Raw genomic sequence first — 48,143 nt, 5'->3', positions numbered from 1 at the left:
TGGCACCGGCGCCTCAACCGGCGCAGGTACGGCCGCCGGCTGGGGGGCTGCCTCCGCTGCCGGCACGGGTGTTTGGGCGGACGCGGACGGAATGATCAATTGCTGTCCGACTGTGATCAGGTCTCCGGCTGGCGACCCGTCCGCAGTGGTGATCTCAGAAAAACGCAAAGGATCGCCGAGCTCTCGATCGGCGATGTCCCAGAGTGTGTCTCCAGCTTGGACGGTGTAGGCCCCTTGTACGACGTCCTGCACTGCCGCAGGGAGTTGCAGCGTCATTCCCTCTGCGAGGAATCCCGCTTCGGGCACAACGTCTTTGTTCAGTTCGAGCAGTTCGGTGAACAGCCTCCCGTCGCCGAGGTGAGTGTGGGCGAGTCCCCACAGGGTGTCTCCGCGGACGGTGGTCACGGTCGGGCCGGCGGGTTTAACCGCGGGCCGTGCAGCGCGCGGGTCCACCTGAGTGTGGGCGGGGCCGCTCGGGTCTTGCTGTGCGGCGATCGGTGCGTAGGGCGCAGGTGATGCACTGTCTACTGGTTGCGAGAGTGCAGGTGTCGCGGTTGCGGTGCCGGCTGTCAGCAGAAGCAGTGCACCACTGACGAGGAAAGTCGCCGTTTTCTGTTGCGACCCGAGAAGCCGGATCTTCGGTGCCTTGACGCCCCGGAGTGTGGCTGCGAGCTCGACAAGGATCGGGAGGGTAAATGTCGCCCACGCGACCCAGCCGACGAGCGGCAGAAGTGCGACGAGGAGGCTGCCGTCGTCGGGGCTAGAGAGCAGACTCTCGAAATCCGAAAAGGGGATGTCGAGAGGATTACCGCGCAATGCCCACAGTGCTGCGGGGATCCCTGCCACGAGCAGAAGCAGGATCAGGAGGTACCCGAGTCCTGCGAGGCGGGATCGGACTGTGCGAGCACTCATGGCCGGTACACCTCCCCCGCGTTGGTGCGGTTGAGGTTCACCGTTGCACTACCCGTGATCACTTTCGAACCAAGGGGCAAAAGCTTGTTGTCGTACACGATGCGGGTGGTGATCAGCAGTGTGCGAGGCCCTGTGGGGATGACCTCACCCTCGACACCGGCGTCGGCGAGGTAGCGTTTCGCGGCCGCCACGGCGCGTACGGGGTCGACAACCGTATCGATCCCTCGCGCACTGAGCGATCCGACGATCTGCTGTCCGGACGCCCGGGCGGCGTCTTCTGCGACGTTGTCCGCGCGTTGAGCTGCGGTGTGCATTCCACCGCCGTCGACGATGAGTCCCCACACGAAGAATATGAGGATGGGAGCGAGTATCACGGTCATCAGCGTCACGGCGCCCTTGTCGCGTTCCTCGGGGAGCCTGGAGGTGAGTCGCTTACGCAGTGCGGTGATCATCTGGTGCGCTCCCGGAAGGTGTCGATGGGTGAGATTGCAGTGACCTCGATCGTTCGTCCTCCGCTGACGCCGGGCCATCCGAGGGCGTCGTAGGGGACTTCACAACTGACGGTGACTTCGACGGTTGCGGATACTCCTGGGCGAGTGCGGAATCCGGAGGTGTCAGCGCTGACGTTCATGGTCGTGCATTTGAGTCCTTGACCGTCCATGGAGTCCATGGCCGCTTGGTATGCGAGGGGGTTGGCTTGAGTGGCGGTACGTGAGAGCGATGCTGCTCGGGCGGCTTCTCCCGCGGCGTGCTCGACCTTTTGATGTGCCTGACGGTTGATGCCGTATGCGTACATCCATCCGAGTAGGACGAGGAGGACGACGATCGCGAGGCACAACTCGATGGTCACATCTCCTCGATCGTTTGAGCGGGCGCGAGCGATCCACTGGCTCAGCTTCATCCGACACCTCCGGGATTGGTCACGCGCTCTGTGGGTTTGGTGTGGTCGACGGTTATGGCGAATTCCAGCCCCGGGACGAGGGACGGAGACTTTCCGGTGATCGTGACGGTGCTTTCGCGGAGTGTCTTGTTCACCGTCACGACCGGCGCTTGAAGGTCACCCGATCCCGACTTCGCGATGCACGCGTTCGCTGCAGCGAGCCCGAGCGCCTGGTTCCCTTGCTGAGAACGTGTGGCTTGCAATGCTTTTTCGCCGCAGGTGTTGGCGACGTCCCGTGCGTGGAAGAACAGGGCGGTTTGCAGCAGTACGGAGAACATCATCAGGAAAGCGACCATCGCGATGACGGTGACGAGCGTGGTGGGCCCTCGGTCGTCGTGGCGCCACCGGTCGATCAGCTGTTCCAGTGTCATGACTGTCCGTTTCTCTGCGGTCCGGATGGTGGGGTCGGGTTAGGTGGCGAGATCTCTTTGGGCTGCGATTCTGCGTTTGGTTTCCACACGGTTGCGGACGAACACGGCAGAACATGTCACTGCGGCTACAAAGGCTATGGAGAGGGGGAATGCTGCGGCAAAAGTGCCGAAACGTGCTGCACGGGACGTGTTTTCGTCGGTCATCAGGTCGGTTGCCAGGAACGGCAGGACGATTATCATGATTACCGCTGCCATGGGGGCGTAAATGAACGCCATGGAGTGGTCATCGATGATGGTTTCTATCGCCAGCAAGAGAGCCATCGTGACGAGCAGTACGCCGAGTGTGGTCATCATCCGTTTTCTACCTTTCAGCGGGACTGGTGGTCGGTGAATTCTGTTTCGTATGAAGCCGATCCAAAATCATTCGTTCGGCAAGGAAGAATCACAACGGAAGGCGGAGTACTTCGGTTGCTCCTCGCCGTCGTTGCATCGTTGTGTCGATGACGTAGCGGAGACCGAAAAGACCGCCCACTCCGAGTACCACACCCCCGATAACGACCAGAGATGTTCTCCACGGGAAAAAGAAGAAACAAAACGTCACCAGAAGTGATGCCCACATCGCCCACAGAATTACGTGCTCCATCGTCCAATAGCTGAAGACGAGGCAGACAACGCCGCAGAGGGCAAGTGCGCCAGCGAAAATGCTCATCGCGATCAACACCTAAACACCCCTTCTCTCGTTTCTCTCGTTCTCGGAATGGCAGGGCTGGATCCTGTCGTGCATCGATAGCGCCGAGCACTGGAGAGCGACGTTGCACTCCATGTCCTCAGCGCTATCGATAGGCCCATGGTTTTGTTCTCCAGCATCCGAACTGCGCTCGGCAGTTTCAGTCGGGGATGGAGTCCGCGCGGGACTGGATCTTCTGGACGACTACGGCGCCGGCAGCGATGGCCGCGACGGCGAAGATTCCGGCGAGGATGACGTACTCGAGGGTGGACGGACCACGGTCCGAATCCCTACCGCCTGCACGCTGCAGAAGGCTGCCGGCGAGTGCGGCGACGAACATCATCGTGAGTGCGAGGTACGAGGTGATGGCAGCGCGGGTTGCGCGTCGGGTGGTGGTGATGGCCTTGGTGGTCATGGCGTGCTCCTTATTGGTGTGCTGGATGTGTAGCAGTTGTCCTGGACTGGATGAGTCCGGTCGATGGGTCCTTCTTTGTTTTGCCTGTTCAGAGGGCATTCCTTTCTTGTTGTTGGTTAGCCGCTGATGACGGTCACGGCCGGGATCAGGAGTAGTGCCATGAACAGGCCGGCGAGGCCGGCGAGGGGCATGGCAAGCTTCTCTGTTGCCTCGACGGCGGCGGACTGTTCAGCGGAGGTTTGTGCGGAACGCAGGCTGGCGGCTTTGGCTCGCAGTGAGGTGTAGACGCTGGCGCCTTTGTCGCCTGTCATCGTCATGATGTCTGCGAGGTCGCCGAGTTCTGCGAGTCCGAGCTGCTGAGAGACGCGAGTGAGGGCACTCCAGGGCGCTTCGCCGGAGCGGCCGGCTTCGTACAGTTCCTCGTCCAGTCGTAGGAACACCCAGCTGTCTCCGACTTGGGCGGCGATCTCGAGGGATTGCGTGGATCCGATTCCGCCTCGTCGGCATAGCGCGACCAGGTCGATGTAGGAGCTGAGGGCTTGTGCGAATTCGGCGCGAGCCGCAGCTGCGCGGCGCCGAATGTCGATGTCGGGAATCACGAAGAGGAAGACGGCGGTCGCGAGTGAGAGGATCGCCGGCATCGACCATGCCAATCCCAATCCGAACGCGGTCAGAATCAGATTCAGTATCGGGAAGATCAACAGACCGAAGAATGCCGCGACAAGTTTTTCACCGAGGACGTGCGCCGGATCTTTGTGCAGCAGTGAGAGGTCCGATGTGGGGAGGGTGAGGAATCGGCTGTCTTGTAGGTAGGGATGTACGCGCAGGCCGAGCTTGTTGGCGAGCCCGTCGACGAGTGATGTCCCTGCTGTGCTTGCCTTCTCCGGCGCGGGTCCGGACATCCTGGACATCACGTCGGTGAGGGCAGGTTGGGCTCGCAGGAAGTACAGGGCAACGAGATAGATGCCGATTGTGCCGACGCTGGTATAGACGATGATCGTCATGGTGATACTCATCGCTGCGCTCCTACAAGGTCAGTGCGTTCGACGCGGTCATTGGTTCCGATGAACCGCGGGTAGGTCGGCGGCTTGGTGGCTTGTTTCATCCAGTACAGATCCGCAGCGAAGAGCGTCAGCAGGATCAGTAGGACGATCTGCATGCCGCCTGAACGGTATGGCTCCATGAAATTTGTGAAGGCGAAAGCTGCGGCAAGGACGGCGATCGTGATGATGGTGACCCATTTGGCTTGTGTTCGAGTCGATTTGCGGTCCGCTTCGATGCGCCGGCGGCGGGCGACGGTATCGCCCACGTCTTCGGCTAGGCCTTCGAGAACATTGGCCAGACCGACACCACGCAGTTGCATGGCAAGGAGGAGGGCGCCGCAGATCTTGTCTCCGACGCTGTCGTTGAGGTCGGATGCAAATCGTGTGACCGCTTCAGCCGGTGGGACATTGTTGCGGAGCCTGTTGATGAAGGCAGTGATCTCGTCTTTGAGCGTTTCCGGGATAGGAGTCGAGATGATGGTGTGTTCGATTCCGGAGCCGGCTCGCATGCTGCTCGACAAGTTGCGCGTCCATTCGTCCATCGCGGCCAGACGGCGGATCTGGTGTTCCGCTTCCGGTCGGCTCAGGAGGTAGGGCAGACCCACGAGAAGGGCCGGGACGAGGAAGAGCGTGAAGAGCCATCCACTCAGGTAGTAGACGCTGGCACCTGCCACGATCCCTACCGCCAGGAGCATTTGGGTGGTCCCGTATATCTTTACTCTTTCGCCCTTACGTGGACGCTGCCGAGTGGGGGCTGTGGGATCGCGGCGGTCCCTCCACCCCAGGACAAGGCAGCCGACTCCCGCGCACAGAAGCAGGACGAGGAAAACGCCGATTTGCTGGTACATCATGCAGCTCCTTCGTCGTCGAAGAGTTCACGTTCTTCGTCGAAACTCCGAAGAGTGTCGGAGGGGAGGTTCAGTCTCTTGAATCCGCCGGCGAGAAGCTTGCGTAGCAGCGGCTGTGGGATGGTGCCGAATACCCCTGTGCCGTCGGAGTATCCGCGGTAGATCGTGGAAAAGCTGGGTAGCTTGTCGTCGCCAGGTTCGACGTAGACGACTTCGGAGACATACCGGACTGCGGTTGTGGTGCCTTCGCGGTTGACCCTGACCTTCGTCGCCAACTGGACGATCACATCGACGTGTTCTGCCAGCTGCCGTTCGATGTATTCCGCGGTGGCGTTCATCGGGGGCTCTTGGGCGAGGTTGGCGAGTCGGTCGATGACGCCGCGCGCGGTGTAGGCGTGGGTAGTGAAAAGGCCACCATTGGCTGTTTGGAGGGCACTGTCACGTTAATTGAAGAAATAGCGGTGCAATTGGTTTGGAGCACGTAGCGATGTAACCCCTTTGGGGTGTTTACATTTCAGGACGTAACCCCGGTCGCGGCGACGTCCCGCCAGACCGCGAATCGGTCGGCCATCTCGGTACGCCACTCGGCCGCGGTCAGTCGGTGCCGGCAGGGCCGAAAATGCGGTGAAATGCCTGAGAAAGCTGAGAGGAAGCGTTGCGCGTGCGTGACCGATGTGAAGCGTTTCATCGCCCGCTCCCGCTGTCGGGTCGGCTGATGGGAATTCTCGGCCCGGTTGTTCAGATACTTCGATCGGCGATGCTCGACAGAGGCCAGCATCTCGTGGTGGGCGACCTGGTAGCTGGCGAGTTTGTCGGTGATGATCACCCGCGGCATATATTGCAAGCCCTTGAGCAGCTTGCGGAAGAACCGTTTGGCCACCAACGCGTTTCGGCGGGATTGGACCAGCACGTCGAGAACGTTGCCGTGCTGGTCGACCGCACGCCACAGGTAGTGCTGGGTACCGTTGATGCGGATGAACACCTCGTCGAGGTGCCATTTGTCACCGGGCCGTGGGCGCCGCCGGCGCAACTGCTTGGCGTAGGCCTGCCCGAACTTGGCGCACCACCGCCGGATCGTCTCGTAACTCACCACGACACCGCGTTCGAGCATGAGTTCCTCGACTTCACGGAAGCTGAGCGGGAACCGGAAGTACAACCACACGCAGTGGTTGATGATCTCGACTGGGTACCGGTGGCCTTTGTACGACGGCATTGCAGTGCTCACCCCACCGATTCTCCCAGTTTGCCGACTTCAACAACGTGACAGTGCCTCGTGGACGGCCACGGAGACCTACTCGCGGATGACATTTTCGTGCTTCCCGACGGACCCAAAATTCTGGACTGCCTGGACTTCGACGATCAACTCAGGTGTGTCGACATTCTCGACGACAGCTGTTTCCTCGCCATGGACTTGGAATTCCTCGGCCATGAGGATCTCGCGCGAAGGTTTCTCGCATCCATGGTGACGAAATCGAGTGATCAGCCGCCGATCTCGCTGATCGATCACTACATCGCCTACCGTGCGATCGTACGCGCCAAGGTCGACGTTTTGCGTCTGCAGCAAGGAAATTCGGACAGTTTGGCAGGGCTCGAACGCCACCTGATTCTTGGTGAGAACCACCTGCGCAGCGCACAGGTCAGACTGTGCCTGGTGGGCGGCTTCCCTGGGACCGGTAAGTCGACGCTTTCTGCTGCACTTGGTGAACACACCGGCGCTACCGTCATATCCAGCGACCGAGTACGGCGCGAACTCGTCAGCTCCGGTGCACTCGGCGGCTCCGCCGACACCTATCGGTCCGGGCTGTATTCACCCGATTCGGTTCACACTGTGTACAGCGAGATGCTCCGGCGGGCCCACCATCGTCTCTCGATGGGTGAATCGGTCGTACTCGACGCAACGTGGGCACGATCTCGACACCGCAGGGAGGCCGAATCATTATGCACAGCAACATCATCAACACTGATCAGTTTGTCGACCAGCGCTCCGCTGCCCGTCGCAGTACAACGAATAGCCATGCGAGCCGACACGCTGTCCGACGCCACCGCGGCAACGGCAGTCGCTATCGCGCAAGAACACGACCCATGGCCGGAAGCGATATCGATCGATACCGACACATCCATCGACGCCAGCGCCGCGTCGGCGCTGGATGCCTGGAAAAATTCAATCAACGTGGGTTAGTAGTATCATTTCGAAACGGTCAATACTTCGTCTAGTGGACGACGGCCGGTCTCCTCTGGGCGATGTTCGCCGACTCCGACTTCGGACGTCCCTGCATCGTGTGCAGTGGCGGACGGATTTCTCTGCACCCCCACACGAATCATGACCTGGGGATACTGAAGCGTCTCGCCCGATCTCGAGGCAACATCTCGAACAATTTCCCGGCTCGAATCCACTTCTGTCAGATGCGTCAGAGGACAGGTGGCAAGGTGCGATGCAGTGGCGTGCAGCAGCAGCGAGGACATCGCCTGACCCACGTTCAGCCAGTCCATCGGCAGATCTGCAACCGAACTGAGCAACATCAAAGCTGCATCGTCTCCGACTCCGTATCCGATTCTCAAATGCCCGGATGGAAACCCTCGCGCGGACGCAGATTCGTGAACCGACAGCGCATCCGGTAGCACACCTCGCGGCAATCCGTCTGCTGTCGGAGTCGGGCGGATCCAGCTCTCCAGTTCGTTCCAGTACGCCGGATCGCTATGGTGCTGCTCTGCTGAAAGAGTTGCCGCGCGATCAAGCATTCCCGCGAATCGCTTTGACAAGCTGATCGCCGAGACGCCGAACACCGAGGCGTGCTGGGCAAGGTTGACCAGGGAGCCGAGGGGAGGTGCATCGAATGGCCGGCGGTCGGACCTTCGGCGCTCCAGAGATGCGAAGAGTGCTGCCTCGGAACTCATCGCGCGTGGGCGCCCTCTGAACGTGATCACCGCGAGCAGATCGGGTTGCCCTCGGTCGGGAAAATTTGCCACGATCGGCTCGATGAGATTGTGTTCCAAGGTCACTCGCAAATGATGTAATGCAGCACCGCAACTGATGATCAACTGCCTCCCCGCGGGATCCTCCACCGGGATCGAGCGCAGCCGATCGACACGTAGTTCAAGTGTGCCGCGCTGCAATCTCCACGACCACGGCTGGACATTGTGAACGGACGGTGCGGTGCAGGCCCAACGGACAGCATTGGTGATTGTCTCGGCATCCGCGCTCGCGTAGTGCACCATGGTCGATCACTCTCGTCGAAGTGGTCCGCTGTCGGACGAGCGGCGAACGTCTCTGTTGATCGTGTCCCCCGGCACGCGGTGTTCGCTACGGTCCTTTGTCATCGTCGAACTGCCGTGAAGCATCCTCCGTTCTCGCGGAATACTCGAACGTACCGCTACGGAGTTGCTCCACGATGCCGTCCGCCCACTCGTCGATGTCGGACCAGTCGCGCGCATCCGAATATCTACCGCCCATGATCTTGAAGACAACGCGACCCAACAGTGGCCAGTCTCCCCGTGTCAGCATGCCGGCGAATCTACGATGGTCGCGCAAGTCGGCAGACTCGCGGAGTTTCGTCACGGTCTTGGGTTCAGACGCTGTCGTTCTGATTCGACGAGTCAGACGAGGAGCCAGAAGAGTTGACGTCGCTCCCCACGTCGCGACTGAAAAAGCCCACACCGGTTGAGTCTTCGCTGCCGAACTCCGACGAAAGACCGCTTCCCTTGCTGCGGGCAGCCAATCCATTCCGTGAATGGCGCTTCCCACGATCACAGCGTCGAACCATTCGTGCCCTGGGTCCTCTTCCACTGCCGACAGTGACACGTCGAATCCCGGGACGCTACATCGGTCGGCTATCTTCCGGGCGATTCCTCGAGTCGACCCGTTGGCACTCGCGTACTCGATCAGCACTTTGATCATCGTCACCCGTTCCAGTCTGGTAGTGGCACCGACCAGACCAGCTTCGTACCGCTTCCAGGGAGCGGCCGTACCTCGAACGTCCCGTCCCGTGCGAGCGCCCTGTCGCACAGGTTCTTCAATCCACGCCGGTGCGTGGTCGGTTCGAAACCTATTCCGTCATCCTCGATCACGATGGTCAATGCATCGTGCACGTCGATGGTGATCCCGACGGTGGACGCGTGGGCATGCTGGACCACGTTGCTGAGAGCTTCTCGTACTACCGCCTCAGCTTGCTCTCCCAACGAGGCATCTACAACTGACAGCGGCCCTCGGACTTGGACAGTTATCCGCAATTCGGTGTCAGCGCTCGCTTCTGCTACTACCTGGTTCAATCGTTTTCGGAGAGACAGCGCTCCGTCGTCACCTGAATGCAGGTCGAAAATGACACGGCGAATGTCCTGAATTATTTCTTGCAGGTCACCGATGGTCGCGTCGAGACGCCTCTGGACTTCCGGCGCGCGCGCACGCTGAAGGGTCCCCTGTACGGACAACCCTACGGCGAAGAGCCGCTGAATCACGTGATCGTGAAGGTCACGAGCAATCCGATCCCGATCCGAGAGAATATCCATTTCGCGCATCCGACGCTGATTGTCAGCCAGCCGCAGTGCAACCCCGCCCTGGTCTGCGAACGCCGACATCAACGAAACTTGATCGGCGGTGTATTGCTCAGATCCCTTTACTTTCAACACGACCAGAACGCCCTGAATGTACTGGCCGTCTCTCAGCGGCAGTACGATCGCGGGTCCGTACTCGTTCTCGTCACCGAATCCAGGATCGAAGGCCAACGACTCGGTTGAAATCGGCATCTTCGACCTGTAAGCGGCACCGGACGTCGAGCAGTCCAACGGAATGCTGTGCCCCACCAGGATGTCGGATTCGGGTCCACTGGCAACTGTGATTACCAGCTCGGCTGGCTCTCGTCCTGTTACTTCCGGGTCGGGGGGCACGGCGAGAAACGCACAGTCGGAGTGTGTGAGAGACGAGGATCTGTCTGTGATCAATTGAAGGACCTCCAGCGGATTCACCCCGGCCAACAACTCGGTGGTTACCTCGCTGGTCGCCTGCATCCACTCCTGCTTCATCCGAGCCAACGCGTAGAGCTGCGAATTGTCGATCGCGATTCCAGCGGCTGCAGCAAATCCGAGAACTGTCATTTCGTCGCGCGCAGAGAACTCCTCTCCGTTCGATTTCTCAGCGAGGTAGAGATTTCCGAAAACCTTGCCGCGTGTCTGAATCGGCACCCCGAGAAAGGTTCTCATCGGCGGATGGTGTTTCGGGAAGCCGACCGAGGCGTCGTGCTCCGCCAGATCGCCCAACCGCAACGGCCTCGGATCGGAGATCAGAACGCCGAGCACACCGCGCCCGCGCGGAAGGTCACCGATCAGCTTCGTCGTCTCCTCGTCGATTCCTTCGAAGACGAACTGGTTCAACTCATCGCCCTCGCCGACTACACCGAGCGCCCCGAACTTCGCGTCGACCAACGCGATGGCAGATTTGACGATCGTCCGTAGCGTCGAATCCAGATCCAGACCGGAGGACACTGCCAGCAAGGCTTCGAGAAACCCGTCGACGTGGATGAGTTGTTCCATCGGGACGCCCAAGTTGACCGACGTCGTCCCGCTCTCCAGGCGGGAGCTCGACTCGCTGTTCGTCATGGCGGCGGCAGATGTTCGTGCATCTTTGTTGCCAGTATCGCCGCCTGAGTTCGTCTCTCGACGCCCAGCTTGCTCAACAATCGCGACACGTAGTTCTTCACTGTCTTCTCCGCCAAGAACATCCGCGCCGCGATCTGTCGATTCGTCAATCCTTCTCCGAGCAATCCCAGCAAAACGCGCTCTTGTTGGCTCAGTTCCTCGAATGGACCGTTCTTATCCGCTGCATCGGTTCGCAGCTTGGCCATCAATGCGGCAGCAGCCCTGTTGTCGAGTAACGATTTCCCCGCACCGACATCTCGAACCGCTCGGGCGAGATCCAGGCCTTTGATGTCCTTGACTACGTAACCACTCGCACCGGCCAGGATCGCGTCGAGCATCGCCTGGTCGTCCTCGAAGGAGGTGAGGATCAAACACCGCAAACCAGGCAACTTCGACAGAAGTTCACGGCACAGTTCGATGCCGTTTCCGTCAGGAAGCCGAACGTCGAGCACAGCCACGTCGGGCTTCAGGGCCGGGATCCGCGCAATGGCATGGGCGTAGTCCGACGCCTCTCCAACGACTCGCAACCCTGGGTCGTCCTCCAGCAACTCGACGAGGCCGCGCCGAACAACCTCGTGATCATCCACCAGGAACACGTCCGTCATCGAACCATCCGTTCTGCCACCATCGGCGCATTCGCCCACATAGAACGACTACCCAGCGGCGGACGAACGAATCACCCCGCTCAACTCAGGGTGAGGACATCCGCGACGGATCGTCGTGGTGTCTCCGCCGGCCGGGTGGCCTCGGGCGCTCGCCCGATTCGGACCAACATCTGCGGCACGCCGATCTCAGGAACCAGTTTCCCGATGACCGAACGACTCACTGTCACTTCGGTCATGTGCGAGAGCGGGCAAGTCGCCGCGCCTCGCACCGTCGACTCGAGTAAGACGCGAGAGAGCGCTTGCCCGGCTCGCAACCAGTCGATACGTGCGTCAGCCGGGGTACCGAGGGCCACGACAGAGGATTCGTCGATCGGGCCACCGACTTCTACAGGCGAATCGGGACGGAAGGGAAATTTCCGTCCCAGCGGAACGCCACCGGCGCCGGAAACAAGTGCGGTTGCGGGAATACCGCCCGATTTCAAAGAATGCCCAGCCCACCAATGAAGCTCGGCTTGATACTCCGAGTCGTATCGTCTGGCTGCAGCTGTCGCTTCTGTCGCGGCGGTCAGGCCGGTCCGTTGAGCCTCGTTCAGCACCACAACTCTCACCTCCCAGCCCGCGGCATCGTGAGCCACACTGTCAACCACGTCGTCGATCTCCTCGAATATCCCGAAGGATCGCCGGTCGGTCCGCCGACGTCGGATAGCCGTCAACATGTCGAAGTCGTGGGAACGGGGATGCCCGTCATGCCGAAAGGTGATTGTGGCAAGAAGACTCGGGGACACCGCACGTTGTTCGTAGTGAATCTCTGCGTTCCAGCGCAGCCCCAAGAGACCTACTCTCAGATGGTCGAGAGCAGCACCGCAACTGATATGCAGTTGCCGCCCCGTGGGATCGGCAGCCCGCAGTAGCCTGCTGTGATCACCGAACAGTTGCAGCTTGCCGTCCGTGTAGATCCATCGCCAGGGTTGGCTGTTGTGCAGAGACGGCGCACGACACGCGAGATCGACAGCAAGTTGGATCACGCTCGAATCCGGTCTGGTGAGGTCCACGTCTCCTCCGATCTCGGGCGGCCCAACGCCATTCGCACGGCCCTCAGTAGAGAGCGTTGCAGGATCACACGTTTCGCAGTAGTGCCAATGGTCACCGACGAACCGATTGTGTGAATGTAGATCCAACCGACTGGTGACACCGAAAATGACTTTCTCCTCTGCCGTCGCCGATGGCTTTCGCGAAAAATTCGGTCACGGCCAGTTGGCATCCATCGCGATGAGCAAGGAGAACAGTCGTGAAAATCAACCCACCTGTCGTTGTCGGATTTGACGGGTCTTCGCAATCACGGGACGCGGTGTGGTGGGGCGCGCATGAAGCCGCACTCAAAGGCGCACCTCTACTCCTCCTGACGACAATGTTCACCCCGACCACCTACGGCGTTCCGATCGGTATGCCGGCGTTCTACTTCGACGAACAAGAAGCAGCCGCCAAGAAACGACTTGCCGAGGCGACCGAACTGGCCAAGCAAGCGATCGGCGACAGTGCAGTCGAGATCGATGTCGAACTGGCGTCGGATCCTCCGATTCCAGTCCTTCGCCATATCTCCAAAACTGCCCGGGTCATCGTCGTCGGAAGCCACGGACACGGCGAATACACCGGCGGTCTAGTCGGTTCGGTGAGTTCGTCGCTGGCAGTGCACTCCCTGTGCCCGGTCGCCGTCATTCGGGGACTCGCTGGCGACGGGGATGTCGCCACTCGTCCTGTTGTAGTCGGGGTCGACGGCAGCGTACACAGCGAACCCGCCATCGCAACCGCCTTCGAGGAAGCCTCCATTCGCGGCGTGGAGTTAGTTGCGGTCCACGCATGGTCCGACGTCGCCCTCGACGTAGTTTTCTCGAAGTTCAGGGAGGTCGATTGGCACGCTCGTCAGGACACCGAGCGCGCGCTACTCGCCGAAAGTCTCGCTGGCTACGCCGATCGCTACCCAGATGTCGGCGTCAACACCGTCGTCGTGAAGGACAGGCCTGGGCGGAATCTCGTGAATCACACCGAACGAGCGCAACTGGTTGTCCTGGGTCGACGCGGTCGTGGCGGATTCAGTGGGATGCTCCTCGGTAGCACCTGTCGAGAGGTGCTTCACGACGCGCACTGCCCGGTGTTGATCGTCAACAGTCACCGATGAACGAGATGACTCCCCGAGTTCCCGCTGCACAATGGATGATGTCGTGGCACGTCGACAGACCCGGCCCTGTCGAGACGCACCCACTCGTCAGAAGACTTGTACCACGCCCGACAATAGGTGCCGATGAACTACTCGTTCGGGTTCTCGCCTGCGGAGTGTGCCGAACCGACCTTCACGTCGCCGAAGGCGACCTGCCCGTACACCGCCGCAACATCGTCCCCGGTCACGAGGTGGTCGGGCTCGTCGAAGAAGTCGGAACATCTGTCGAAGCGTTCCTGCCGGGAGATCGTGTCGGGGTTGCGTGGCTCCACTCGACATGCGGTGAATGCCGCTACTGCCGACGGGGAGACGAGAACCTGTGCCCGAACTCCACCTACACCGGCTGGGATGTCGACGGTGGGTACGCCGAATATACGTCTGTGTCAGAAAGATTCGCACTCAAACTTCCGTCGGGATACCACGACAACGAGCTTGCACCACTCCTGTGCGCGGGAATCATAGGATTCCGCGCGCTCGAGCGCGCAGACCTACGCGAGGGAGGGCGGCTGGGAATCTACGGTTTCGGCGCGAGTGCACACCTTGCGGCCCAGGTGGCCATCGCTCGCGGCGCGGAAGTACATGTGATGACGCGCAGCGAGCCCGCGCGCGAGCTTGCCCACTGTCTCGGAGTCACTTCGGTACAGGGCGCATACGACCGTCCACCCGAACCACTCGATTCGGCAATGCTTTTCGCGCCGATCGGCGAACTCGTTCCCACCGCTCTCGAGGCACTGGACCGCGGAGGTGTCCTCTCCATCGCCGGAATACACCTCTCCGACATACCTGTGCTGAACTACCAGAAACATCTGTTCTACGAGCGCGAGGTTCGCTCGGTAAGTTCGAATACCAGGCGAGATGCTTTGGAGTTCCTCGAATTCGCCGGCAATCACCACCTCGATGTCCACACCACGCCCTATCCGCTCGCTCGTGCGAATCGCGCGCTGGAAGACCTGGCGGCCGATCGAGTCACAGGTGCAGCAGTACTGATGCCATGAGTATCTGGCGCCCCGAGAACTCCGAACACGCCTCGGTAGTCATTGGTGGACAAGTATTTCGAGCGGTCTTGTTCGACATGGACGGAGTGGTTACCGATACCCGACAAACGCATCGAGCGGCGTGGGGTTGCTTGTTTCACGAATTGAGCGAGAGTGGCAGCGTCGGGAACGTGGAACTCGATGACGAGAGCTACCGAGAATTCATCGATGGGAAGGAGAGAAATGCAGGTCTACGGTCATACCTCAACTCTCGAAACATTGAACTCCCCCTGGGGACTCCAGATGATCTCGTCGGCTCCGCGACGGTCGAGAACCTGCTCGAACGTAAAAATCGTTTCTTCCTCGCGGAACTGGAGCGAGAAGGAGTCGGGGTCATTGCCCCGACGGTAAGGTGGATCCGGCAACTACGCGCCGCCGGCGTACGTACAGCCCTGGTTTCGGCAAGTAAGAACGCGCCACGAGTGCTGGAAGTTGCCTGTCTCTCGAGCTGTTTTGACATCCGACTCGACGGCGGCGACATTGCACTACTCGGGTTGGACGGCAAGCCAAGCCCTGACACGTATCGGGAAGCCGCACGGAGGCTTGCGATTCCGCCCGCCGAATGCGTCGTCGTCGAAGACTCGATCGCCGGAATCCGCGCAGCCCGATCCGGTGGATTCGGTCTACCAATCGGACTTGGTTCGAGTGAACATCTTCACGCTCTGACCGAGAACGGCGCCGAACTCGCAGTCACGGACATCGGCGAGATCGACTTCCGCTTCGTCAGACCTACAGCACGCGAAGGCGACAACCACGATCCTGGATGCCGTCTCTGTGGTGTAGGAAACGAGACCGACTCGACACTCGAATATCGTGGGGTCGACCCGAGCGCCACTGGCCTTCGCGAGACCATGTCGACCGTGGGAAATGGCTTCTTTGCCACTAGGGGCGCGTTGTCGGAGTGCCACGACGATGGCATCCACTATCCCGGTACATACGTCGCGGGGTGCTATAACCGACTCACCTCGGACGTGGACGGACACTCACGCGAGGACGAAAGCATGGTCAATCTGCCGGACTGGACGACAATCGTCGTGACCGGTCCCGACGGAGAACGGCTCGACGAGAAATCAACGCTTGTCACTCACCACCATGAAAGCCTGGATCTCGCGCACGGAATCTGTTCCAGAGAAAGCGTGTTCAGCGATACGCGCGGTCGCGTCACTCGAATTCGACAACGCAGAATCGTGTCGATGGACGACCCGCACCTCGCCGCGATCACCATGACTGTCGCGGCCGAGAACTGGGAGGGAACAATCGACGTCACGTCCGGCATCACCACAAATGTTGTGAACAACAATGTTCCGGATTATTCGACTCTGGCCGGGAACCATCTCGATATCGTCTCGTTGGACACCATCGACGACCAATGCATTTCCGCAACGGTCCAGACCACTCGCTCCCACATCCAAGTCACCCAGGCCGAGCGCCTGCGCCTAGTCGACAGCGAAGAAGCCGTAACGCAGCGCAACCGTCGCGTGAGCACAGATCACTCCGGAATCATGCAGGTCGTCCGCTGCCGAATCAGCCGAGATCAACCGGCCAACGTAGAGAAGACATCAGCGCTCTTCACCTCGCGCGATCGATCGACACTCGATCCGAAGTCCGCAGCGTGGCAGCGAGTTCGAGAAGCAGAGACTCACGAGATACTGTTTCGACGCCACTGCTCCGCTTGGGATCGAGTCTGGCACCGATTTGCCATCACTCTCGCGGCCAGGGACTCCACGGCTCTCGCGACCAACGTCTCACTCCTCCACGTGCTTCAGACACTGTCGACCCACACGACAGATCTGGACGTCGGAGTTCCCTCTCGCGGACTCCACGGCGAGGCATACCGCGGCCACGTCTTCTGGGACGAGTTGTTCGTTGTGCCCATCCTGACGCGTCGGCTTCCCGAGCTGACATCGTCATTGTTGCTCTATCGGTGCAGACGACTGTCCCAGGCGCGCCGAAACGCGCGTGGACTGAATCTAGCCGGAGCGCTCTTTCCCTGGCAAAGTGGCAGCGACGGACGAGAGGAAACACCGACATTTCTCTTCAACCCGAGATCCGACCACTGGATGCCCGATCACTCTCGTCGTCAGCAGCATGTCAACCTCGCGATCGCCCACAATGTCTGGCACTACTGGCAGATGACTACCGACCTGGAATTTCTTGCCCATCACGGGGTCGATCTCCTCATCGAGAATGCGCGTTTCTGGATGGCAAAGTCCGAATACGACGCGAGCAGCGACAGATACGACATCCGCGGAGTCATGGGTCCCGATGAATTCCATGACGGCTACCCCGACCGCCCCGGCGCCGGGATCGACAACAACGCTTATGTGAACGTCATGACGGAGTGGTCGCTCATGCGCGCAGTCGACGCCGTTCGGGTACTCCGGAACGATAACCGCTACTTTCCCGGCCGCATCGATGTGAGTGAAGAAGAACTCACATCGTGGGACCGAATGAGCAGGCGGCTGCGCTTGACCTTCCTCGACAACGGCCTGATCAGCCAATTCGAGGGCTTCGGCGCGTTGACCGAACTGGATTGGGCCGACTACCGGTCACGATACGGGGACATCGGCCGCCTGGATCTCATTCTCGAGGCCGAGGGAGATTCGCCCATCCACTACAAGGCCTCGAAACAAGCAGACATCCTCATGCTGCTTTACGTCTTCACAGCGGAGGAACTGACCGAGTTGATCACACGGCTTGGATACGAGTTCGATCCCTCCGTGATACCTGAAATGATCGATTACTACTTGGAGCGCACCACACACGGTTCGACACTGAGCCGGATTTCCCACACCTGGGTCCTTGTACGGGGCAATCGATCACACTCGTGGGCGATGCTCCGCGATGCTCTGGCCGCGGATCTGTCCGACGCACAGCGCGGAAGTACAAGAGAAGGCATACATCTGGGCGCGATGGCGGGAGCGATTGACATTCTCGAACGCTGCTACACCGGACTCGATTTCCGGGACAATACTCTGTGGCTGCATCCGCAATTACCCCTCGAGCTGGATGAACTCGCCTTCACGATCTATTACCGTGGCCACCGCCTTCGAATACAGTGCACCCATTCGGATGTGACCGTGACATCGGAGACGAAAGATGTCCCACCGATAGAACTTTCGATACACGCCACAAGTTACACCCTTGCTGCAAGTTCCTCGGTGAACGTGGCGTCTACATCGCGGGCAGCTTCGGACACCGACGAAATCTGAGCAGCGATCCCGTCACTCGACGTCAATTGGCGGATCGAGGGCGAATCCTGCGTCGGTCAGATCCGCATAGGCGGGCTCGCCGTGCGAACCGTCTTCTCGAACCTCGACGTATCTGGCCGAGTAGGCACGGGGATCAGCTGCGTTCTCCGATGCAGACAACCTCTCCAACACGACAGCGCCAGGCCATCGCGCATGCACCGCCGCAATCAGAGCCTTCCCGTCTACCGCCTCCGCCGAAAGCGGTCCGCCTTCACCAACGACCACCACATGCCGACCGTCTGTCAACAACCACACCCCTACCGGGAACGACCTGGCATCGACATTCTCGCCGATCACCGCCACTGTCTCCCCTGTTGCGCTCACCAACCGCGCAAACCTTTGCGAGTTCATTGTGCGCCTCCTGAGCAGCCGTACCGGTCGAGTCGCTACCTGCCGTCGACGCTAGCCCACAACAACCACCACCACAGGTGCCGACTGCACACGGACCAGAAGGCCGAAAGACCCTTTTTCGTGCACCTCGCGGCCCTGACCAGGACGTCCTGACTCCGGCACAATTCGAATCACGATCACCCGAGCACGGCGAGTGCACGTAAGCAATCGCCCTGTTGATTCCCGAGCGGAGCATTGGATGAAGACACTGGTCACGGCCGCAAGCCGCCACGGTTCAACAAGCGAAATCGCGGATTATCTCGCAAAATCCTTGCGAGAGGGCGGAATGGACGCCGACCGCCGCCATCCTGACGACGTTCTCGAACTCACCGAGTACGACACGATAGTCCTCGGGAGCGCGATCTATATGGGTCACTGGATGAAGGACGCAGAGGAATTCACCAAACGCTTCTCGGATGCATTGCGGCTTCGCCAGGTTTGGCTGTTCTCCTCGGGACCGATCGGTTCCGGCGAATCCACGACCGGTGTTCCATCCGACATCGCCACCTTGATGGAGAAAACCGGTGCCGTCGAACACAAATCGTTCGCAGGCAAACTCGACCGCGAAAGATTGGGGTCCGTGAACGAGTGGCCGTACGAGTCGTTCACGCGCCCGAAGGCGACTTCCGGGACTGGGCTTCGGTTCGCTCCTGGGCTGAGTCGATCCGCGAGGCCGTTCGCACCACACGGCATATCGAATCAGAGGAAACGTCATGAACCGCGGAGCACCAATCGTGGTGGGTGTCGACGGGTCGGCGCCAGCACTGTCCGCAGTCCGATGGGCGGCCCGAGAAGCCGTACTTCGCACTCGACCGCTCCACTTACTGTCCGTGATGCCTGACGAAGCATCCACTTTCGGCGGTGCTGTCAAACTCGGTGCACCACGGTTTCCAAACCAACAAACTGTTGGTCGCGAACGACTCTCCACAGCTCGTTCCGAGGCGCTGCTGTCCGCAGCGACGCTAGGAGACAGAGAATTACAGATCGTCGACAAGCTGAGATTCGGAAACGGTGTAGAAACACTCCTCAACGAATCCCGCACGGCTGCAATGCTTGTCGTCGGATCACACGGGCTCAACCAATTCGCCGACGCGATACTCGGCTCCGTCAGCGCGGCAGTGGTACTCCATTCGAACGTGCCTGTCGCAGTCATCCGAAACGTCCCGAATTCGAAACAGCCGCAAATGAGCGGCCCGATAGTGGTGGGTATCGACGGGACAGAGAACAGCGAACCCGCGATTGCCGAAGCGTTCGAGACCGCTTCACTCCACGGAGTGGAGCTCACTGCAGTCCATGCCTGGAGCGACTCCGACCTTACAACCGTGTTTCGCTCCGACCCTGACGGTGTATCGCCGGACTGGGACACGATCTCAACCGCCGAGCATGCGGTCTTGGCGGAAAGGCTTGCGGGGTGGAGGCAGGAGTACCCCGACGTCGCCGTTCGATGTGTCGTCGTACGTGACAATCCTGCAAGACAATTGGAAATCGAATCGAAATCGGCACAACTCGTACTCGTCGGACGACGAGGACGGGGCGGATTCTCGTCGATGCTACTCGGCTCGACGAGTCGCCGTCTCATGCACACAGCGTCCTGCCCCTTGCTGATCATGCCGTCCCCCACCCGCCATAAGGACCAGAACACGTGACAACGCACCTCGAACCCCAATCACCACCGAACTCGCCCTCGGACCGCAACCAATACTCCACCACAGTCAATCGACTCGCCGCGGAGTTCAAGGGACTCATCTCGGCGGAATGCATCAACATCGTCGTGACAGGCTGCCTCGACGATCTGTCCTGGACAACGCCGCAAGCCCGACCTGAACTCAGCGAACGACTCGCGCGGCAACGCATCATCAGCTATCTCGACAGCAAGGCCGACAACTTCAACTGAAGGGCTACGCATGACCGACCACAACGGAAGAAGCGCTCTCATTTCCGGAGGAGCGAGCCAGGTCGGTGCGGCCATCGCCAAAGCCCTGTCCGAAGAAGGCTTCGGAGTCCTCATCGGCGACCTCCTCGAAGGAGAAGGAAACGCCACAGCATCGAAACTCGGTGACCGCGTGGCGTTCCAGCGTCTCGACGTGACACAACCGGAGAGTTGGGAATCCGCCATCGACACAGCCGAGTCAACTTTCGGACATCTGTCCGTCCTCGTCAACAATGCCGGAATCATCGAGTCGGGAAGCGTGCAACTACAACGTCCCACGCAGTTCAAACATGTCCTCAATACCAACCTGTACGGGGCATGGCTCGGAATACACTGTGCTGCAAAGTCCCTGACAACCGCGGGCGGAGGTGCAATCGTGAACATCTCCTCCACAGCGGGTCTGACCGGATACCAGGGAATGGGTGCTTACGTTGCCAGCGAATGGGGCCTTCGAGGACTTACCAAGGCGGCGGCCCTCGACCTGTGCGGTAACAACGTGCGAGTATGTTCCGTGCACCCCGGACCGATACAGGGCTCAGCGACAAATGATTTCGGCGGTTTACCCTTCGTCGCCGATCAGCCTATCCCGCGTCTCGGAAGTCCGAACGAGATAGCATCGACAGTGCGCTTCATCGTCAGCGAAGCGACGTACTCCACCGGCACAGAATTTGTCGTCGACGGTGGATACGCTGCGGGGAGACCGCGCTCGTGACCGAAAGAACACCGAGGATGGTCGACCTGAACTGAACACGACCAGCGGCAAGCGCACAATGGTAAACCATGAGACGCAGAACCATGAGACTCGGAAACAAGAATCGGGGGACTGTAAGAACAACGGTGTAACTCTGAAAGGAGATACGCCACTATGACTGACGTGATTGATCGTGAGACAGAGACGAACTCGGCTCAGCCGGGTATCAGCGATGCGCGGCTCAAAGAGCTGGTCGAGCAGGCGCGAGCCGAAGGGCTGCAGTTGACCGGAGATGGTGGATTGCTGTCGAAGCTGACCAAGCTAGTCGTGGAGTCCGCGCTCGAAGGCGAGATGGACGACCACCTCGGATACGGCAAGAGCGACCCGGCAGGGAGGGGCAGCGGCAACTCCCGCAACGGCAGACGAGCCAAGAACGTGTTGACCGAGGCCGGCCCGGTCGAACTCGAGGTGCCCCGTGACCGGGATTCCTCCTTCGAGCCGAAGATCGTGGCCAAGCGGCAGCGTCGGCTGTCGGGCGTGGAGGACATGGTGATCTCATTGTCGGCCAAGGGTTTGACGACCGGTGAGATCGCTGCACACCTGGCCGAGGTGTACGGAGCTGATGTGTCCAAGCAGACGATCTCGACGATCATCGAGCGGGTGATGGAAGGCATGGCCGAGTGGCAGAACCGGCCGTTGGACCCTGTGTACCCGGTGCTGTTCATCGACTGCATCCACGTCAAGATTCGCGAGGGCAACGTCGCTAACCGGCCGATCTACGTCGCGATGGGGGTGACTGTCGACGGCACCCGCGACATCCTCGGATTGTGGGCCGGTGAGCACGGCGACGGGGAAGGGGCGAAGTACTGGCTTCGGGTGTTGTCCGAGCTGAAAAACCGTGGTGTGCAGGATGTTCTGATCGTCGTGTGCGACGGTCTCAAGCATCTACCTGACTCGATCGAGCAAGTGTGGCCACAGACCATCGTGCAGACTTGTGTGGTCCATCTTCTCCGTAACACCTACGCCTATGCCTCCCGCAAGGACTGGTCCGAGATCGCCAAGGACCTCAAACCCGTCTACACGGCTCCGTCGGAGCAGGCCGCGCTCGACCGATTCGCAGAGTTCAGTGACAAATGGGAGAAACGCTATCCCGCGATCATCAGGCTCTGGACTAACGCCTGGGCTGAGTTCGTGCCGTTCCTACAATTCGACAACGCCATCCGGCAGGTCATTTACACGACCAACGCCATCGAGAGTGTCAACGCTCGAATCCGCAGGGCTGTCAAGGCCCGTGGACACTTTCCGACCGAGGCCGCGGCCTTGAAATGCGTGTATCTGGCCATCATGAGCCTCGACCCGAAAGGCACCGCCCGCAGGCGCTGGTCCAACCGATGGAAGGCAGCACTGAATGCCTTCGAGATAACGTTCGACGGACGGCTGTCTGCCGGACGAAAGTAGTTAGAAACCAATCAATTACACCGTTTTCTGGACAGACCCAGAATCGGTGGCATCTGCATCCCGCAGTCCGTACGGGTTCGGAGCTGACCCGCGGAGAACGTGCGGCCGATGTGGTCCGCAACGGTATGGGGTCGTGGCCGTTCGTCTTCGTCTTCGTCGCGATCATGGGTATCTGGGCAGGGTTCAACGGCAATACCGGTTTCGATCCCTACCCGTTCATTCTGCTGAATCTATTTTTGTCGATGCTTGCCGGCATGCAGGGAGCAATTCTGTTGATCTCGGCGAAACGGGCGGACGCCATCAGTAGTGAAGTTGCGGTTCACACTCTCGACAACACCAATCAACTCCGACAGTTGATCGAGGCGAACACGGCACTGACCGAGACCGTCGCGGAACTCTCGCGGGAGATTCACAAGCATGTCTGCACTCCGGAACACACCGCACGCTGACCGTCACGATCTCGTGTCCAGCGCGAGCAGCGGTGCATCCGGACTCCTCACGAGAGCATCTGCGGTTGCGGACAGGGTCTTGGCGAAGAGGGTGGCGGTGGCTGCGTCGAAGAGATCGGAGGAGTAGACGAGTGCCGCCTCGATCCCGGCGGGTTCACCGGTTTCGTCGAACGTTTCGGCAAAGTGAAAATGAAGGTCACACTTGGCGATGTCGAGTGGCCGCGGCGTGACCTCGAAGGTAAGCCCGTCGGATTCGAGCACTGCGGCAGGGAAGTTCTCGAACGACAATGCCACCTGGAAGAACGGGTGCAGCGATGTGTGACGAGGAGGATCGAGGTAGTCGACCAGCCGCTCGAACTGCACGTCACTGTGATCGTGGGCCAACAGTTCTACTCGGCGACACTCGGCGACAAGAGCGTCGAAATCCGCCGAAACGTCGACGCGTGTGCGTAGGACGAGTGTGTTCACGAACATGCCCACGAGGTCGTCGAGTTTCGGATGGCCGCGGCCTGCGACCGGGCTACCGACGATGATGTCGTGGTCACCGGACAGAGCACTCAGTGTCGCCGTCAGGACGGCGTGAACGACAGTGAACATCCCGGTCTCGGCTCGCTTTGCAGAGGTAGTCAACCCGCGATGAGTCTCCGGATCGACCAAGAATTCGACTCGCCCGGCCCCGAATGTCCACATCAAGGGTCGAGTGTGGTCGAGTGGCAGAGAAATCTCGCTCGGCGCCCCGTCGAGAACCGCCGCCCAATGTTCGAGTTGACCGACAGCGAGCTCGGTAGGCGCCTCGTGCGCTCCCAGAATTTCCGTGCGCCACATGGCGTAGTCCGAGTACCGCACCGCGGTCTCCGACCACGTCGGGTGCGTGTTCCGCGCGCGAGCCTCGTACGCGACGGACAAGTCGCGCGCGAGGATGGCGAGAGACCATCCATCTGCCGCAATGTGATGGACAACCGCCGCCAACAGATGATCGTCCCGACCGTATGCACACACGATCAAGCGAATGGGGATCTCGGAACGCACATCGAAACCCCGAGAGAGCGTCTGGTGAACGATCGATTCTGCATCGCTCGAATTCCCTTCGACCACTTGAAGTCCGCGCGGAATCCGGTCCGGATTCACCACTAGCGGGCGGGGCGAACCCGCGACATCCGGATACACGGTTCGAAGTGTTTCGTGCCTGACCATTACGTCCTGCACGGCCGAAGCCAACGCGTCGTGGTCGAGTCTGCCACGCACGCGAATTGTGAAGGGCAGGTTGTACAGAGCAGGCGAGGTGAGTTCTCGACCGATGTATTCCTGTGCAGGTGAAAGCAGCGGCGTCGAGGCGTCGACGGCCTGTTCCAATGGTGGCACCCACCCGACGTGTTGGCCGAAGGAACTCGCGAGCGCGGCGGCGCTCGGCGAGTCGAACAGATCACGAACACCGAGGTTTATGCCGAAATCAGCGTTGAGGCGGCCGATCACTCGAGTTGCGGACAATGAGTCTCCCCCGAGACCGAAGAACGAATCGCTGTGGCCGATCTCGGTGGCCCCGAGCACTTCCTCGTAGGTACGGATGATGCGGGACTCGATCGGTGTTGCGACCCGTACCGATTCTCTCCGCTCGAAGGTGGGAGCGGGGAGCGCGCCCCGATTGACTTTCTTGTTCGTGGTGAGCGGAACCGCGTCGAGGCGAATCACGACGACCGGGACCATGTATTCCGGCAATTTCTGTGTCAGAAGGCGTTCGATACTCGCATCCGAGTCCAAGATTCCCGTGTGCAGTTTCACGTAACTCACCAGCGCCGGCGAACCATTGGCCAGATCGCGGACCAACGTCGTGGCGAACTCGACCGACGGGTGGCCGTACAGGACGGAATCGATCTCACCGAGTTCGATTCGGCGCCCACGCACCTTCACCTGATCGTCTGTGCGACCGAGGAATTCGAGTTGGGCGTCGTCTGTCCATCGGACCCGATCGCCGCTTCGGAACATACGATGCCCCGCTGAAAGTGTGGACGCAACGAAACGCGCAGCCGTCTCCCCCGCTCCACCCTCGTACCCTCTGGCCAAACCAGGCCCCGACAAGTAGAGCTCCCCCGCGGCCCCTGAGGACAACGGCTCGAGCGATGCGTCGAGAACCACCGCCTCGACTCCGTGCATGAGCCGCCCGAGTGTCACACGATCGTCGACGTTCAAGACGTCGGTGATGGTGACACTGCATGTCGCCTCGGTAGGGCCGTACGCGCTTCGAACACGCACGAACGGCGCCCACCGGCGCATCAGTTCGTGCGATAATTTCTCGCCACCGACTATCAGGAATTTCAAGCCGGGCACCCGTTCCGGAGCCAATGTTGCGAGCGCCGAAGGTGTTACGAGTAGATGTGTCACGGCATGACGGCAGATGAGGTCTTCCAGCTCGAATCCACCAACGGTCTCGGGTGGGCAGATCACCGACGAGGCGCCGAACAGAGCGGGAGCGAGCATCTCTACGACAGAGGTGTCGAAACTGGTTGAAGCACAATGCATTACGACAGAGCGTGAATCGAGCCCGTATTTCTCGCGAATGTCGGTAGCCAAATTGGCCAGGCCACGGTGAGTGACCGACACCGCTTTGGGCCGGCCCGTGGAGCCGGAGGTGAAGATCATGTAAGCCCGATGATCGGCATGCACGGGCTCGGGGTCGAAGGACGGCGCGAAAGTATCGGGGTCACGGTCCAAGAACAGCCACTCGAGGTCGTACGGCAACGAATGCCGCATCCCGAAAGTCGTGAGCCCGATCTTTGGTTTGCATACACCGAGCATGTCCACGACCCGTTCGGCGTGGTGGGCCGGATCGATCGGTACGTATGTGGCTCCTACACGCGCCACAGCCCACATTGCCAGGACCGATTCGATGGATCGCGGGATCGCCACGACGACAACATCATCGGGGCCCACATCGACGGACTTCAAATGCCGACTCCAGAGTCCCGCCATCCGATCGAGGTGCCCGTAGGTCCACGATCTATCACCGTCGGTGATGGCAACCGAATCGACAGCGCGGTGCACTGCGGAACGCAGAAGAGAATCAAGACTTCTGGGCTCGATCGAAGGCTCGCCACGCGCCGGACTCGTGGCTCCCAGCTCGGCATCCGTCCACAGGGGCGGAGCAGGATGATCCGGCGGCGTGTCGACGAATGCCTCGAGAAACCGAACGAATCGATCATGATGGGCATAAAGCTCGGCAGAGCTGTACAGCGCACCGTTGGCCTCGAGATCGACGCGAATGTTCCCAGTGTGACCGGGGTAGCCGTTCAGCGCGATATCGTCGATCGGTCCGGTCGTGAGTATCTCGACGTGACCTCGTACCGCGCCCAAGGTCAGGGTCCTGTCGAACAACATGATGTTGACGACCGGACCGAAAGATTGCACTCTTGACTGCCGTCGACCGTCAGGCAGAGCGGACATGTCCTCCCGGCGGTAACGTTGGTGCCGAAGTGCCTCGCTCAGTGCGCTCTCGACAGCGCATACCGCCGAGGAGGGGGTCGATGCATCCACTCCGTGAAGTACCAGAGGAACCACGTTCGACATCGCGCCTGGCAACGATCTCGACGCAGCAGTCACTCGTCCGGACACCGGCAGAGACAAACACAGGTCGTCGACACCACACATCAGTGCGACGTATGACGCGAACGCCGATATCACCGTTGCTGCCGAGAGATCGGACAGTGGCACTGTGCCACTCGCTCGCAGCGTACTTCCCCGAGAAGTGCCCGTCGCGCTCGTTCCCAAGACCGGAGAGGAAGGAACTGACCGGAGTTTCTCGTGCCAGAATTCTCGATCGCGGACACAGCGCGGTGATTCTCGGTATCGGCTTTCCTGGCGGGCAACCGCCGCCACGCACTGCTGCCGCCGTTGGCTGCCGTCGCCGCCACGATCGCCTCGGTGTCCGAATCGAAGAACTCTTCGGCGGTCGATCCGTCCGCGAACGTGAACCTGTACCGCTCCATCACGCCACCTCACCGTTTGTCGAAAATAACTCGTAGACATTGTGTTCGGACGAAACTCTGCACGGTGCGCGTTCACGCTGCCCGCCGGAAAAGGTGATTGCCGATCCGGTCACACGTCTCGCACTCTTCGCCGTCCAAGGCCTGTACCCGCTGCTGCTCGGTACTCACAAAAGACGTCACAGTGTGTGAGCGTCTCGGCAACCACCGCACAAGAACCCACGGACCCTGCCCGCAAGTCCTCACACCCGAGGGTCCCCCGCTGCGCCGTCGAGGGCCGGGCAACGAGAAACCCGCCCACGCCTCTAACCCTGTGGAGGGGAGCGTTGGGTCGCCCGCGGCCGCATCACCGGAACCCGATACGTATACCGGGACACCATGATCGGCGGGGCCACCAAGCCGGGGTCGAGGGTGCAGCCGGCAATCCGGGTGAGCAACACCCACGCCGCCGGAGTGAGCGCATCAGCGAGAATCCGATCCGAATCCTCCACCACGGCAGCATATTCCAGTTCGTGCCAGAGGTGGATACCCAGCCTCTCCCACTCCGAGTCGCCGCGCCGACCCCCGCTGGCTACTTCACGCTCATACTCGGCGATGCGGTCGATCTCGACGTCATCGGCCCCAGTCATTGTCGCTGCACCCTCTCGAAACCTGCTGTTGTGGACTGCGGACTGTTCCGGCGTGCTGTTCACGCATCGATCTGCTTGCTCTCCTGCTTGTGGCCCACCTCCTTGCTGCTCCCGTTGCTGTTCCCGGCGCTGCTGATCTCGATCTTGCGGGGCTTGGCCCGCTCCGCGAGCGGGATCGTCAACCTCAGCACCCCCGCGTCGTAGCCGGCCTCGATATTGTCGGTGTCGAGGTTCTCGCCCAGGAACAGTTGACGACTGAATACCCCGCGCGGGCGCTCAGCGGCAATCATCTCCGCCTCGCCGGCGCGAACCGGCCGCTCGGCGTGCACCGTCACCACGTTGCGGTCCACATCGAGGTCGAGTGAATCCGGGTCCATGCCGGGAAGGTCGAACTCGACGACGAACTGCTCACCTTCCTGCCATGCATCCATCGGCATCACCGCCGGCTGCGACGCAGTACCCAACAGCTGTCGGGTCAGGCGGTCAAGGTCACGGAAAGGATCGGTGCGCATCAACATTTTCGGTCACCTCCAGGAAAAGTCACTGGAACCGTTCACTGACTACCACCACCGCATCCACCGAACTTCTACAGTAGATGCTGTAGATTTGGTATATCATCAAACACACATCGGATCAAGAGCTTGCCCGCAGATATCGAAATTTCTTTGATGGGAGGACCATCATGGCGCGCAACCCCGCTATCGCCGAACCCCCTGGCCTGTACGCGATCTCGGTGACATCGGAGCTCTCCGGATTCACCGCCGGCACACTACGACTCTACGAACAGTACGGCCTGATCACCCCCGCCCGCACCCGCGGCGGTACCCGCCGCTACAACGACGAGGACCTTACTCGTCTGGGCCGCATCACAGAACTCATCGCCGACGGCATCAACCTCGTCGGCATCAAACGAGTCCTCGAACTCGAAGACAGCACCGCCCTACTACGCCGCGACAACACCCGACTACGCGCAGACAACGCCCACCTACGCCGGAAAAACACACACGACACAGAGAAACGTCCGTGATCGCCCGACAGAGAAAGGGCCACCGCCATGGAAGACAACCGCATTCGCTCAGCCCTCGACGCGACACCCGACGCCGACTACCTCGAACAAACCATCCCAGCCGACCCGAATGCAGTGTATGCCGTCGACCTCGAAGCCCTCACCACTGAACTCGACACCCCATGGCCGGCGCCCGAGGGAGATCTGCTCGAACAATCGACACCCGCCCCGCTCGACGACGAACGCTGAGGTTCCCTGTCCGACTGGTGCACTACACCAACCGGGCAGGGAACGCCCTGCCGACCCGAGGCATCTCTGTATCCGAATACGTTGTCTAACAGCTCTTTCGGAACGATTGCGCGGCCGGGCCTGAGAGTGCATACGATACGAAAACTTCCCGGTAAGGATCACTTCATGCTCGTACCACCTAGGAGGCTCTACCTCACCGGGCATCCGGGTTCGCCAGCACCAACGACGAGTACGCCCCGGGGCTGATCCCTCGTCGCCGCGCGTTCTCCGCCAGCCGTGCAGTTGCGAGTTCGATCGAAATACCGTCGAGTTCGGCGATCATGCCGACTGCCTGTTCCACGTCGCCGCGGACCGCGATCAGCTTCTTGACCGCTGTCACCACCTGCGAATGACGATCCTGACGACTGTCCGTGGACAGAGTCAGAGCGGCCAAATCTGCCATCGACTGCCCGTATGCATTACTACGCTCAGCGCTGTGCCACGAATCGTGAGTAAAGACCACGAGTGATCCGAGCGATGTCCGACCCAACCTCATCGGAAAGCAGCGGCACCCGCCCAGTCCTTGTTCGAGTCCTGAGCGACCGAATTTCCGCCACCGCTCCCCCACGTCTTTGAAGCTGTCGACCATCACAACCGCTCCGCTCTCAGCGCTCAGCGCAGCCGGACCCGATATGGCAAGAGTCCGGTCGGGAACGAACTCGGCATTTGCCGACTCCACCAACACATCGAGATAACCTTGCTCCCCGTTTCGCACGACGAGGGCGCACCACACACCGCTCAGATTCTGTCTCGATCGCTCAACGATCGTCTCGAGTACACGCAGGGAATCGAAGTCGGTGGTGAGAAGATGAGTCACCTCGGCAATGCTCAATTGTATTGCGGGGGTGTTCATCCTGGGCTCCCATCGTCAAGTACTGCAGAGACGTTGCGCGATCTTTCCGAATCAGGTGTCATCCGTCGTCACCACCGTGTGTGAATCGGATCCGCCTATTCACGACATCTGTGGCGATCTCCCAGATCGGCCTCCCCGAGGAGTACGCGGCGGCTCGAAGCCGAGAAAGTGACTCTTCGACCGAGACACGAAGTTGGATCGCGATCATCCCGACTGCCTGGTTCACCTCGGGTCGGTGAAATGCATTGACGAGCATCCCGGCGTCCAGATCACCGGTGACAGGAAGCTCGGCAAGAATCGCCATCGAAATCGCAGCGGCACTCGCAGTCGCCAATTCGATCTGCTCGTCGTCGAGGCCAATGGGATCGAGACGGTACAGTTCGAGCACACCGAAGACATCACCTCCGCCCCTGAGCGGAAAGGCGAACACCGATCCGACACCGGCTTTGTCTGCCTCGCTGGCAAACCCCGGCCAGATGTCATTGGCGGAGTCACTGGAAGTGTCGTTGCAGAACATCGGTCGCTCAGTTGTGAATGCATCAACGCACGGACCGTCACCGCCGGTGAACTGTAGTTCGTCGAGGTGTTGTGCCACCGAGTCCGTCGCGTACATCAATTCCCTCGACGAAGAGCTGCTGAGCACTGTGATCGCCGCCCCTTGAACTTCCGCCAGCCTCAAACACTGTCGACACAGTTTCGCGGTCATCGGCAACTCGACTGATGCGCGGCGCCCTCTCTCACTTTCGGATTCGTCGGGAAATTCGGGGGTGTCCTGACTTCCTCTCGGATCTGCATTCACAGGACGCACCTCCTCAGTCGCCTTCACGGGGCACACACGGCGCCTGGTCACTCCGATCCGGCGTAAAGTCGAGATTACCGAATAGAGGTACTTCTCAGGCGCGCGGCCGAGTCGGCCGCGTCGGTGCCACTTTTCGTTGGTGGACCACTTCCACCGCGCGGATCGGGCAAGAAATCATGAACTTCGACAGTTCTCATCCGCGCGCGCGACCGTCGGCCGCCTTCGTACGAGCACAGGGTCGCAAGCCGCGACTCATCGATCGCCTCGAACAATCTCTCTCGATACCGGCTGATTCCCCGGATCGAGTCGTGGAGTTGATGATTCGATGCACGATTGCCGCCGTCGATCTGGTTGTCGGTGTTGATCACGCCGGTGTCACGGCATCCCTGGACAGCGAACCGTTCACCGTCGCCCCTACCGATGAACGTGTAGAAGAATTCGATCGCACGCAATATCTTCTCGGTGACGGACCCTGCCTGTCAGCATCGCGTACGGGTCGGTCGGTCCGAATGTCGGTCGAGCAGTTAGGTACACGGTGGCCCACTCTCGGTATTGCTGCGCGCAACGCCGGATTGGAAGGTTTTCTCGCGGTACCACTGTTCAACTACGACGTGCCGGTCGGGTCGCTGAACCTGTACTCGCATTCAGCGGTGGCAGAGACGGACCGGGACCGTGATCTCGTCGTCGTCATCGCCGAATATCTGGGAGCGGGGCTCGATGCCATCGCAACAGACCATCGACTCGAACGTGCCGCCAACGCCCTGCGCCGAGGAATCGCCTCACGTGCCGACATCGAACGAGCAGTCGGAATCTTGATGATCCGCCGAGATACAGACCCCGAGACCGCGCTTTCCGAACTCCAGGCTTCAGCACGTCGTGAGTCCAGGGATTTACTGGACGTTGCACGTCAGATGATCATTTCAGCCGATGACGAACGCACATAGAGCTAGAGCTTCCGATCGACCGGTCAGGACGCTGCGACGGCACGAAGCGGCGTGCCGTCGATAGGCGGGAGAGCTCACCATCGCCGCGTTCGCGGGGCCTCGTCATCTCTAGGTGATGCGCACACTCGCCAGCAGATCCTCTGCCACCGCCCGCAGTTTCGTGTTGGTGCGTTGGGATTTGTCGACCAACATCGCGAACGCCCCATCCGCATCGACACCGTGCACCGCCATCAACACCCCCTTCGCCTGATCGATCACCGCCCGCGAATCGAGAGCACGCTCGAGCTGCAGAGCCAACTGCCGGGCACCCCGGTAGCGTTCGGTACTGCCGATCGCATACCCAGCGGCAGTGGTGAACAAATTCATCAACGCCACCTCAGAACGAGCGAACCCGTCCGCACGGCTGCCGTACACATTGACCGCACCCGCACGCACCCCGGGCTCGAGCGCAGGCAACGGAATCGACAGGAAACTCTGCACCCCGAATCGCCGGGCCTCGGACGCCAGACCCGGCCACCGCTCACTGGCAGTCGTGCGGTCCGCCACCACGATCTGCTCGCTCTCCGCGGCCTCGATACACGGACCCGCCCACGACCGATACTGCAGCTCGTCCACCATGACGACCTCACGGGACGTGCGCGCCGCCGTCGACGCAGCACCCTCCTCATCGAGAACCGTCACCCCCGCCATGTCCGCATCCTCGATCAACTCCACCGCATGCTCACACAACCGGTTCAGATACTTCTCGATGTGACCGGCCGGATTCAACACCCGATACAGATCCTGCAACGCTTCGGCAGCCGCATCGAGCGGAGGAAACCACCCATCACCGACAGCAGCGCTTCGTACGACATCCATCCCACACCTCACACGCACTCCCACGAGACCGTGACGGCACACGACGAAAAACGGCAAAACCCCGATCTCCACTTGTCAACAACTCACGAATGCCCGAACACACCACCACCAAACCCATGGCGGGGCCCGCCAGACCGGCAACCAAAAAAGGGAGGGTTCACCAGCGGTGAGGGGTACAGGCGTCCAGCGGACGACTGCTACACCCGAACTCGTTTGCGGGAGCCGGATCCCGCAAAAAATCGCCGAACCACTCGTGGAGACCCATCACTTTGCTGCCAATAATGGCCCTCCTCGCGCCCGGCCAGTCCAGCGATTTCCACCAGTCTTCCCGTATCTGCTTGACCACCAGTAGGTTTACGGATGGCACGCAGACGGTCACGCTACGGGCTATTTCTCGATTCGAACCCCAGAAACTACTGAGCGAGTTGGGTTGCGGGTGACAAGGGACTGTCTCTAAATCGGTGTTTCGGCCCGACTAGCTGAGTGAATGCTCGGCGAGGAGGTGCCGAGATGACGACACTGGAAGATGTGACGAAGAAGAGGGCCGAGCCCTCCGCGGAAGCTGCGGCGGCCGCGGAGCTGGTCAGGTTGGCGAAGGAGCAAGGTCTGTCGCTGACCGGTCCGGATGGTTTGCTCAAGCAGTTCACCAAAACCGTCCTGGAAACCGCCTTGAACGAGGAGATGACCGAGCACCTCGGGCACGACAAGAATCAAGCCCAGCCGGAGCGGGAATCGTCCAACATCCGCAACGGAACCAGATCGAAAACGGTGTTGACCGAGGCCAGCGGCCATGTTCCGATCGAGGTCCCTCGTGATCGGGAGGGGACGTTCGAGCCGCAGATCGTCAAGAAACGCCAACGGCGATTGAACGGGGTCGACGAGATCGTGTTGTCGTTGTACGCCAAAGGATTAACGACCGGTGAAATCAGTTCTCACTTCGCCGAAATCTATGGCGCCTCGGTCTCGAAAGAGACTATTTCTCGGATCACCGACAAGGTGCTCGAGGAGATGCAGGACTGGTCTGCCCGTCCGCTCGACGAGGTGTACGCGGCGATCTTCATCGACGCGATAGTCGTCAAAGTCCGGGACGGGCAGGTCGCGAACCGGCCGATCTATGCCGCGATCGGCGTCAGTCTCGACGGACACCGTGATGTGCTCGGATTGTGGGCCGGCACCGGCGGCGAAGGCGCCAAATTCTGGATGTCCGTCTTGACCGACATTCGAAATCGGGGCACCCGGGACGTGTTCTTCCTGGTCTGCGACGGATTGAAAGGTCTACCGGAGGTCGTCGAGAACGTGTGGCCGGCCGCGACGGTCCAAACGTGTGTAATCCATTTGATCCGAAACACGTTTCGACTGTCGTCGCGGCAGCACTGGGATGCGCTCAAGCACGATCTCAAGCCGATCTACACCGCACCGACCGAGACGGCAGCGCGGGCAGCGTTCGACGATCTCGCAGACCGTTGGGGCAAGCAGTATCCGGCGATCATCCGATTGTGGAACAACGCCTGGCAGGAGTTCATCCCGTTCCTGGATTACGACACCGAGATACGGCGAGTGCTGTGCTCTACCAACGCGATTGAGTCCTTGAATGCCCGATACCGGCGGGCTGTCAAGGCTCGTGGCCATTTTCCCACCGAGGCTGCTGCGCTCAAGTGCCTCTATCTGGTGACGCGTTCACTGGACCCGACAGGCAAGGGCCAGGCACGATGGATAACGAGGTGGAAGCCTGCTCTGAACGCGTTTGCGATCACGTTCGCCGATCGTTGGCCGGGATCGGAAACTTACTGATGGAAATCCGCCGAAACACCGTTAGCGAGATAGACCCGGTGACAACCGTGCAGGTTCTAGAGTTCAGCGGGCAGTCGGGAGTTCGACGGCGCCGTTTTCGAGGAGAACGTGTGCGTCGATCATCTGACCGCCCCGTTCGACGTAACCCATCAGGTTCGCTCCGGACCCCCAGCCGAGCAGTCGCTGTACCTCTTCGGAAAGATCAAGCAGTTTTTCACGCGGGATTGACAGGTATTGGTTCTCTTCCTGACGTAAGCAGGCGAGGTCGAATGCCATCGTCAAGCCGGTCCGTGGCGCCTCGGACGAGTTGTTACCACCGCCGTGGTACGTAGAACCGGTCCAGATGAGGGCAGCACCGGCCCGCATTACGGTCGGCGCCGCTTCGGCTTGTTTCGGGCCTCGTTGGTCGTCCCACCGATGGCTTCCGGGTATGACGAGGGTGCCGCCGTTTTCTGCTGTGAAATCGCTGACCGCCACCATGATCTGCAGTCGGCCCTCGCGTCCGTAGTCGGGGTGGCGCCACAGAAAGCTCGTGTCGTCTCGATGGAGACGCTGGGCACCCTGCCCTGGGTGGATTTCGATTGCCTGAGTGACACCGATCTGGATATCAGGCGTGATTTCGATCTGGTCGTCTCCGACCCAGACGGACAGGGGCACCTGAAGGATCTTCTTGGCGGCCCCGTAGTAGAGCGGGTGGAGCGCGATCTCGGGCATGAGGTCGATCCGACCGAACAGCCCTCCTGCTCTTCGCGTTTGGGTTCCGGCGAAGAATTCGTCTTCTCCGTAGCCGGTGCTTTCAAGGACGGGGCCAAGTTGGGCGCGCAGCTCGTCGAGCTGGGGGGTGTCGAGGAAATCTTCGACGATGACACCGCCGTCGCGGTGGATCACGTCGACGATCTCGTCGACTGTTGTTGTCGAGGGCAGGGCGGTGAGGTGATTGGCCATGGTTGTCATTGATGTCTCCTTAGATTGCGGATTGAGGGTTGGCGGAGAGTGTTTCGATTTGGGCGAAGATGCCCTTGTCCCCGTGCCCGGCTGCGCATGCACGTTGCAAGTTGTCGAGATTCGCCGTCATCAGAGCGGCGCGTTGGCCTGCTCGCTGCATCGATTGTTGCCAGGCTTCTACTGCGGCTGCGTATACGTTCAAGGTTGCCTGATCGGTCTCGTACTCTCCGGATTCGAACGCTTTGAGTGCTTCGTGAAGGAGTTCGAGAAGTTTGTCGGTCCACAGGTGCAAACTGTGGCGCATCTCCGCGATCGCGACGTCCTCGGACCGCACGTACGCTGCTGCTTCGTGGAAGGCACCGAGCGCGACGTTGAAGAATGCGCCTGCCATGGCCGCGTCGATCACGTTGGCGGCACCGGGACGGGCTCCGACATATCGTGATTGGGCGGCGATGGGTGTCAGAAGGCTCTGGACGTCCTCCCACACGTCCTCGTCTCCGGAATAGTTGATCCCTGAACTTTCGGTTCCGATGTCCTCCGGGTATGCAGCTATGGCTCCGTCGAGGTACCGAGCGCCTCGCCCTGCGATCCACTCGGCGAACTGGTTCGCTTCCTCCGGCGTACCGGTTGCGGTGTTGACGATGATTTTTCCGGCAATCGAATCTGCTTCTGTAACGACATCTTTGGCGATCTCGTAGTTCAGGAGACTGATGACGATTAGCGGGCTGGCCGCAATCGCAGATTGTGGAGATTCGGCGACTGTAGCTCCAGCCGCAGCGAGGGGCTCCTCTTCCGCGAGCGCGCAGCCACCGCCGTGACAATCGCAGCACTGATCGCCGGTGCCGTCGCAACCTCATGGATCTATCTCAACGGAATCTTCTTCCCCGCACCGTCTCCAGTCAGTGCCATGTCCTACGTTGCGCTCGCAACCATCACGCCGGCCACTATCGCCTTTTACCTGATGGGGCGTCGAAGCCACGCTGACGCCTCCCAGCCGCCACCTCACCTGAACTCGGGACGAGCGACGACCCGAGAGCAGTAGGCGAACCTCAACCTCAAGCAAACAAACCGGCTTCCCGACGCAACGCATGGGTTCACCAGCTCATGAAGACCACGCCAATCGACCTCCACTGCAAGCTTGAGAAGCTCTCTGCACGTTCCTTTTTCGAGCGCCATCACGAGCCACCACGCCCACCCTACCTCGGCGGGATCGCTCAGGCGGAGAGTTTCCCGGTGAACTGTGCAGGGCGCTGTTCGAACGGGCGGCAGACGCCTTCCCCGGCACGTCCGCCCTACTACTGCCACTGTCCCGTATCGGATTCGCACGCCGAATCGACAGCGTTGCAGTAGCACTGGAAAATCACATCGCCTGGCCCCGCGGGGGTGATCGCCACACCGTTCCACTACCTCCACGACAGACATCCGGACGATGCTTCTGCTTCGGAGGTGACGCAGAACAACAGCAACTTCACTCAGGCGCCATAAATCGGGCCCGATTCGCGCTACCGTTCTAGGTTATGGGGACCAGCTTCCACGGACCGAACCCGTGGCCACACATCACTCGCGCAATCCGCACGCGAGGCCCACGCTATGCCGCTGTCCCCTACCTTGGACACCTTGCGCCTGAACTACTTCCACTTCGCAGTGGAGACCTTCTGGTCGTCAATGCTTCAACCGCGGCGATCCGCGCCCACGCCACTTCACCTGTCGTTCTTTCGCACTACCTCAGCAAGGGCGTTCGCATCCTCTCGTCGTCAGCATTGCACGCCAAGGTCATCGTGACGAACCAACGAGCTGTAATCGGCTCGGCGAATGCTTCCGAAAACTCCATATTCTCCCATGAGGCGGTCATCATTTCCGATGACCCTCAAGTGGTCGCCGACAGTCGCGCATTCATCAACAACATCGACGAAACCACCACCGTAGACCAGACATTCATCGACAACGCTGAACGCGAATGGGCAACCGGGCGAGCCGTACCCATCCCCGGCATCGCAGGACGAATTCAGAACCTCGACAACGACTTTCTTCCAACTCCGACCAACAGAGTATTCATCAGGCGCCACGAGAGCCATCCTCACACGCGCACCCCACCTGTGAAAAAGCCTTCAATGAAGGAGCTTTCGGTCGATCCGACAGCGAGATACCGACTCGAAACGCTCACAATCGAAAAGCCATGCAGCATTGCACGCGGGGACGTCGTCATTCGCGTCTCCATGGATGACGAATTGCTACTGCCACCCGCTGCCGTGATATCCAATCAGGAAAGAATGCCCCTCTCCCCCAGCCAATTTCACTGCTTTCTCCGCGTTCGCAACGATCTAGTGCCGCTTCCTGCTGCGGACGTCGAAAAGCGTCTCGCCGACGTTGGGCATCCCAGCGCACAACTGAGGTCTAACCACTATGTTCGCTCCCCCAGCCTTCGGGCCGAACTCTTGGCACTGTGGAGCCATTGACCCCGAGGAACACATGTTGACGAAACACACAGCACCCGTTCGAACGCAAGTGCACTTCTCTCCCGATATGTCGACCCGAACATTGCACTGGCGGAAGTCGAACAACACGCGACTTTGCTGCCCCACCTGCCGAACGAAATCCTTTGCGTAACTGCGATGAAGAGCATTAACCGCGGCATTGCACGCAGATGAACCTCGCGCCAACCGAAGTCCCGTCACGACTCGCCCGCGAACACGAAACGTAAAGTTCTCCCCGTTCGAGACGCATTCGACAAGAGGCCACATCGAGTTTTCCTTTCCGGATCCTTCCGATGACCCTCCCCCCCTCCCCCCCGTCCACTGTCCACAAGTTCCTCTCCTCGTCACACGACAGTGCGCTGCGGAGGCAGCAGCTCACGCGTGGGCTGCCCCACCCCTCCCCCTCGTTCAATCACACATGATTGCACCCGGCATTTCAGAGCATGAGCGCTAAGCATCTCCATCCGCTCCTCAAGTTTCGAACCGACTCCGACACGAGAACGCCTTCGAACGAGCCGGCGCCGACACACCCAGGATCCGCCTTCGGTGAAGCCTTAGTAACACCCCATCGGGCTCGTCGCTGGACGGGCCGGCGGCGGCCCGTGACGCGGGCCGCCGAAAAATCCCACAGAACTCCATGGCAACATCAACCACACGCGACACACCGAACAAGCGCGCCTACCCGTATCAGTTACAGATTGGTTCTAGTCTTTCCTCATGGCACAGCACAACAAGGGACCTCGCGGACACATCGCGACTCGTGCTCCCCTCAAGCAGCACAAGGTGTACGAGGATCGGGCCGCCGAACTCGGAATCCCTGCTGGGGACTACTCCGTGCTCATACTGGCCATCACACACGGACTGGACATACCGGACTACATCAGCGACAAGCTGCATCCGGAGCAGCTAAGACTTCTCGAAGTCGAAGCGGCCGGATCGTTGCGTCGCATCGAGCAGCTTGCGGTCGGCGCATGAACTATCCCTAGACAGCGAACAACCCCCAGGGCTTGGCGGCATCGGGGGCTGTCCGTTTATGCGGTTGTGGAAGCTTCCCAGCTTCCTGACCACCACTAACCCAGAGAAGGAAGAGGCGGTGACCACCACTACCTCGAAAGGAAGAGGCGGTGCTTACTCGATGATATCGCAGAAACGCAATTCCGCCATACCCGCGGACGTGTTCTCGGTGTCATTTCTGGCACGTCCAGATCACATTTCAGCTTTCGCGACGCCAGGATCACACTTCTGCGTACCGAATGTCCCCTCCGAGCAGGCCAGCACCCTACCCATAGCGGTACCGATGTGCGGCCGCCGGATCGAACAGACCTCTCGAACGACCGCGGCCGCAACGCGCGTACAGCGGATCCGCAGAGAGGGAGGGCGCCCCTAGCCGGCAGCGAGCGAAGTACCCCGATACCTAACTAAACAGCGCAGACCTCTTGAAAAGTACAAAGGCCCCCGAAGGGGGTGATTGGGAGCGGACCGCATCGCGGCGAAATAGGACTGGCAGGTCCTTGACGTCGACTGAGAACTGGCAGGTTCTCCGACATCCGTTCTCGAAACATTCTCGAGAGGTGAGCTTCGAAAGTTGGCGCTTTCTCTGCTCGTACTGCATCCCCTGGAAGGGACTTACCTATGGCAGGTATGTCTCAGGGTAGCGCATACCCTGAATACACCCCAACTCATTCCATATCACCAACCGTCGGCGTGTCGCGCATCGGCACCCAATCCGCTGTCCCTCAATCGACAGAAGTCGACGAATGGCAAGCAGCAGTCGACGACGCGCTCGCACGTGTGGCTCGTATCGAAGCCGCCGCACGACAACTCAACGAGCGCACTGACCAGCGTGGGCGCTCTTGGTCCCTCCCCGTCGAACCAAAAGAACAAGCACGCGTTCCGGTCTGGACGTCACGCAGGGAATGGCTCCGCCAGTTCCGGCACCACACCACCACTCCGGCCGGCAAGGCATTGTGCGCGCGCAACCTGATCAGGCCCGACAAGGCTTACGTCGTGGCACAAGCTCACGCACATTTCGCCGAATCCCACACAGGCCGCGGGGTCTGCGCAGCCAAGTCGACAATCGCTGCCCGGGCCAAAGTCAGCGAATCCTCGGTCAACCGCGCCAGGAGAGTGCTCATCGCTCTTGGAATGGGCATCGAACACGTCCGGGGGCGAAACCTCAAAACCCTGGAATTTCTCGCTGCTGAGGCCCACCACGGGGGTCAACAGCACCGCGCTGCATCGACATGGTCACTGTCTTCTCCTCGAACAGTCGTAGCAACGACACCACCTCGAAAGGTCGCCAAGACACGGCCGTCTCGTGCCTCTGAGAGGGCTCCCCGCCGCAGGGTTCGGAGCTCTCGGGGGGACGGCCTCAACCGAGTCAACCCGCCCAACACCGGTCGACCAGGGTCGATAGGAGCTGACACCCTATCTAGTGTTGGTTTTTTATCTTCTGAAGTTCTTCCGTTAGGAAGAACTCACCAACGCGTACACGCGCGAACTCGGCCGACATCGAAAAAACGAAGCAGCGCTCGGACACCGCGGCCTCTGGCACTTCAAAGGACTGCGGCTGAACTCGTCAACCATGCTCCGGCCCTCAGACCACCCGGACATATCGGGGTGATCTGCGATCTTCTCCGCGATGTCAAAATCGATACGACTCGGTGGACCGGCCGTGACATCGCACTGACGCTCTCCCGTGACACAGCAGACCGGGGGTGGATCTGGCCAACGAGATCAAGCCTGGGTTCGCCGTTGGGCTACCTCAGACGAAGGCTCGACGGCATCGACTGGACGAGAGAATCCCCCAGCGAACAGCGTAGGTCGGCCGACCTGGCGAGAAAGAGGGAACAACAACTACTCGAAAACTCACACGTACACCGCACGAAAATGGCAGCGGACCCGGACCACCGCGCGAGGAGTCTCGCCAGCATTCGTGCGCACCTGAGCAAACTTCAGCATTGAGGCCGTCCAATCCAAGGCTGCAGTGCACGTCCAGAATCGCGCCGCATGGTGGGCAACGAGTGCTGGCGAGAAGGATTGCGCTTGGATAAAGCCCTGCTTGCCCTGGTCTGAATACGCGTGAGGTGGTTGATCGTGCACTGAGAATCAGGAGGACGGTATTTGGGTCTATGCATTGCACTCGACCCCCGCTTTCGAAGGACTGAACCCGCCCAAACCATTGAATAGTGGCCGTCGGGGCGCATAGTCACGTCGAAAACTGCCGTCCCGGATGCCGACACGTTCGCACGCCTGAGGACGTGTCGCCCTGTCGTGCGTCCCGCAATGCTGCGGTGCGTCTGATCCTGAAATTTGATTTTCGCAGGTAGAGGCTATTTTGCGCGGAAGAATGGCCTTGCGATCACTGCATGTGACGCACGCGTTGCGAGGCATTCTGGTCGCGCGTGCCATACACGCAATGCGTGCGTTGCAAGGCATGCATTGCATGTAAGGCACTACTGTTGCGGGCAACCGTCGGCCACCTTGTGATGTTCGTATCCGCCGACACGGCAGAGTAGGCGTCCTGCACGGGATCCTCACAGACACTTGACTTGGGTCTTGATCGCCGCCACTCCCCCACCCCGTCGAATGGACACGCGTGTTTGGTTGTACCGAACTGCGCGACGCTGGGTGCGAGTGCCCGCATGCGAAAATTCTGCTCGTGAAGCAGTGAAATCGGCCCTCACAGTGCTGATCATCCCCACCGTAGCCCCTACCTGATTTCGTCACTGTGACGATAAGTCCATGCCTGCTTGGATTCGCTTTGATGCCCACACGTCGACCGAACCTCGGCCCCATTCGGATCTCGGTATGTCGTTTGGCTCGTACCTCCGGAGTCACACACTCGACGCGCATTTCGTGCGGAAATTTCGATTGTGCACGGGTCCGGAGTACCTGGGATGTCTCGGAAAACACTCTTCGCGAGTCAGGTGAACACGTCGTTTGGCCAATGAAATCTGCTGTAGTTGCAACTCGTCACTAGACGAGGTGTTCCCTCCGTCCACCCAAAATGGGGATTCAGTGTGGTCGTTCGCCCCTCCTCGCCGCGTGCCGGAAGCCACTTTCAGTGCACGTCTCGCGGTTCATTGTGTGCCCTCGTGCGGGTCTCGGCCTTCCGAGTCCGATGAGATGAAGTATGTTCTGGTTTCGACTGGCAGCATGTGCATCTGTCGACCTGCTTCCGCAGGGCAGTATCAGAGATTTTCTGAAGTGGCAGCCCGTTCCCGCTGGCCTCGAAATGATGGCCTGGGTACGAACTGGCTGGATATGGTCGCTCGGCGACTGCTGAACAATCCGTGCTGTCCACACCGGAATTGTCGAATCCCCCTGATTTCGTGCTTCGAGCCAGTTGGCATTCCAGGAGTTTCAGGTCGATCTCCTCGACAATCTCGCTGCGAACTATCTGCCTCCTGGTTCGATTCGGTGCCTGCTACATGTGGTGGTCGGGCGATCACGACAGTCAATCTGCTCTCGGTCGGTCGAACCTTTGCCTCGATGTCTGATCTTCGTGGCGGATTTTTTGATTCGTTCGAGACCAGTTAGTGCTGTGAACAGCGCTTTTGCGGGCGCATGCAGTGCATGCAATACGTGCAGCACGTGCAAACCATGCAGCCCACGCGGTGCATGCGCTGCGAGTTCTCCATGCACAATGCCGTACGCACTGCATGCATGCATTGCATGGTAGGCATGTGATGCGTGCGGTGAGTGCATGGCTACTTGAGCACGCATGGCACGCGTGGCACGCGGAGCGAGGACTGCGAGGGGTGCAAGCTGTGCGCGGAATGCGTTGCATGATATGCAAGCGTGTCTTGCAATACGAGCGTGTCTAGCAACGCACGCATTACGCGCACAGCTTGCACGAATCGCATTGCCAGCATGGTTTGCGCGTAACGCCAAGCATGCATGAAATGCACGACACGCACAGAGTGCAAGGCTTGAACGACATGCATTACATGCGTGTTATGCTACGCGCGCACGTAATGCACAGTGTGCGTGTCTAGCGGGCAGAGCAGCTGCAGCATGCAATGCATGCGGTGCTCAGATCGCATGTGACGCACAGTCTGCATGCGATCCACGTACGGCGTGGACTGCGCACACGGCAAGCAATGCCCCTATTGCATGCCGTGCGTGATTTACACGCAATGCACGCCCCGCAAGCGTCAACGCCCTCGATGAAAGGTCCGCAATGCAGCCACGCAAAATCGCACTCGGCAACCAGAAGGGTGGCGTAGGCAAGACGGCCTCCACGCTCGGGCTTGCCAGCGCCATCACCGCGGTCGGCGGAAAAGTACTCGTCGTCGATATGGACCAGCAGGGCAATACGACCGGCGGCCTCGGCGTCACGCTCGAAGAGGGCATGATGACGGCCTACCACCTCATGAACCAGACCAGGGAAGGCATTGCAGCGGAGGCGATCATTGCTACTCCATGGGATGGCGTCGACCTCATTCCAGCGGACGAAGAACTCGGAAAAATCGAATCGGATGGGTCGAACGACCTGGTGTTTCGCCTAGACGTTGCGTTCGAAGGGCTCGACCTTTCTCCGTATGACGCCGTGCTGTTCGACTGCCCTCCCAATATGGGCAAGGTGCTGTTCGCGGTTCTCATCGCAGCAGATGGCGTTGTCGCGATCACCGAACCCACAATCGACAGCGTCGGTGGTGTTCAAAAGCTCGAAGAGACGATCGACACCGTTCGTAAACGCGCAAACCCCAAGCTGGCGTTCGACAAGATCGTGATCAGTCGTAAACGCTCCACTGGCGAACATGAGTTCCGAGAGAGCGAGTTACGGGAGACGTACGGAGCTCTCGTCGCCAAGACGTCGATCCCGGAACTCGCGGCTCGTCAGGATGCGCATTCGAATCGCACTCCGATTCACCAGTTCAAGGGCGGAAAGGCTTTGACACTGCAACTTGCATACAGCGACTTGCTCGCTGAGTTGCCCATCGTGATCGGAGCACCGGCATGAGCGTGAAGCGGGAACCTGCCATTCGTAAGACTCACCCGGCTGAACTCATCCCGGAACGTCCGCCTAGGGGAGACACGACCCCTGCGACACCTGCACCTGCGCCATCGTCGCCTTCAGTGGACCTCAGCGGCCGCAAGGACGAGGAAGAGAAGCTGTCGATGACCCACAACACGCGCATCAAACCTTCCACCAAGGATCGCCTCCGGCGCGGTGTCGACAAGTTGCGGTACGAGACAGGCGATCGCGAAATCAGCGAGGCGTCGATGACCGAGGCTGCGCTGGACGAATACTTGAAGGCCAGAGGACTGTAGGACACTGCGTGCACGGCATGCACTGCGTGCATGCACTCCAAGGATTGTCCTGGTTGTGAATTTCCGTCACGGGCAAGGGCATCTTGTACTTCGGCGGGAAGACCTACGCACCGGCGCTTAGCGCGCCCGCTGAATGGGTTTGCACCCGAGAAGCATTCCACAGATTTCAGTATTTCGAGTGGTCAGCCGGCGGGGGCGGGCACATGCGAACCCGCCCGGAGTGGGAGTCCTTGCTGGGGCGTGCAATGCCATGTACCTCTCATCTGCTGACAGTCCGTTCTGTAGAACTTGGAAGCCTTGGCAGCGCAAACCCTGGAGCAAATTGCGTGAACAATTCGCTGCAGTCACGCAATTCTCACGCAAAATTGCAGACCACCCCACGTCCCTCTGAGATCAACAGGCACGCCGCTGGAACGACATCCCCGACGTGTTCTGAGTGCGACGCAAAAAGCATCAGTCGACTCTCGGATACGACCGTTAGAAATCGCTGTCAACCTTCACCGCGCGCAAAACGGACGAAACGCAAGGAGTGCAACCAGAAGAAATCTTCCGAAACCAGAGGAGTCCCGCCGGCGGCAACCAGCGGGACTCCAGACCGAGAACACCCCTTGTAGGAAGGAAAACCCGATCATGCGTGATTTTAGTCTGCGCGCCGCGCGGATCCAGCTTGGAGCACTGATCGCCGCACTTCTCATCGCGATTTTCATCGCGATCGGGATCACCGCAGGCGCATTCGTCCTCTCCTTCGCGGTCCAGCGGGACCTCGCGCGCCAAGGAACCATCCCCGAAAACCTCGCATGGATCTTTCCCGTCATCGTTGACAGTGCAATCTTCGGATCAACCGTAGCCATCGTCATTCTGAGCAAACTGAAGATGCATCGGCGCGACAAGTACTTCTACGTTGCCGTGGCTGTTGCAGTGGTCGCGATCAGCATTCTTGGGAACGCCTACCATGCGTTCCACTCTGCAACGGGTGCGCAACAGGCCGTTGCGGCAGGTCAGAGTATCGGCTACATGCCTCTCGACCCTGCTGTTGCTGCCATGATCGCGATCATTCCGCCGGTGCTGGTACTCGCCTTCACCCATGGACTGGGGATCCTGATCAAAGCAACGGGTATCGCGTATTCCGACTACAAGATCGAGATCGACAATGCCGCTGCAGGCGTGGGCATTGTCGCTACGCAAAGACGCGTCATGCGCAACGAAACAGCTGAGGGATTCCAGCCTTCTCTGGGCATCGTGGAAACGCATCACGCGCCGGAAAGCGCTCCGCATTCGAGCCCCTCCGAACAGACGAGCTCCTCAGTCGATCCGGAATCGTCGAACGACGAGGCGCACGCCGAACTGGAGTGGTTCATTGCCACATCGGGCCTACCCGACGCTGTCAAGGACACCGCACGACGCAAGCTCGCAGACCCAACTCTCACCTGGGAGATGATCGCTCAGACATCCAACCCTCCTGTTGCAACATCGACGTCGTGGCGCCGGTACGAAAAATTCGACACCGCGGCCCGAGCGGCCGGCTTCGAGAATCCCCCGCTCATCGACGTGCGAGCCTCCGACGCCCAGTTCGCCGACCAACTCGTCCCTACAGCGTGACTAGCGCCGCAACTCAGCAATGCCACAGTCTCCAAGGGGCAGGAAACACGCCATCATGGAGGGGGACGGCGCCCGCGAAATCCCCACCGACTGCAGGTAAGGAACCCGCATTGACTGACCCAGACGACCGACTCCATCTGATCGTTCCACCCGACCAACGCCAACGACCCCGACAACAACGAGCGCACGACACGAAGGCAAAGATCCTCAAGGCAGCTGCACGCTCCTTCTCAATCGATGGGTATGCCGCCACCTCGTTGAACGACATCATCGCGGAGGCTGCCTCCACGAAAGGAGCGGTGTACTTCCACTTCGACTCCAAGGAAGCGATCGCGCGAGAACTCATCAACCACTGGTTGACCGCGCTCCGCCAAACCCGACAATCAACCGACGAATCAGCAATACCGGCGATCGAGCAGTTGGCTGCATTCTTTAGCGGTTCGGCGGCGCTAATCGCTGACGATGACCTGGCCCGAGCAGGCCTCAGGCTCACCACAGAAGCAGGTCTCGATACTGCCCGACCCGCATTCCGCAAGTGGGTGGAACTCGTCAGCCGAGTCGTCGATACCGCGATCGCAGACGGACAGCTCCCCGCCTCCGCCGCCCAGCGCCTGGCTGAGAATCTGTGCGCGGGATTCATCGGTGCGATTCAAGTCATACAGGTGCTCGGCGACCCTGGAGATTTCACGTCGCGGATTGACGATTTAGTGAACGCGTATCTGATCTCAGATATGTAGTTCGCGCTGGCGAGATCGTGGGTGGGGGAGGGGGCCGAACTCAATCCTCGCGGTGACGTCGCCAACCGTGTACACGGTGTACTGCTAATTCCTCGACGCTAGCGAGGCAGTCGCGTCGTCGAGAGGGGCCACAACGTGCCAGGCATCGAGCGTCGAATCCTCGAAGGCTTTGTCTCACGCCGAATCTTTCAGCAATAGCGATCCGCGCCGCGCCGACGTGAAGACGTGACCATCGACGGGACCGTGGGAAGGGGTGCCGCACTAGGGCCTCTGAGCACTTCATCGACTCTTGCCTCCCGTTGAAATGATCGGTTCCTCAACTCGCACACGATCGCGGTACCAAAACGAATCCCACTTCGGTACCATAGACATATGAGCACGCAGATCGCGGTACGACTACCGGACGAGATCGTGGCATTTCTCGACGACGAAATCAGAGAACAGCGCGCCACCTCGCGAGCCTCGGTAGTGTTGCGCGCTCTCGAACGCGAGCGTCGCCGACAGATCGCCGCACGTGACGCGGAGATTCTCGCGAACGCCACATCCGAACATGACCTGAGTTCTCTCGCTCACCACGCCGCCAATCCGCAGTCAACAGGCCTGAGCTGATGCGACCAATTCACGAAGCCGACCTCGACACAGTCCGCCCGGTCCTCGTACTCACCCGACAGGTGGTCCGTCCACACCTCGGGACCGTCACGGTAGCGCCCATCACCGACGAGATCCGAGGACTGTCCACTGAGGTGTCCGTCAGTGCCGCGAACGGACTATCCGCCGACGCGGTGGTCAGTTGCGATCACATCACCACCATTCCCGTCAGTGCACTCGGCAACGTCATCGGTTATCTTCTGCCAGCACAAGAAGAATCACTGTCCATAGCCGTGCGCGCCGCATTCGATCTCGAATGAGGACGACAGTGAACGGAAAGGATGCAGCATGGCGCTGAGGAAAAGGGAGCAGTTCGCGCTATTCGAGCTCGAAACACCAGAATCCGCTACCCGTTCGGACAAAATTCCCGAGCCAGACCAGCCTGCACTGTTCGACGTTGACGACATCGCTTCTCTCGAAACGAGTTCCGACGCCGCTGAGATCCCAGCCATCGACGATATCGTCGACCCTCCGGACAAGCGCTCCAAAGACGTGGAACCCGAACCCACCCCGGCGTCCGAACGGGGCGCAACCGAACCCACCGCCCTACCTCCCGCCAGCGAGGCAGCAGACGGCCACGCCGTCGTTGTCACAGCAGCCGGCACCTATACACCATCCGGCCATACACTCACCGGCCCAGTCGATTCCATCGAAAAACTCGACAAACTCATCAGATGGGCAACGCTCACCCCGCTGGGCGCACCGGCACAGATCTGGATCGTCGGAATCGAAGCCTGCGAAATGCTCGGATGGATCATCGACCCAGGCAGCGAAGACGACGTCGACGACATGGAAATCCTCCGCACACGCGCGGCCGAAGAACTCACAGCTATCCTCCACGCCACGCTGACCCCGATGCTGACCGCAGGATGGGAACTCCGCGGAGAACCCGGCCACGTCGTTCACCTCTCCCGCACCACCGGGAACTTCACGTCCATGGTCGACATTTTCATCGAACCCTACGTGTGGACCTACTGGAACAAAGACTTCGGATGGGGCAATCGCGTGGGGGACATGGGGATCCTCGGATCACCGGCCGCCGGAACCTACCTCCCCGACGACGACCTCCCCGCTGCGCAGGAACTGGGACGCCGACTCGCCTGGAGCGCACAACACCTCGGCGTGCTACCCGGCCCCACCCCAGCACGCACCGGCGCCGCAATCGTCGACAAGATCAAACGCGACCGCACCCGCAGCGGTAAAGGAATCGTCGTCACTGTCGGTGGACCGGTCCCACCGCTGGACGGCGAACCCCGCGGAGATCTCGAACCTGCAGTCGGATGGACCCGCATCCCGGACCTCGAAGAACTTTCCGACGCAACGCAACTGGTATCGATAGACCAACGAGCTGCGTACCTCGCTTCCGCTGGCATGCTCGAATTCGGCTACGGAAAACCTCGACATCTTCG

General features: G+C 60.2%; 48 protein-coding genes and 2 pseudogenes. 24 read left to right on the top strand and 26 right to left on the bottom strand.

From position 1 onward, the window contains the following. From YH3_RS37025 to YH3_RS33340, 11 genes are all read right to left on the bottom strand, one after another. Positions 1-912 (bottom strand): LysM peptidoglycan-binding domain-containing protein (locus YH3_RS37025; protein WP_238592772.1); only part of this gene is annotated, 912 nt, incomplete at its 3' end. Beyond that, positions 909-1,364 (bottom strand): TadE/TadG family type IV pilus assembly protein, encoded by a 456-nt coding sequence (locus tag YH3_RS33385; protein WP_058037093.1) that lies wholly within the window; start codon positions 1,362-1,364, stop codon positions 909-911. The genes YH3_RS33385 and YH3_RS37025, both read right to left, overlap by 4 nt. Further along, on the bottom strand, positions 1,361-1,813 hold the full coding sequence (locus tag YH3_RS33380) for a pilus assembly protein TadG-related protein (RefSeq protein WP_064445000.1): 453 nt from the start codon (positions 1,811-1,813) through the stop codon (positions 1,361-1,363). Before YH3_RS33380 ends, YH3_RS33385 begins: the two co-directional genes overlap by 4 nt. Next, positions 1,810-2,223, bottom strand: a complete 414-nt coding sequence (locus YH3_RS33375) for a hypothetical protein (RefSeq protein ID WP_058037095.1) — start codon at positions 2,221-2,223, stop codon at positions 1,810-1,812. Before YH3_RS33375 ends, YH3_RS33380 begins: the two co-directional genes overlap by 4 nt. 39 nt (positions 2,224-2,262) lie before the next feature. After that, complete coding sequence (locus tag YH3_RS33370; RefSeq protein ID WP_058037096.1) at positions 2,263-2,577, bottom strand: hypothetical protein; 315 nt, start codon at positions 2,575-2,577, stop codon at positions 2,263-2,265. Positions 2,578-2,665: 88 nt separating this feature from the next. Continuing rightward, the gene (locus YH3_RS33365; protein ID WP_125461379.1) at positions 2,666-2,932 is read right to left on the bottom strand and encodes a hypothetical protein; all 267 of its coding nucleotides are present in this window, start codon (positions 2,930-2,932) and stop codon (positions 2,666-2,668) included. A 178-nt stretch (positions 2,933-3,110) separates the two neighbouring features. Next, on the bottom strand, positions 3,111-3,365 hold the full coding sequence (locus tag YH3_RS33360; RefSeq protein ID WP_058037098.1) for a hypothetical protein: 255 nt from the start codon (positions 3,363-3,365) through the stop codon (positions 3,111-3,113). Between the two features lie 116 nt (positions 3,366-3,481). Beyond that, on the bottom strand, positions 3,482-4,381 hold the full coding sequence (locus tag YH3_RS33355; RefSeq protein WP_058037099.1) for a type II secretion system F family protein: 900 nt from the start codon (positions 4,379-4,381) through the stop codon (positions 3,482-3,484). Further along, a complete protein-coding gene (locus YH3_RS33350; RefSeq protein WP_238592771.1) occupies positions 4,378-5,259 on the bottom strand; it encodes a type II secretion system F family protein in 882 nt (293 codons plus the stop codon). Before YH3_RS33350 ends, YH3_RS33355 begins: the two co-directional genes overlap by 4 nt. After that, entirely contained in the window at positions 5,256-5,594 is a 339-nt protein-coding gene (locus YH3_RS33345; protein WP_064444999.1) for a hypothetical protein, read from the bottom strand. The genes YH3_RS33350 and YH3_RS33345 overlap by 4 nt, the downstream gene beginning before the upstream one ends. A 176-nt stretch (positions 5,595-5,770) precedes the next feature. Then, on the bottom strand, positions 5,771-6,469 hold the full coding sequence (locus YH3_RS33340; protein WP_143542577.1) for an IS6 family transposase: 699 nt from the start codon (positions 6,467-6,469) through the stop codon (positions 5,771-5,773). A 60-nt stretch (positions 6,470-6,529) separates the two neighbouring features. On the opposite strand from YH3_RS33340, the gene YH3_RS33335 reads away from it, so the two are divergent. Further along, the gene (locus YH3_RS33335) at positions 6,530-7,435 is read left to right on the top strand and encodes an AAA family ATPase (RefSeq protein ID WP_064444997.1); all 906 of its coding nucleotides are present in this window, start codon (positions 6,530-6,532) and stop codon (positions 7,433-7,435) included. A gap of 5 nt (positions 7,436-7,440) precedes the next feature. Here the strand turns inward: YH3_RS33335 and YH3_RS33330 are convergent, their stop codons facing one another. The 5 genes from YH3_RS33330 to YH3_RS33310 all read right to left on the bottom strand — a co-directional run bounded on the left by YH3_RS33330 (position 7,441) and on the right by YH3_RS33310 (position 12,541). Then, the gene (locus tag YH3_RS33330; protein ID WP_064444996.1) at positions 7,441-8,472 is read right to left on the bottom strand and encodes a hypothetical protein; all 1,032 of its coding nucleotides are present in this window, start codon (positions 8,470-8,472) and stop codon (positions 7,441-7,443) included. Positions 8,473-8,557: 85 nt separating this feature from the next. Beyond that, positions 8,558-9,151, bottom strand: a complete 594-nt coding sequence (locus YH3_RS33325; RefSeq protein ID WP_064444995.1) for a flavodoxin domain-containing protein — start codon at positions 9,149-9,151, stop codon at positions 8,558-8,560. A 2-nt stretch (positions 9,152-9,153) separates the two neighbouring features. Continuing rightward, a complete protein-coding gene (locus YH3_RS33320) occupies positions 9,154-10,845 on the bottom strand; it encodes a GAF domain-containing sensor histidine kinase (RefSeq protein ID WP_082920773.1) in 1,692 nt (563 codons plus the stop codon). Next, positions 10,842-11,489 carry a response regulator transcription factor gene (locus YH3_RS33315; protein WP_064445020.1) on the bottom strand — a complete coding sequence of 216 codons (648 nt, stop codon included), beginning with the start codon at positions 11,487-11,489 and terminating at the stop codon, positions 10,842-10,844. Before YH3_RS33315 ends, YH3_RS33320 begins: the two co-directional genes overlap by 4 nt. Positions 11,490-11,569: 80 nt before the next feature. Then, positions 11,570-12,541, bottom strand: a complete 972-nt coding sequence (locus YH3_RS33310; RefSeq protein ID WP_064444994.1) for a hypothetical protein — start codon at positions 12,539-12,541, stop codon at positions 11,570-11,572. A 236-nt stretch (positions 12,542-12,777) separates the two neighbouring features. On the opposite strand from YH3_RS33310, the gene YH3_RS33305 reads away from it, so the two are divergent. Genes YH3_RS33305 through YH3_RS33295 form a run of 3 tightly spaced genes read left to right on the top strand, consistent with a single transcriptional unit; the run spans position 12,778 to position 17,950 of the window. Further along, complete coding sequence (locus tag YH3_RS33305; protein ID WP_064444993.1) at positions 12,778-13,665, top strand: universal stress protein; 888 nt, start codon at positions 12,778-12,780, stop codon at positions 13,663-13,665. Between the two features lie 35 nt (positions 13,666-13,700). Further along, a complete protein-coding gene (locus tag YH3_RS33300) occupies positions 13,701-14,699 on the top strand; it encodes a zinc-binding alcohol dehydrogenase family protein (protein WP_064445019.1) in 999 nt (332 codons plus the stop codon). Further along, positions 14,696-17,950, top strand: a complete 3,255-nt coding sequence (locus tag YH3_RS33295) for an HAD-IA family hydrolase (RefSeq protein WP_064444992.1) — start codon at positions 14,696-14,698, stop codon at positions 17,948-17,950. The genes YH3_RS33300 and YH3_RS33295 overlap by 4 nt, the downstream gene beginning before the upstream one ends. 12 nt (positions 17,951-17,962) lie before the next feature. On the opposite strand, the gene YH3_RS33290 is transcribed toward YH3_RS33295, so the two are convergent. Beyond that, positions 17,963-18,340 carry a hypothetical protein gene (locus YH3_RS33290; protein ID WP_064444991.1) on the bottom strand — a complete coding sequence of 126 codons (378 nt, stop codon included), beginning with the start codon at positions 18,338-18,340 and terminating at the stop codon, positions 17,963-17,965. Positions 18,341-18,578: 238 nt separating this feature from the next. Here YH3_RS33290 and YH3_RS33285 point away from each other — a divergent pair, with 238 nt between their 5' ends. From YH3_RS33285 to YH3_RS33260, 6 genes are all read left to right on the top strand, one after another. Beyond that, a complete protein-coding gene (locus YH3_RS33285; protein ID WP_223304628.1) occupies positions 18,579-19,220 on the top strand; it encodes a flavodoxin domain-containing protein in 642 nt (213 codons plus the stop codon). Then, a complete protein-coding gene (locus tag YH3_RS33280) occupies positions 19,114-20,025 on the top strand; it encodes a universal stress protein (RefSeq protein ID WP_223304629.1) in 912 nt (303 codons plus the stop codon). Before YH3_RS33285 ends, YH3_RS33280 begins: the two co-directional genes overlap by 107 nt. Beyond that, positions 20,022-20,273: a hypothetical protein gene (locus YH3_RS33275; protein WP_064444989.1), complete on the top strand. Its 252-nt coding sequence runs from the start codon at positions 20,022-20,024 to the stop codon at positions 20,271-20,273. The genes YH3_RS33280 and YH3_RS33275 overlap by 4 nt, the downstream gene beginning before the upstream one ends. A gap of 10 nt (positions 20,274-20,283) precedes the next feature. Further along, positions 20,284-21,021 (top strand): SDR family oxidoreductase, encoded by a 738-nt coding sequence (locus YH3_RS33270; RefSeq protein ID WP_064444988.1) that lies wholly within the window; start codon positions 20,284-20,286, stop codon positions 21,019-21,021. Between the two features lie 153 nt (positions 21,022-21,174). Then, entirely contained in the window at positions 21,175-22,458 is a 1,284-nt protein-coding gene (locus tag YH3_RS33265; RefSeq protein WP_064444987.1) for an IS256 family transposase, read from the top strand. A gap of 110 nt (positions 22,459-22,568) precedes the next feature. Next, entirely contained in the window at positions 22,569-22,907 is a 339-nt protein-coding gene (locus YH3_RS33260; protein ID WP_238592770.1) for a DUF1003 domain-containing protein, read from the top strand. A 3-nt stretch (positions 22,908-22,910) separates the two neighbouring features. Here the strand turns inward: YH3_RS33260 and YH3_RS33255 are convergent, their stop codons facing one another. The 3 genes from YH3_RS33255 to YH3_RS33240 all read right to left on the bottom strand — a co-directional run bounded on the left by YH3_RS33255 (position 22,911) and on the right by YH3_RS33240 (position 28,031). Beyond that, the gene (locus YH3_RS33255) at positions 22,911-26,927 is read right to left on the bottom strand and encodes a non-ribosomal peptide synthetase (protein WP_082920772.1); all 4,017 of its coding nucleotides are present in this window, start codon (positions 26,925-26,927) and stop codon (positions 22,911-22,913) included. A gap of 262 nt (positions 26,928-27,189) precedes the next feature. Continuing rightward, positions 27,190-27,576 carry a hypothetical protein gene (locus tag YH3_RS33245; RefSeq protein WP_064444984.1) on the bottom strand — a complete coding sequence of 129 codons (387 nt, stop codon included), beginning with the start codon at positions 27,574-27,576 and terminating at the stop codon, positions 27,190-27,192. After that, positions 27,573-28,031, bottom strand: coding sequence for an Hsp20/alpha crystallin family protein (locus tag YH3_RS33240; protein ID WP_054781738.1), 459 nt, complete (start codon positions 28,029-28,031; stop codon positions 27,573-27,575). Before YH3_RS33240 ends, YH3_RS33245 begins: the two co-directional genes overlap by 4 nt. A 164-nt stretch (positions 28,032-28,195) precedes the next feature. Here YH3_RS33240 and YH3_RS33235 point away from each other — a divergent pair, with 164 nt between their 5' ends. Beyond that, positions 28,196-28,540: a MerR family transcriptional regulator gene (locus YH3_RS33235; RefSeq protein WP_054781737.1), complete on the top strand. Its 345-nt coding sequence runs from the start codon at positions 28,196-28,198 to the stop codon at positions 28,538-28,540. Positions 28,541-28,567: 27 nt separating this feature from the next. Further along, positions 28,568-28,768 carry a hypothetical protein gene (locus YH3_RS33230; protein WP_064444983.1) on the top strand — a complete coding sequence of 67 codons (201 nt, stop codon included), beginning with the start codon at positions 28,568-28,570 and terminating at the stop codon, positions 28,766-28,768. Positions 28,769-28,961: 193 nt separating this feature from the next. Here the strand turns inward: YH3_RS33230 and YH3_RS33225 are convergent, their stop codons facing one another. After that, the gene (locus YH3_RS33225; protein WP_064444982.1) at positions 28,962-29,660 is read right to left on the bottom strand and encodes a GAF domain-containing protein; all 699 of its coding nucleotides are present in this window, start codon (positions 29,658-29,660) and stop codon (positions 28,962-28,964) included. A 58-nt stretch (positions 29,661-29,718) separates the two neighbouring features. Continuing rightward, the gene (locus YH3_RS33220; RefSeq protein WP_064445017.1) at positions 29,719-30,366 is read right to left on the bottom strand and encodes a GAF and ANTAR domain-containing protein; all 648 of its coding nucleotides are present in this window, start codon (positions 30,364-30,366) and stop codon (positions 29,719-29,721) included. Between the two features lie 269 nt (positions 30,367-30,635). On the opposite strand from YH3_RS33220, the gene YH3_RS33215 reads away from it, so the two are divergent. Beyond that, entirely contained in the window at positions 30,636-31,403 is a 768-nt protein-coding gene (locus YH3_RS33215) for a GAF and ANTAR domain-containing protein (protein WP_064444981.1), read from the top strand. 108 nt (positions 31,404-31,511) lie between these two features. Here YH3_RS33215 and YH3_RS33210 read toward each other — a convergent pair whose 3' ends face one another. Further along, entirely contained in the window at positions 31,512-32,261 is a 750-nt protein-coding gene (locus YH3_RS33210; protein WP_064444980.1) for a GAF and ANTAR domain-containing protein, read from the bottom strand. A gap of 510 nt (positions 32,262-32,771) precedes the next feature. On the opposite strand from YH3_RS33210, the gene YH3_RS33200 reads away from it, so the two are divergent. Continuing rightward, complete coding sequence (locus YH3_RS33200; protein WP_007732099.1) at positions 32,772-34,052, top strand: IS256 family transposase; 1,281 nt, start codon at positions 32,772-32,774, stop codon at positions 34,050-34,052. Between the two features lie 63 nt (positions 34,053-34,115). Here the strand turns inward: YH3_RS33200 and YH3_RS33195 are convergent, their stop codons facing one another. The 3 genes and pseudogenes from YH3_RS33195 to YH3_RS37015 all read right to left on the bottom strand — a co-directional run. After that, the gene (locus tag YH3_RS33195) at positions 34,116-35,006 is read right to left on the bottom strand and encodes a phytanoyl-CoA dioxygenase family protein (RefSeq protein WP_030536462.1); all 891 of its coding nucleotides are present in this window, start codon (positions 35,004-35,006) and stop codon (positions 34,116-34,118) included. Positions 35,007-35,016: 10 nt separating this feature from the next. Next, positions 35,017-35,484 carry a hypothetical protein gene (locus tag YH3_RS37020; protein WP_232330094.1) on the bottom strand — a complete coding sequence of 156 codons (468 nt, stop codon included), beginning with the start codon at positions 35,482-35,484 and terminating at the stop codon, positions 35,017-35,019. Beyond that, a pseudogene (locus YH3_RS37015) lies at positions 35,485-35,733 on the bottom strand (NAD(P)-dependent oxidoreductase); the annotation flags it as partial. It abuts the gene before it with no gap. Between the two features lie 78 nt (positions 35,734-35,811). Here YH3_RS37015 and YH3_RS33185 point away from each other — a divergent pair. From YH3_RS33185 to YH3_RS33135, 10 genes and pseudogenes are all read left to right on the top strand, one after another. After that, positions 35,812-36,039 (top strand): hypothetical protein, encoded by a 228-nt coding sequence (locus tag YH3_RS33185; protein WP_190287610.1) that lies wholly within the window; start codon positions 35,812-35,814, stop codon positions 36,037-36,039. A gap of 475 nt (positions 36,040-36,514) precedes the next feature. Continuing rightward, complete coding sequence (locus YH3_RS33180) at positions 36,515-37,453, top strand: phospholipase D family protein (RefSeq protein ID WP_064444978.1); 939 nt, start codon at positions 36,515-36,517, stop codon at positions 37,451-37,453. A gap of 735 nt (positions 37,454-38,188) precedes the next feature. Next, positions 38,189-38,446, top strand: a complete 258-nt coding sequence (locus tag YH3_RS33175) for a hypothetical protein (protein ID WP_029256882.1) — start codon at positions 38,189-38,191, stop codon at positions 38,444-38,446. Positions 38,447-42,656: 4,210 nt separating this feature from the next. After that, positions 42,657-43,439: a ParA family protein gene (locus tag YH3_RS33165; protein WP_029256883.1), complete on the top strand. Its 783-nt coding sequence runs from the start codon at positions 42,657-42,659 to the stop codon at positions 43,437-43,439. A gap of 116 nt (positions 43,440-43,555) precedes the next feature. Next, positions 43,556-43,750 carry a hypothetical protein gene (locus YH3_RS37010; protein ID WP_232354273.1) on the top strand — a complete coding sequence of 65 codons (195 nt, stop codon included), beginning with the start codon at positions 43,556-43,558 and terminating at the stop codon, positions 43,748-43,750. Positions 43,751-44,380: 630 nt separating this feature from the next. Further along, entirely contained in the window at positions 44,381-45,349 is a 969-nt protein-coding gene (locus tag YH3_RS33155) for a DUF2637 domain-containing protein (protein WP_064444976.1), read from the top strand. Next, entirely contained in the window at positions 45,346-46,086 is a 741-nt protein-coding gene (locus YH3_RS37215) for a TetR/AcrR family transcriptional regulator (protein WP_082920770.1), read from the top strand. The genes YH3_RS33155 and YH3_RS37215 overlap by 4 nt, the downstream gene beginning before the upstream one ends. A 372-nt stretch (positions 46,087-46,458) precedes the next feature. Then, a complete protein-coding gene (locus tag YH3_RS33145; RefSeq protein WP_042445813.1) occupies positions 46,459-46,695 on the top strand; it encodes a YlcI/YnfO family protein in 237 nt (78 codons plus the stop codon). After that, positions 46,695-46,994, top strand: a complete 300-nt coding sequence (locus tag YH3_RS33140) for a type II toxin-antitoxin system PemK/MazF family toxin (protein WP_064444974.1) — start codon at positions 46,695-46,697, stop codon at positions 46,992-46,994. The genes YH3_RS33145 and YH3_RS33140 overlap by 1 nt, the downstream gene beginning before the upstream one ends. Before the next feature lie 28 nt (positions 46,995-47,022). After that, a pseudogene (locus YH3_RS33135) lies at positions 47,023-48,143 on the top strand (hypothetical protein); the annotation flags it as partial.

The sequence above is a fragment of the Rhodococcus sp. YH3-3 genome (genome assembly GCF_001653035.1).
Classification (GTDB): Bacteria; Actinomycetota; Actinomycetes; order Mycobacteriales; family Mycobacteriaceae; genus Rhodococcus_F; species Rhodococcus_F qingshengii.
This window is presented reverse-complemented; position numbering and strand designations above follow the sequence as displayed.

Bases quoted from the DNA above. Each gene is read 5' to 3' on its own strand.
- YH3_RS33385 (WP_058037093.1), bottom strand. From the start codon at position 1,364: ATGATCACCGCACTGCGTAAGCGACTCACCTCCAGGCTCCCCGAGGAA.
- YH3_RS33380 (WP_064445000.1), bottom strand. From the start codon at position 1,813: ATGAAGCTGAGCCAGTGGATCGCTCGCGCCCGCTCAAACGATCGAGGA.
- YH3_RS33375 (WP_058037095.1), bottom strand. From the start codon at position 2,223: ATGACACTGGAACAGCTGATCGACCGGTGGCGCCACGACGACCGAGGG.
- YH3_RS33370 (WP_058037096.1), bottom strand. From the start codon at position 2,577: ATGATGACCACACTCGGCGTACTGCTCGTCACGATGGCTCTCTTGCTG.
- YH3_RS33365 (WP_125461379.1), bottom strand. From the start codon at position 2,932: ATGAGCATTTTCGCTGGCGCACTTGCCCTCTGCGGCGTTGTCTGCCTC.
- YH3_RS33360 (WP_058037098.1), bottom strand. From the start codon at position 3,365: ATGACCACCAAGGCCATCACCACCACCCGACGCGCAACCCGCGCTGCC.
- YH3_RS33355 (WP_058037099.1), bottom strand. From the start codon at position 4,381: ATGAGTATCACCATGACGATCATCGTCTATACCAGCGTCGGCACAATC.
- YH3_RS33350 (WP_238592771.1), bottom strand. From the start codon at position 5,259: ATGATGTACCAGCAAATCGGCGTTTTCCTCGTCCTGCTTCTGTGCGCG.
- YH3_RS33345 (WP_064444999.1), bottom strand. From the start codon at position 5,594: ATGAACGCCACCGCGGAATACATCGAACGGCAGCTGGCAGAACACGTC.
- YH3_RS33340 (WP_143542577.1), bottom strand. From the start codon at position 6,469: ATGCCGTCGTACAAAGGCCACCGGTACCCAGTCGAGATCATCAACCAC.
- YH3_RS33330 (WP_064444996.1), bottom strand. From the start codon at position 8,472: ATGGTGCACTACGCGAGCGCGGATGCCGAGACAATCACCAATGCTGTC.
- YH3_RS33325 (WP_064444995.1), bottom strand. From the start codon at position 9,151: ATGATCAAAGTGCTGATCGAGTACGCGAGTGCCAACGGGTCGACTCGA.
- YH3_RS33320 (WP_082920773.1), bottom strand. From the start codon at position 10,845: ATGACGAACAGCGAGTCGAGCTCCCGCCTGGAGAGCGGGACGACGTCG.
- YH3_RS33315 (WP_064445020.1), bottom strand. From the start codon at position 11,489: ATGACGGACGTGTTCCTGGTGGATGATCACGAGGTTGTTCGGCGCGGC.
- YH3_RS33300 (WP_064445019.1), top strand. From the start codon at position 13,701: ATGATGTCGTGGCACGTCGACAGACCCGGCCCTGTCGAGACGCACCCA.
- YH3_RS33295 (WP_064444992.1), top strand. From the start codon at position 14,696: ATGAGTATCTGGCGCCCCGAGAACTCCGAACACGCCTCGGTAGTCATT.
- YH3_RS33290 (WP_064444991.1), bottom strand. From the start codon at position 18,340: ATGAACTCGCAAAGGTTTGCGCGGTTGGTGAGCGCAACAGGGGAGACA.
- YH3_RS33285 (WP_223304628.1), top strand. From the start codon at position 18,579: ATGAAGACACTGGTCACGGCCGCAAGCCGCCACGGTTCAACAAGCGAA.
- YH3_RS33270 (WP_064444988.1), top strand. From the start codon at position 20,284: ATGACCGACCACAACGGAAGAAGCGCTCTCATTTCCGGAGGAGCGAGC.
- YH3_RS33265 (WP_064444987.1), top strand. From the start codon at position 21,175: ATGACTGACGTGATTGATCGTGAGACAGAGACGAACTCGGCTCAGCCG.
- YH3_RS33255 (WP_082920772.1), bottom strand. From the start codon at position 26,927: ATGTCTACGAGTTATTTTCGACAAACGGTGAGGTGGCGTGATGGAGCG.
- YH3_RS33240 (WP_054781738.1), bottom strand. From the start codon at position 28,031: ATGTTGATGCGCACCGATCCTTTCCGTGACCTTGACCGCCTGACCCGA.
- YH3_RS33235 (WP_054781737.1), top strand. From the start codon at position 28,196: ATGGCGCGCAACCCCGCTATCGCCGAACCCCCTGGCCTGTACGCGATC.
- YH3_RS33230 (WP_064444983.1), top strand. From the start codon at position 28,568: ATGGAAGACAACCGCATTCGCTCAGCCCTCGACGCGACACCCGACGCC.
- YH3_RS33225 (WP_064444982.1), bottom strand. From the start codon at position 29,660: ATGAACACCCCCGCAATACAATTGAGCATTGCCGAGGTGACTCATCTT.
- YH3_RS33220 (WP_064445017.1), bottom strand. From the start codon at position 30,366: ATGACCGCGAAACTGTGTCGACAGTGTTTGAGGCTGGCGGAAGTTCAA.
- YH3_RS33215 (WP_064444981.1), top strand. From the start codon at position 30,636: ATGAACTTCGACAGTTCTCATCCGCGCGCGCGACCGTCGGCCGCCTTC.
- YH3_RS33210 (WP_064444980.1), bottom strand. From the start codon at position 32,261: ATGGATGTCGTACGAAGCGCTGCTGTCGGTGATGGGTGGTTTCCTCCG.
- YH3_RS33200 (WP_007732099.1), top strand. From the start codon at position 32,772: ATGACGACACTGGAAGATGTGACGAAGAAGAGGGCCGAGCCCTCCGCG.
- YH3_RS33195 (WP_030536462.1), bottom strand. From the start codon at position 35,006: ATGACAACCATGGCCAATCACCTCACCGCCCTGCCCTCGACAACAACA.
- YH3_RS33180 (WP_064444978.1), top strand. From the start codon at position 36,515: ATGGGGACCAGCTTCCACGGACCGAACCCGTGGCCACACATCACTCGC.
- YH3_RS33175 (WP_029256882.1), top strand. From the start codon at position 38,189: ATGGCACAGCACAACAAGGGACCTCGCGGACACATCGCGACTCGTGCT.
- YH3_RS33165 (WP_029256883.1), top strand. From the start codon at position 42,657: ATGCAGCCACGCAAAATCGCACTCGGCAACCAGAAGGGTGGCGTAGGC.
- YH3_RS33155 (WP_064444976.1), top strand. From the start codon at position 44,381: ATGCGTGATTTTAGTCTGCGCGCCGCGCGGATCCAGCTTGGAGCACTG.
- YH3_RS33145 (WP_042445813.1), top strand. From the start codon at position 46,459: ATGAGCACGCAGATCGCGGTACGACTACCGGACGAGATCGTGGCATTT.
- YH3_RS33140 (WP_064444974.1), top strand. From the start codon at position 46,695: ATGCGACCAATTCACGAAGCCGACCTCGACACAGTCCGCCCGGTCCTC.